The sequence below is a fragment of the Burkholderia sp. DN3021 genome (assembly GCF_049805555.1).
GTDB classification, from domain to species: Bacteria; Pseudomonadota; Gammaproteobacteria; order Burkholderiales; family Burkholderiaceae; genus Burkholderia; species Burkholderia pyrrocinia_C.
On sequence record NZ_JBNCAB010000012.1, the window covers coordinates 1 to 57,671 of the forward strand.

45 protein-coding genes, 4 pseudogenes and 2 riboswitches (1 of these 51 running past the window's edge) are annotated in these 57,671 nt (G+C 63.6%); of the genes and pseudogenes, 25 read left to right on the plus strand and 24 right to left on the minus strand.

The window, feature by feature from the left end:
- The first annotated feature begins 115 nt into the window (after positions 1–115).
- From ACPUER_RS08840 to ACPUER_RS08860, 5 genes are all read left to right on the plus strand, one after another.
- Complete coding sequence (locus tag ACPUER_RS08840; RefSeq protein WP_425130876.1) at positions 116–1,189, plus strand: alpha/beta fold hydrolase; 1,074 nt, start codon at positions 116–118, stop codon at positions 1,187–1,189.
- Positions 1,186–1,842: a glycosyltransferase family 25 protein gene (locus tag ACPUER_RS08845; RefSeq protein ID WP_175962960.1), complete on the plus strand. Its 657-nt coding sequence runs from the start codon at positions 1,186–1,188 to the stop codon at positions 1,840–1,842. Before ACPUER_RS08840 ends, ACPUER_RS08845 begins: the two co-directional genes overlap by 4 nt.
- A gap of 63 nt (positions 1,843–1,905) precedes the next feature.
- Complete coding sequence (locus tag ACPUER_RS08850; RefSeq protein WP_425130877.1) at positions 1,906–2,385, plus strand: hypothetical protein; 480 nt, start codon at positions 1,906–1,908, stop codon at positions 2,383–2,385.
- 16 nt (positions 2,386–2,401) lie between these two features.
- Positions 2,402–4,102, plus strand: coding sequence for a cyclic peptide export ABC transporter (locus ACPUER_RS08855; protein WP_425130878.1), 1,701 nt, complete (start codon positions 2,402–2,404; stop codon positions 4,100–4,102).
- A gap of 390 nt (positions 4,103–4,492) precedes the next feature.
- Complete coding sequence (locus ACPUER_RS08860) at positions 4,493–5,395, plus strand: helix-turn-helix transcriptional regulator (RefSeq protein ID WP_425130879.1); 903 nt, start codon at positions 4,493–4,495, stop codon at positions 5,393–5,395.
- Positions 5,396–5,707: 312 nt separating this feature from the next.
- On the opposite strand, the gene ACPUER_RS08865 is transcribed toward ACPUER_RS08860, so the two are convergent.
- Together ACPUER_RS08865 and ACPUER_RS08870 are read right to left on the minus strand one after the other, a co-directional pair.
- The gene (locus tag ACPUER_RS08865) at positions 5,708–6,520 is read right to left on the minus strand and encodes a helix-turn-helix transcriptional regulator (protein WP_425130880.1); all 813 of its coding nucleotides are present in this window, start codon (positions 6,518–6,520) and stop codon (positions 5,708–5,710) included.
- A gap of 176 nt (positions 6,521–6,696) precedes the next feature.
- Positions 6,697–6,891 carry a hypothetical protein gene (locus ACPUER_RS08870; protein ID WP_175962965.1) on the minus strand — a complete coding sequence of 65 codons (195 nt, stop codon included), beginning with the start codon at positions 6,889–6,891 and terminating at the stop codon, positions 6,697–6,699.
- A gap of 980 nt (positions 6,892–7,871) precedes the next feature.
- Here ACPUER_RS08870 and ACPUER_RS08875 point away from each other — a divergent pair.
- From ACPUER_RS08875 to ACPUER_RS08890, 4 genes are all read left to right on the plus strand, one after another.
- The gene (locus tag ACPUER_RS08875) at positions 7,872–9,620 is read left to right on the plus strand and encodes a cholesterol oxidase substrate-binding domain-containing protein (RefSeq protein WP_175962967.1); all 1,749 of its coding nucleotides are present in this window, start codon (positions 7,872–7,874) and stop codon (positions 9,618–9,620) included.
- A 472-nt stretch (positions 9,621–10,092) separates the two neighbouring features.
- A complete protein-coding gene (locus tag ACPUER_RS08880) occupies positions 10,093–11,292 on the plus strand; it encodes an efflux RND transporter periplasmic adaptor subunit (protein WP_425130881.1) in 1,200 nt (399 codons plus the stop codon).
- The gene (locus ACPUER_RS08885; RefSeq protein ID WP_425130882.1) at positions 11,289–14,480 is read left to right on the plus strand and encodes an efflux RND transporter permease subunit; all 3,192 of its coding nucleotides are present in this window, start codon (positions 11,289–11,291) and stop codon (positions 14,478–14,480) included. The genes ACPUER_RS08880 and ACPUER_RS08885 overlap by 4 nt, the downstream gene beginning before the upstream one ends.
- Positions 14,477–15,871, plus strand: coding sequence for an efflux transporter outer membrane subunit (locus ACPUER_RS08890; RefSeq protein WP_425130883.1), 1,395 nt, complete (start codon positions 14,477–14,479; stop codon positions 15,869–15,871). The genes ACPUER_RS08885 and ACPUER_RS08890 overlap by 4 nt, the downstream gene beginning before the upstream one ends.
- Before the next feature lie 123 nt (positions 15,872–15,994).
- On the opposite strand, the gene ACPUER_RS08895 is transcribed toward ACPUER_RS08890, so the two are convergent.
- The 4 genes and pseudogenes from ACPUER_RS08895 to ACPUER_RS08910 all read right to left on the minus strand — a co-directional run bounded on the left by ACPUER_RS08895 (position 15,995) and on the right by ACPUER_RS08910 (position 19,412).
- Complete coding sequence (locus tag ACPUER_RS08895) at positions 15,995–16,897, minus strand: LysR substrate-binding domain-containing protein (RefSeq protein WP_425130915.1); 903 nt, start codon at positions 16,895–16,897, stop codon at positions 15,995–15,997.
- Between the two features lie 263 nt (positions 16,898–17,160).
- A pseudogene (locus ACPUER_RS08900) lies at positions 17,161–17,291 on the minus strand (IS3 family transposase); the annotation flags it as partial.
- 37 nt (positions 17,292–17,328) lie between these two features.
- Positions 17,329–18,534 (minus strand): MFS transporter, encoded by a 1,206-nt coding sequence (locus ACPUER_RS08905; RefSeq protein ID WP_425130884.1) that lies wholly within the window; start codon positions 18,532–18,534, stop codon positions 17,329–17,331.
- Positions 18,535–18,692: 158 nt separating this feature from the next.
- Positions 18,693–19,412 (minus strand): autoinducer binding domain-containing protein, encoded by a 720-nt coding sequence (locus ACPUER_RS08910; RefSeq protein ID WP_425130885.1) that lies wholly within the window; start codon positions 19,410–19,412, stop codon positions 18,693–18,695.
- A 10-nt stretch (positions 19,413–19,422) separates the two neighbouring features.
- On the opposite strand from ACPUER_RS08910, the pseudogene ACPUER_RS08915 reads away from it, so the two are divergent.
- A pseudogene (locus ACPUER_RS08915) lies at positions 19,423–19,590 on the plus strand (IS110 family transposase); the annotation flags it as partial.
- Between the two features lie 255 nt (positions 19,591–19,845).
- A complete protein-coding gene (gene cqsA, locus ACPUER_RS08920) occupies positions 19,846–21,123 on the plus strand; it encodes an alpha-hydroxyketone-type quorum-sensing autoinducer synthase (RefSeq protein WP_175962973.1) in 1,278 nt (425 codons plus the stop codon).
- A gap of 43 nt (positions 21,124–21,166) precedes the next feature.
- Here the strand turns inward: cqsA and ACPUER_RS08925 are convergent, their stop codons facing one another.
- The 3 genes and pseudogenes from ACPUER_RS08925 to ACPUER_RS08935 all read right to left on the minus strand — a co-directional run.
- Positions 21,167–22,192 carry a response regulator gene (locus ACPUER_RS08925; RefSeq protein ID WP_425130886.1) on the minus strand — a complete coding sequence of 342 codons (1,026 nt, stop codon included), beginning with the start codon at positions 22,190–22,192 and terminating at the stop codon, positions 21,167–21,169.
- Positions 22,192–23,562, minus strand: a complete 1,371-nt coding sequence (locus tag ACPUER_RS08930) for a sensor histidine kinase (protein ID WP_244137389.1) — start codon at positions 23,560–23,562, stop codon at positions 22,192–22,194. Before ACPUER_RS08930 ends, ACPUER_RS08925 begins: the two co-directional genes overlap by 1 nt.
- A 503-nt stretch (positions 23,563–24,065) precedes the next feature.
- Positions 24,066–24,294, minus strand: a pseudogene (locus ACPUER_RS08935) (ISNCY family transposase); the annotation flags it as partial.
- Positions 24,295–24,757: 463 nt separating this feature from the next.
- On the opposite strand from ACPUER_RS08935, the gene ACPUER_RS08940 reads away from it, so the two are divergent.
- The 5 genes from ACPUER_RS08940 (at position 24,758) to ACPUER_RS08960 (ending at position 31,389) form a co-directional block, all read left to right on the plus strand.
- The gene (locus tag ACPUER_RS08940; RefSeq protein WP_175962975.1) at positions 24,758–26,455 is read left to right on the plus strand and encodes a M4 family metallopeptidase; all 1,698 of its coding nucleotides are present in this window, start codon (positions 24,758–24,760) and stop codon (positions 26,453–26,455) included.
- A 38-nt stretch (positions 26,456–26,493) separates the two neighbouring features.
- Positions 26,494–26,802, plus strand: a complete 309-nt coding sequence (locus ACPUER_RS08945; protein ID WP_425130887.1) for a hypothetical protein — start codon at positions 26,494–26,496, stop codon at positions 26,800–26,802.
- Between the two features lie 243 nt (positions 26,803–27,045).
- Positions 27,046–28,536, plus strand: coding sequence for an L-asparagine permease (gene ansP / locus ACPUER_RS08950; RefSeq protein WP_310136449.1), 1,491 nt, complete (start codon positions 27,046–27,048; stop codon positions 28,534–28,536).
- Between the two features lie 318 nt (positions 28,537–28,854).
- A complete protein-coding gene (locus tag ACPUER_RS08955) occupies positions 28,855–30,210 on the plus strand; it encodes a nitrate- and nitrite sensing domain-containing protein (RefSeq protein WP_425130888.1) in 1,356 nt (451 codons plus the stop codon).
- 336 nt (positions 30,211–30,546) lie between these two features.
- Complete coding sequence (locus tag ACPUER_RS08960) at positions 30,547–31,389, plus strand: formate/nitrite transporter family protein (protein ID WP_425130889.1); 843 nt, start codon at positions 30,547–30,549, stop codon at positions 31,387–31,389.
- Positions 31,390–31,452: 63 nt separating this feature from the next.
- Here ACPUER_RS08960 and ACPUER_RS08965 read toward each other — a convergent pair whose 3' ends face one another.
- From ACPUER_RS08965 to ACPUER_RS08990, 6 genes are all read right to left on the minus strand, one after another.
- Positions 31,453–32,367, minus strand: a complete 915-nt coding sequence (locus ACPUER_RS08965; RefSeq protein WP_174417228.1) for an ABC transporter ATP-binding protein — start codon at positions 32,365–32,367, stop codon at positions 31,453–31,455.
- A gap of 45 nt (positions 32,368–32,412) precedes the next feature.
- A complete protein-coding gene (locus tag ACPUER_RS08970) occupies positions 32,413–33,387 on the minus strand; it encodes an ABC transporter permease (protein ID WP_425130890.1) in 975 nt (324 codons plus the stop codon).
- 48 nt (positions 33,388–33,435) lie between these two features.
- Positions 33,436–35,382 (minus strand): allophanate hydrolase, encoded by a 1,947-nt coding sequence (atzF, locus tag ACPUER_RS08975; protein WP_425130891.1) that lies wholly within the window; start codon positions 35,380–35,382, stop codon positions 33,436–33,438.
- Complete coding sequence (uca, locus tag ACPUER_RS08980) at positions 35,379–38,975, minus strand: urea carboxylase (RefSeq protein WP_425130892.1); 3,597 nt, start codon at positions 38,973–38,975, stop codon at positions 35,379–35,381. Before uca ends, atzF begins: the two co-directional genes overlap by 4 nt.
- Before the next feature lie 82 nt (positions 38,976–39,057).
- A complete protein-coding gene (locus ACPUER_RS08985) occupies positions 39,058–39,711 on the minus strand; it encodes an urea amidolyase associated protein UAAP2 (RefSeq protein ID WP_034182276.1) in 654 nt (217 codons plus the stop codon).
- 11 nt (positions 39,712–39,722) lie between these two features.
- On the minus strand, positions 39,723–40,478 hold the full coding sequence (locus tag ACPUER_RS08990; protein WP_425130893.1) for an urea amidolyase associated protein UAAP1: 756 nt from the start codon (positions 40,476–40,478) through the stop codon (positions 39,723–39,725).
- A gap of 58 nt (positions 40,479–40,536) precedes the next feature.
- Positions 40,537–40,672: riboswitch (guanidine-I (ykkC/yxkD leader) on the minus strand.
- Positions 40,673–41,129: 457 nt separating this feature from the next.
- A riboswitch (guanidine-I (ykkC/yxkD leader) is annotated at positions 41,130–41,250 on the plus strand.
- Positions 41,251–41,386: 136 nt separating this feature from the next.
- On the opposite strand from ACPUER_RS08990, the gene ACPUER_RS08995 reads away from it, so the two are divergent.
- Positions 41,387–42,418, plus strand: a complete 1,032-nt coding sequence (locus ACPUER_RS08995) for an ABC transporter substrate-binding protein (protein ID WP_175962985.1) — start codon at positions 41,387–41,389, stop codon at positions 42,416–42,418.
- Between the two features lie 301 nt (positions 42,419–42,719).
- Here the strand turns inward: ACPUER_RS08995 and ACPUER_RS09000 are convergent, their stop codons facing one another.
- The 9 genes and pseudogenes from ACPUER_RS09000 to ACPUER_RS09040 all read right to left on the minus strand — a co-directional run bounded on the left by ACPUER_RS09000 (position 42,720) and on the right by ACPUER_RS09040 (position 47,700).
- Complete coding sequence (locus tag ACPUER_RS09000) at positions 42,720–42,908, minus strand: CsbD family protein (RefSeq protein ID WP_310136426.1); 189 nt, start codon at positions 42,906–42,908, stop codon at positions 42,720–42,722.
- A 177-nt stretch (positions 42,909–43,085) separates the two neighbouring features.
- Entirely contained in the window at positions 43,086–43,511 is a 426-nt protein-coding gene (locus ACPUER_RS09005) for a PRC-barrel domain-containing protein (RefSeq protein WP_072439675.1), read from the minus strand.
- A gap of 641 nt (positions 43,512–44,152) precedes the next feature.
- Complete coding sequence (locus ACPUER_RS09010; RefSeq protein ID WP_425130894.1) at positions 44,153–44,377, minus strand: hypothetical protein; 225 nt, start codon at positions 44,375–44,377, stop codon at positions 44,153–44,155.
- Between the two features lie 263 nt (positions 44,378–44,640).
- Complete coding sequence (locus tag ACPUER_RS09015) at positions 44,641–44,814, minus strand: CsbD family protein (RefSeq protein ID WP_425130895.1); 174 nt, start codon at positions 44,812–44,814, stop codon at positions 44,641–44,643.
- A gap of 142 nt (positions 44,815–44,956) precedes the next feature.
- Positions 44,957–45,427, minus strand: a complete 471-nt coding sequence (locus tag ACPUER_RS09020) for a PRC-barrel domain-containing protein (RefSeq protein WP_310136417.1) — start codon at positions 45,425–45,427, stop codon at positions 44,957–44,959.
- A 406-nt stretch (positions 45,428–45,833) separates the two neighbouring features.
- Positions 45,834–46,457 (minus strand): BON domain-containing protein, encoded by a 624-nt coding sequence (locus tag ACPUER_RS09025; protein WP_425130896.1) that lies wholly within the window; start codon positions 46,455–46,457, stop codon positions 45,834–45,836.
- A 297-nt stretch (positions 46,458–46,754) separates the two neighbouring features.
- Positions 46,755–47,201, minus strand: coding sequence for a hypothetical protein (locus ACPUER_RS09030; RefSeq protein WP_310136412.1), 447 nt, complete (start codon positions 47,199–47,201; stop codon positions 46,755–46,757).
- A gap of 37 nt (positions 47,202–47,238) precedes the next feature.
- Positions 47,239–47,445: pseudogene (locus tag ACPUER_RS09035) on the minus strand (hypothetical protein); the annotation flags it as partial.
- Positions 47,446–47,544: 99 nt separating this feature from the next.
- Positions 47,545–47,700 carry a DUF3309 family protein gene (locus tag ACPUER_RS09040; RefSeq protein ID WP_072439665.1) on the minus strand — a complete coding sequence of 52 codons (156 nt, stop codon included), beginning with the start codon at positions 47,698–47,700 and terminating at the stop codon, positions 47,545–47,547.
- A 664-nt stretch (positions 47,701–48,364) separates the two neighbouring features.
- Between ACPUER_RS09040 and ACPUER_RS09045 the strand changes: the two genes are divergently transcribed.
- The 8 genes from ACPUER_RS09045 to tkt all read left to right on the plus strand — a co-directional run.
- On the plus strand, positions 48,365–50,347 hold the full coding sequence (locus tag ACPUER_RS09045) for an AI-2E family transporter (protein WP_310136410.1): 1,983 nt from the start codon (positions 48,365–48,367) through the stop codon (positions 50,345–50,347).
- Positions 50,348–50,580: 233 nt separating this feature from the next.
- Positions 50,581–51,063 carry a Spy/CpxP family protein refolding chaperone gene (locus ACPUER_RS09050; RefSeq protein ID WP_310136409.1) on the plus strand — a complete coding sequence of 161 codons (483 nt, stop codon included), beginning with the start codon at positions 50,581–50,583 and terminating at the stop codon, positions 51,061–51,063.
- Positions 51,064–51,134: 71 nt separating this feature from the next.
- Entirely contained in the window at positions 51,135–51,533 is a 399-nt protein-coding gene (locus ACPUER_RS09055; protein ID WP_284889133.1) for a hypothetical protein, read from the plus strand.
- Between the two features lie 177 nt (positions 51,534–51,710).
- Positions 51,711–52,262 carry a DUF1003 domain-containing protein gene (locus ACPUER_RS09060; RefSeq protein WP_425130897.1) on the plus strand — a complete coding sequence of 184 codons (552 nt, stop codon included), beginning with the start codon at positions 51,711–51,713 and terminating at the stop codon, positions 52,260–52,262.
- Between the two features lie 763 nt (positions 52,263–53,025).
- Positions 53,026–53,613, plus strand: coding sequence for a BPSL1445 family SYLF domain-containing lipoprotein (locus ACPUER_RS09065; protein ID WP_425130916.1), 588 nt, complete (start codon positions 53,026–53,028; stop codon positions 53,611–53,613).
- A 469-nt stretch (positions 53,614–54,082) separates the two neighbouring features.
- Positions 54,083–54,802 (plus strand): Crp/Fnr family transcriptional regulator, encoded by a 720-nt coding sequence (locus tag ACPUER_RS09070; protein ID WP_072439659.1) that lies wholly within the window; start codon positions 54,083–54,085, stop codon positions 54,800–54,802.
- Positions 54,803–55,719: 917 nt separating this feature from the next.
- Entirely contained in the window at positions 55,720–56,505 is a 786-nt protein-coding gene (locus ACPUER_RS09075) for a PRC-barrel domain-containing protein (protein WP_006755498.1), read from the plus strand.
- 93 nt (positions 56,506–56,598) lie between these two features.
- Positions 56,599–57,671, plus strand: partial view of a transketolase gene (gene tkt / locus ACPUER_RS09080; protein ID WP_425130898.1) — the 5' portion only. The gene runs 1,003 nt beyond the window's last position; 1,073 of the gene's 2,076 nt are visible here — the first part of the coding sequence; its start codon is at positions 56,599–56,601; the stop codon falls past the right edge of the window.

Sequence of the window (57,671 nt, forward strand, 5' to 3'; positions counted from 1 at the left end):
GTGCACTGCACAGGTGTCATGCGCGGCCGGGGGGGGGGGGGCGGGGCCGCCCCCGCCGCCGCCGGGGCCCCCCCCCCCCCCCCCCCCGCGCGCGCCGACGGCGGACGAAAGCACGTTGCTGGAGATCTGGCAGCGGATCTTCAAAAGAAACGACATCGCGGTCAGCGACAATTATTTCGACCTCGGCGGACACTCGATCATCGCGATCCAGCTGATGGCCAATGTCGAAAAAGCGTTCGATCGCCGGCTGCCCATTTCCTGTCTGTTCGAGAATCCGACCGTCGAGAAACTGGCGGCGGCATTGGCCGGGAAAGCGCCGGCCGCCCCCGCCGGCGGACTCGTGCCGATCCGGGACGGCGGTCCCGCCGCGCCGCTTTTCCTCCTTCCGGGCGCCGGCGGGAACGTGGTCTACTTCCACCCGCTCGCGAACCACCTGAGCGAAGCTCACGCGGTGCACGGCCTGGAAGCGCTCGGCCTCGACGGCTCCTGCCTGCCGCTCACCCGCGTGGAAGACATCGCGGCCCGTCATATCGAATCCATCTGGCCGCTGGTGGGCGCCGGTCCGTACTACCTGGCGGGCCACTCGTTCGGTGCGCAGGTGGCGCTCGAAATGAGCCGGCAGCTCGTCGCCAAGGGCGCGGTCGTCGAACTGCTGGCGATCTTCGACGCTTCCGCGCCCATCGACAGCCCGGCCGCAACCTACTGGCAAGACTGGGACGACACCGAATGGCTGGTCGCGATCGCCCACGAAATCGGCACCTTCCTCGGGGCCGACCTTCAGGTGACGCGAGAAGACCTCGTCCAGCTCGACCCCGACGGCCAGGCCGGCCTGATCCTCGACCGAATCGGCGACCGCGGCAACTGGTTTGCGGATGCCGGATCCGACCGCCTGCGCGCCTATCTACGTGTCTATCAGGCCAACTTCAAATCGCGCTACGCGCCGCAAGCCGACCCGCTTCCCGTGCCGATCGCCTTGTTCCGCAGCACCGAGCGGGATCCCGGCGACTACGATCCGTCGCCCGAGATCGCGCAGCTCCGCCTCGACCCGACCTGGGGGTGGTCCCGCTTCTCGGCGCTGCCCGTCGAGGTGATGGACGTACCCGGCGACCACCTGACCATGCTGCTCGACCCGCACGTCGCCAACCTCGCTACCCGCGTCAATCAGTTTCTGGAAAAAAAACGCTCATGAAATCAGCACAGACGATCGACAACGCTTTCGCCCGCAAGGTCTGCATCAATCTGGACCGGCGCCCCGACCGCTGGGAAGCGATGCAAAGAAAATTCGCCGAACAGAACATCCTCACGGTGGAACGACTGCCCGCCGTCGATGCAAGGCTGGTGACCGTGCCGCCATCCTTGAGCCATATGCGTCCGCAGGACTACGGCTGCACGATGAGCCATCTTGCCGCCGTGAAGCAGGCCAAGGCCGCAGGCGCGAGCGAAGTCCTGATCTTCGAAGACGACGCCTTCTTCGACCCCGACTTCGCCGCGCGCTTCCCCGAGTTCATCGCGCAAGTGCCGAAAGACTGGCACATGCTGTTTCTGGGCGCCTATCATTTCACGCCCCCCATTCCCGTCGCGCCGAACATCGTCAAGGCCGTGGAGACGCTCACCGCGCACGCCTACGTCGTCAGGGACTCGCTTTACGACGCATTCATTGCGATCAACGAAAACCCGCCGGCGATCAACGACCGCAACAACCTCATGCTGCAGCAGAAGTTCAATTGCTACTGCTTCGAACCCAATCTGGTCGGACAGGAGTCCGGCTACTCCGACATCATGGACGAAGTCATGCCGGAAAAGCCGCTGACCTATTCCTTTCCGATTCCGGATGGCTGGTAACGCCTGCGGCCGGCGCGCGCTGCGATCCCTTGCGGTCCCTATCTCAACAGGCCATTGAAGCTCATGAAAACCATCACCGTTGACCTCGAAACGGAGTTCGTAAAGTCCGCGCTCGATTCGCTCCACCGGGACTGCAAGCTCGGCGAGGCAATTTCGCTGGCTTATGGGAAATGCGAATCGATCGACGACGTGATCGATCTGATTTTTCCGTTGATCACGAAGACACGGCGGGTTGATTACATCCTGATGTACAGCATCGAAAGGAATCCCCGCACCCTCCTGCAGTTTCTTCGACTGATCGAAGCGCGGTTGACACGGAACGATAGCTGGACAGTCGCGTCGGTCGAGGCTTCGTTGCGTAGCGTGGCCGATTCATCGGGCCTCGGTTGGGACCGTGCGCAGCGCTTGCTGAAGTGCTGCATCCTGTTTTCCGACTCGCCGCTGGAAATCGTGGAAAGCATCGCGTTCCTCGGCAAGCACGAAACCTCGTCGAGATTGAGATCAGCGGCACAAAACGTCGAACTCAGCCACCTGATCAACTGAACGATATTGGCGACTCATGGATTCCGCTCAAAGTAAATCGCCGCCGTGGCATTCGGCCGTCACCCTGATGTGGCGCAGTCATCCCTGGTTGACCCTGGGCACGGTCCTTACGGGCCTCGTCAGCGGCATTGCGTCGATCGTGGGCGTCGGATTGATCAGCAGGGTGCTGCATGACCAGGACGACCGACAGACGCTGCTGACGATATTCATTGCGGTGAACGTCATCGCGGTTTTCTGCAGGAGCAGCGCCGCCGTGATGCCCTCCTATGCCTGCATGAAAGTCATGACGAGACTGCGCGTCAATCTATGCAAAAGGATCCTGGCGACCCCACTGGATGAAATTGACCGACGCGGCGCCCCGAATATCCTGACCATGCTGACGCAGGACATTCCGCAGTTGAGCCAGACCCTGCTCACCATACCGACGATCATCGTTCAGTCCGTCGTCCTGGTATGCAGCATCGCCTATCTCGCCTATCTGTCGTGGATTGTCTTCGCTTCGACAATCACCCTGACAATCGTTGGCCTGGCGCTTTATCTGTTTTTCTATCGAAAGGCGGTCAATTTCACGGAAAGAGTTCGCGATGAATTTGTCCAGTTCAATGAATATACCCATGGCCTCGTGTTCGGAATCAAGGAACTCAAGCTCAACAGGACCAGACGACGTTGGTTTACCAGGGCTGCGATCGAATTATCATCGAAGCGCGTGGCAGGATTCAATTACATAGAACGCTTCTGGTTCATGAGCGGCGACAGCATTGGCCAGATCACGGTAGCGGTCCTGCTCGGATTTTTGCTTTTCGGCGTACCTTCGTTCGGCGTCGTGGACCCCTCCGTACTCACGGCGAGCATTCTGGCCGTTCTCTACATGATGGGGCCTTTGACCATGCTGATCAGTATTCTGCCGATCGTGGCCGAAGGCAAAACCGCGCTCGCCCGGCTGGCGGAATTCGGTTTCTTGATCGATGACGGCGAGGATTCGCGCAAGGAACCGCCCCATCCGCGCACCAGGGAATCCTCGGCGAATCCATGGCAACGCATTGAGCTGAAAGATGTGACGATGAACTATCGTGACAACGATTCGTCGGTCGATTTTGTGCTCGGCCCCATCAATATGTCGATTCATGCCGGAGAACTCGTCTATGTCATCGGTGGAAACGGCAGCGGCAAAAGCACGTTGGGCAAAGTCCTCAGCGGCCTCTATGTGCCTACCGAAGGCCATATTGCCCTTGATGGAAAAGTCGTTGACGACGATGCCAGGGAACGGTACCGCAACCTGTTTTCCGCCGTCTTTACCGATTTCCATTTGTTCAATCGCATCATAGGGCCGGACCGCGAAAATGCAAGCATCGAGCTTGCCCGCAAATATCTTGAAACACTGAAATTGGCGGACAAAATAGAGATTGATGGCAAGAATTACTCGACAACCCGGGCCTTATCGACAGGGCAACGCAAGCGATTGGCGTTGCTTTGCGCCTATATCGAGGATCGTCCGATTTACATCCTGGACGAATGGGCTGCCGATCAGGATCCGGTGTTCAAGAGATTTTTCTATGAAGTGCTGGTTCCCGATCTGAAATCCCGCGGGAAATGCGTCATTATCATTACCCACGACGATCAGTACTTCAAGCTCGCAGATCGGGTCATTCGCCTGGATAGCGGCCGCATCTTCTCCGATACGGCCATGTGTGCCGTCCGGGCCGAAGTTGCGGGATGAGCAGCGATCCGGATGCAGTGCGCGCGTTGCAGCTCCGCGCAGATCCAATCCGCCGCACCGTCCCGCGACCGAATGGCCGGCGTTCATCGATCCCGGGCAACTCGATCTGCAATCGCGACGCCGGCCGATCGCTCTTCGCATTATTTAAAGAATCCGCGTCAATGCCAAAATAATTCAATCAATCAGGGTCAACCGATTTTCCTTTCATCAAGCGGCATTCAGCCACTGCCGAGATCTCGCCGCGCGTCGACAGCGCGGCGAGCTCGCGAACGCCACCGCAATTCGCCTGTCCCGGCTATCCGTTACAGACGCGTTCGCCACCGGGTGTTTAAATCATGTCGGTAACCATGCGCACAAGCGCAGCTTCAACGTCTCACCAGGAATCCGTTCATGGAGTTCAGCAGATTGTTCGCACACGTCGGCGAAGCGATCTCAAGCAGCGGGAGCCGACGCTTTCCCCGAGTGATGTACAGCCTGATCTCTGCGGCCGTCCCCGTCGACGAGATCCGCATTTCGGAGCTCGCGGTCGACGCGACGCCTGACGGCGATCTCGCGGTGCGCAGCCTCGGCGCGGTCGGCGCGGCGCTCGCGAAGGCCGGCCCGGCAGCCGCCTGTTACGGGCCGCAGATGCCGCCGCGCTCGGGCGCGAGCTGCGTGCACGTCGATGACACGCTCGCGGGCCACGGCCCGACCCACGCGCTGCTCCATCGCTTCGTCCTCATGCAGGCTGCGATCGTGCCGCCGCGTTGCGCGCAGTTCCATCTCTTGACCCGCAAGCGGGGCCACTATTACCTGATCTCGCTGTATCGCACGAACACGTTCGACGACTTCTCGTCGCGGGAGCAGGCCGTCCTCAAGGAGCTCTCGCACGTGCTGTTTCCGATCGTCGAGACCCATGTCGCGGCGCTCGATTCGGCTCCGCCGGCCGCCCACGCGGCCGCCGCCGCGCCGCCGGCGACCCAATCGGGCCGGGAGCGCGTGGCGCGGCGGTTCGCCGACCGTCTGCGGCAAGCCGGCGTCAAGCTGTCGACGCGCGAGATCGAGGCATGCACGGCGCTGCTGGCCGGCGACACGGTGCCCGCCATCGCCGTGCGTTTCGCGCTGCGCGAAAGCACCGTCGAGACCTACCTGAAGCGGGCAGCCGTCAAGCTCGGCTTCGGCGGGCGCCATGGTCTCACGCGCTGGATGCTCGACGAGGCGGCAGGGGCCGCGGGCGAGGCCGCGACTGGAGCACGCCGAGACGGCACGAGAAGCGTGCGGCGCGACTGCGCATCGCCATACATCGGCACCTGAAGCGTCGGCACCCGAAGGCTAGCGGTCCGAAAGCGCGTGCCGGTGCCGCGGCGCGCCAGGAGCTGCAGCCCGCGCGACGCCGACGCGGGCTGCGTGCAAAACAGCATCGGATAGCTGCCGCCGGCCACCACCTCGAGCCGCACGTCGGCAATCAGGCCGACGACGAAGGCCGAGCCGCCGCACCCGGTGACATCGTCGTCATCGCCCGCGACGAGAGCGCCGGCGCGCGCACGCGCGCCAGCAATCCCGGCACGCCGGCCGGCGGCGCTGGTCGCGCGCCGGGTATCGGCGCCCGCGCACGGCGTGACGGCATCACGCCGCCGACGCGCACGGCACGTAATCGTCGATCATCCATTTCGTGAGCCCGTGCCGGCCGCTGATGCCGAGCTTCACCGCGGCGCGCTTGATGTACGTCTCGACCGTACTCTCCTTCACACCGAGCTCGCCGGCCAGTTCTCGCAGCATCTTGCCCGCGAGCAGGCCGAGGCACACTTCGCTTTCGCGCGCCGACAGCACGACCGCCGCGCGCGCAAGCCGCGATTCGAACTCCTGGCGCAGCGCCTCGACGGCGGGCATCGTCGTGCCTTCGAGGTCGCCGTGCCGGCGCGTCGACGCATGCCACTCGACGAGCGGCAGCAGCGTATCGGCGAAATTCTTCAGGAACGACATCTCGTGCAACGAGAAGTCGCAATGCGACGCTGTTCGATGCAGCGAGATCACGTAGCGGCGATTCGCCTTGCACGACACGAGATGGCACTGAAATCCCCCTTCCGGTCCACGCGGCGGCGCGACTTCGCGGTCATTGCCGCTCCGCATCAGCGGATTGATGTGAATGAGCTGCCGGTCGCAAGCGGCCACGATCCGGTTCAACAGCGAATGCGCTGCCGGCGGCCGCTCGCCATGCGCGGCCGGCCCGCTGCCGCGCCCGTCGTCACCCGGCGCGCCGAATGCGCCGAGCGATTGCACGTGGACGACTTCGCCCGCCGGCTCGTCGAGCGTCCATTCAGTCATCCGGGTGATCGCGAGCGGAATCGATTCGACCAGCAATGCATGCATGTCGGATGCGAACCGCTCACTGCCGGCGCTCGAAATCACCTTCCCGAGCTTCGAGAACATCGCGAACATCTGACTCTCCTTGTTTCCTTGTTGTGCGTGCTTGAGGACGGCGGCGCAACGCCGGCGCGGGCGAGCCGGCGCGGTTTGCGCGGCGCGCGTTTCGGCACGCGCCGTCATGCGTTCTCGCGTTGCGGTGCGCGCCGATGTGTTCGGCTCACGCGAAACGGCGGCGCGCCGTGCTCTGTTCAGTTCGATGCGAGATCGCCCCCGCGAGAAGCTGAAACGTCCATTTCAGTCATCGAGCGTTGCTGATTGAAAATGGGCTGCCGCCGGACGCGCTGAAGGCCTGAATCGGAAAACCCGGCGCCGGCCAGGAGCGGGTGCGTTCCCGATGAACTCAACGAAAAATCATGAACAAAAAGCGAGATGATCCTTTCCATTGAATTTGATCCATGAATATCCCAGCCGCGTATGATAGCGACGATTTAAAATATCTGCAGTTAGCGTGGCATTCGTTTTCTTAAATCTCTCCGCTTGCAGACCAAAAATCGATCAACTTGCAAGCCGCTCATGAGCAAAATTATGGTAGATCAATATAAATCGATATTTATTTACCACGAAATTTTGTAATAGTCGCCCGGAAACCGCCTACCATGGATTTTCGTCCAACAGGTCTTGTTCGAGAGAAGAATCGGCGAATTTCATCACATCGCTCCCGCTCACCACGCAGCCCCAAGCACTTTCCTCCAGATATTGTTTCGATTCGATCAACGATCGATTCAATCTGCGCGACGGAAAAGCATAATTATTTTGCTCCTACTTGCGGCAGCGCCGTCGATTACACCGTCAGGCGATAAAAATCGCCGCAATCAACATATACAGCGCCGCCGATACGGGCGTTGCAAAATATCAACAAATCGCGAAATCATTGTCCGTCACAAAATATCCATATTGAATCGCACGCAATTTACCCGCCCCACCGCTTGCCGCCCGACAGATAAATTGCTACGCTTTTCCGGCGAAATAAACGACAAACCGTCGCCCGATTTTGAACTACAAGCGGGTTTATTTAAAAAAATGAAACATGAAAATTAATATGCACGTTCAATCATCTTTTATCGATCGTCGCGGCTAGCGTTTCGTCACACGCTATTCAGTCGAATCTCCATATCCACCTGCCGGCAGGACAGGCCGAGACGGCCAGTTGCAAAAGTCGTCGGCGGTTTTTCGATTCCCTTCCAGACGTCCGTGATGACGCGCGGCCGCGCATTGTCAAACGCACCGTCCTCTTTTCAATCCCGGCCCGCCAACGCGCAACGCTTCCCGCGCGTCACGCCTGCTTGAATCACCACACTGGCCTCAACGCGTCATTTGTCGTCTTTCCAATCTGTCAAACAATTCCGAGAAATTGGAGCACACCATGAGTCACGACTTTCGAGACGAACCTGCGCCGCGTCGCGCCTTCCTGGCCAACATGGCGAAACTCGCGGCGGCCGGCGTCGTCACCGGCTGGACACCGGTCTACCAGATTGCGGCGCACGCGCTGACGGCCGGCGCGACACCGCCCGGCTTCCCGGCCGACATCCCGCTTTACAAGCAGGCGTTCCAGAACTGGAGCGGCGAGATCGCCGTGCAGGACGTATGGACCGCCGCGCCACGCTCCGCCGACGACGTCGTTGCGACGGTCAACTGGGCCCGCGCGAACGGCTATCGGGTACGTCCGCGCGGCTACATGCACAACTGGTCGCCCCTGACGCTGGACCCAAGCGCCGGCGCCGCGAACCTCGTGCTGCTCGATACGACGAAGTCGTTGACGGCCGTCTCCGTCGACACGTCGGCGAGCCCGGCGCGCGTCACCGCGCAAACGGGCGTCTCGCTGGAGTCGCTGCTCGCGACGCTCGAGCAATCTGGCCTCGGCATGGTCGCCGTGCCTGCGCCGGGCGGCATCACGCTCGGCGGTGCGCTTGCGATCGACGCGCACGGCACCGCCGTACCGGCGGCCGGTGAAACCTTGCAACCGGGCCACACCTACGGCTCGCTAAGCAATCTCGTGGTCGCGCTGACCGCCATCGTGTTCGATCCGGCCCGGCAGCAATACGTGCTGCGCCGGTTCGAGCGCAGCGATCCCGAGATCGGCGCGTTCCTCGCGCACATCGGGATGGCGTTCGTCGTCGAAGTTACGCTGACGGCAGGCCCGAACCAGCGGCTGCGCTGCCAGAGCTTCGTCGACATTCCGTCTTCCGAACTATTTGCGCCGGCCGGCACGCCCGGCCGAACGATCGCGTCGTTTCTCGATCGAGCGGGCCGGATGGAAGCGATCTGGTTCCCGTTCACGACGTGCCCGTGGCTCAAGGTCTGGACGCCGACGCCCAGCAAGCCGTTCCTGTCGCGCACCGTCACGCAGCCGTACAACTATCCGTTCTCCGATTCGATCTCGCAGTCCATCTCGGATCTCGTCAAGCGGATCGTGATCAACGGCGAAGGCGCATTGACGCCGTTGTTCGGCCAGACGCAGCTGGCGATCACGACCGCCGGCCTCGCGCTCACGCTCAGCGGGGACATCTGGGGCTGGTCGCGCACCGTACTGCAGTACATTCGGCCGACGACGCTGCGCGTCACCGCGAACGGCTACGCGGTACTGGCGCGACGTGCCGACGTGCAACGCGTGATCAGCGAATTCGTGCAGTTCTATCAGAATCGCATCGACGCATACAAGGCGCGCGGCGAGTACCCGATCAACGGTCCCGTCGAGATCCGGGTCACCGGTCTCGACAAGCCGGCCGATGCCGGCGCCGGCGCGGTCGTTCCCACGCTGTCCGCGCTCAAGCCGCGCCCCGATCATCCGGAATGGGACATCGCCGTATGGTTCGATATCCTGACGTTACCGGGCACGCCTGGCGCCGATCGCTTCTATCGCGAGATCGAGCAATGGATGCTCGCAAACTACACCGGTTCGTATGCAACGCTGCGTCCCGAATGGTCGAAGGGCTGGGGCTATACCGACACGGCCGCCTGGCAGGATGGCACTATGCTCGCCACCACGATCCCGAACCTGCATCGTGAAGGCCAGCCGCCGTCGAGCAGCTGGGATGCGGCGCGCGCGACCCTCGAACGCTACGACCCGCACCGGATCTTCCGGTCGCCGCTGCTCGATCGGTTGATGCCGTAGCAATCCCGACGGAAGCCGGCGCGGCGCGCTGCCATGTGCGCAGCGCGCCGCGCGCGAGAACTCTTTTGAACATGGCGGGAAGATTCCGGGCCCCTCTCGACCGGTTCAGGTATCTGTCGGTGCATCGTTTCCGCCCCCTACCGGGGTTGCACCGATTCTTTCCGTACCTGTCTTCGCCTTCCCGCAGCAGGCGGACCATCAGCCGCCTCTTCTCCACTTCCTCCGAACCGGCAGCCCGAATTGCCTGAGCAGGCATCCGGGCCGCTCGTCGCAGCAGCACGCCCCCGCGCACCGCCATTTCCTGCCGAACCCGCTCACACACCGCCGACAAACGGCGATTCGTGACTGCGGAGTACAAGTTCTTATGCCGTTTTGTCCGTTTATCGGCCGCTCGCCACACACGATACTGCGCACCATCCGGCGCGTGGCGCCTCACTCGACAATTCGCACGAATATGAACCGATACCCAGGATTGAAGCGCGTCGCTCGACGGGCCGCGCTTGCGGCCGTTCCGATGGCCGCGCTCGTCGCGTTGTCCGGCTGCCAGTCGGACGACAAGGCGGCGGCCGCGACGCCGAGCGTGATCGTCAGCCCGCCCGTCGCCCGCGACGTCAACGACGTCGACGTCTATACCGGACGCTTCGAAGCCGTCGATACCGTCGACGTGCGCCCGCGGGTGAGCGGCTATCTCGACAAGGTAGCGTTCCAGGACGGTGCAAACGTTCGGAAGGGCGACCTTCTGTTCGTCATCGATCCGCGCCCGTATCAGACGGCCGTCACGGCCGCGCAAGGCGCACTCGAACGCGCGCAGTCGCAACTGAAGCTGAGCCGGCAAGATTTCGAACGGGCCAGCGTCCTGATCAAGACCGACACGATCGCACAGAGCCTCTACGACCAACGCCGCCAGGCCGTGCAAAGCGCACAGGCCGAGGTAACGAGCGCACAAGGCGCGCTCGAGCGCGCACGGCTCGACCTGTCCTTCACGCGCATCGTCGCACCCATGTCCGGCCGCATCGGCCGCAAGCTCGTCAGCGAAGGCAACCTCGTGAAAGGCGGCGACAGCGACGCGACCGTGCTGACGACGATCGTGTCGCAGGATCCGATCGATATCTATTTCGACGTCGATGAAGAAAGCTACCTGCGCTACACGCGCGAAGCGCAGAAAAGCGGTGGCAATGCGTCGTCGCGGCGCGTTGCGATCGCACTGCCGGGCGACGCACAACCGTCGCTGACGGGCACGATGGATTTCGTCGACAACCGCCTCGACAACTCGACCGGCACGCTGCGGCAACGCGCGCGCGTCTCGAACCCGGACCGGCGCCTGAGCCCCGGCCAGTTCGGCCGCGTCTACCTGTCGAGCCGCGTCGCGCATCATGCGCTGCTGGTACCCGATTCGGCCGTCGCGACCGACGCGACGCATCGCGTGCTGTATTTCGTCGACGCGAAGGGCACGGTCGCGATCCGCCCGGTGACCCCCGGCCGCCTGCACGGCAACCTGCGCGAAATCGACGCCGGTCTGAACGCCGGCGACCGCGTGATCGTCGACGGTTTCCAGCGCGTACAGGCCGGCGACAAGGTCAAGGCCGTGCCGCGCGCGATCGATGCAACGAATACAGCCACGTTGGCCCAGGCAACCGACAAGGCCAGCGGCACGACCGGGAGCGCGCAATGAACCTCGGCCGCTTGTCCGTCCAGCAGCCGGTGCTCGCGATCGTCCTGTCGATCGTAGTGACGATCGCCGGTGCGTTGGCCTATTTCTCGCTCGCGGTGTCCGAGTACCCGGACATCGCGCCGCCGACTGTCGTCATCCAGGCAACCTATCCCGGCGCGTCTGCGGAAACCGTGTCGCAAACGGTATCGACACCGATCGAGCTCGAAGTGAACGGTGTCGAGGACATGCTGTACATGTACAGTCAGGCGACGTCGGACGGCAGCCTCAACATCACCGCGACGTTCAAGCCAGGCACGGATGTCGACAAGGCGCAGGTGCTCGTGCAGAACCGCGTCGCGCTGGCGACGCCGCGCCTGCCGGAGCCGGTGCAGCGTAGCGGCGTGTCGGTGCGAAAATCGTCGCCGACGCAGCTCGGCACGATCTTCCTGTACTCGCCGGACCAGCGCTACGACCCGCTGTACGTGTCGAACTACGCAATCCGCAACGTCGCGGACGTGCTGAAGCGTATCGACGGCGTCGGCGACATCAACCCGCTCGGCGCGCGCGAATACTCGATGCGCATCTGGCTCGATCCCGAGCGCGTCGCGTCGTTCGGCCTGAGCCCGAGCGACCTGATCGCCGCGGTGCGCGCGCAAAACACTCAACTCGCGGGCGGCGTGGTCGCCCAGGCGCCGATCACGAACCAGGCATTCCAGCCGAACCTGATCTTCGAAGGGCGGCTCAAGCGCCCCGAGGACTTCAGCAGCATCGTCGTCAAGCAAGGCAAGGACGGGCGGCTCGTGCGGCTGAAGGACGTCGCGCGCGTGGAAGTCGGCGCACTCGCATACGCGACCGACAGCTACATGCTGCGCCACCCGACGATCGCGCTGCAAGTGCTGCAGCAGCCCGGCGCGAACGCGGTCGCGACGATGGACGCGGTCGAGAAGAAGATGGCGGAACTGAGCAAGGACTTCCCCAAGGGCATCGTCTACAACATCGGCTACAACCCGACCGCGTTCATCGGCGACAGCATCCACGAACTGGTCAAGACCATCTACGAGGCCGTCGTGCTGGTCGTATTCGTCGTGCTGCTGTTCCTGCAGGGCTGGCGGCCGTCCATCATCCCGATCCTGTCGATTCCGGTGTCGCTCGTCGGCACATTCGCGGCAATGGCCGCGCTCGGTTATTCGATCAACAACCTGACGCTGTTCGGCCTCGTGCTCGCGGTGGGGATCGTCGTCGACAATGCGATCGTCGTCGTCGAGAACGTCGAGCGACACCTGTCGACCGGTGCAGGGCCGCGCGACGCGACATTGTTGACGATGAAGGAAGTCGGCGGCGCCCTGTTCGCGATCACGCTCGTGCTTTGCGCGGTGTTCGTGCCGACCTCGTTCATTCCCGGCATCTCGGGCCAGTTCTTCCGCCAGTTCGGCGTGACGATCGCCGTGTCGACAGCGATCTCGTTCTTCACATCGGTGACGCTCGCGCCTGCGCTATCGGCCATGATCCTGAAGGCGCATGCCGACGAACACGATTCGGCCGCGCCCGTGTCGCGGGTTGCCGCGTTGTTCGCGCCTGCAATGCGCGTCGTGCAGCGCTTCGCGAACGCGTTCAATCGCGTGTTCCAGCGCCTGTCCGATGCGTATGGCAGGCTGGTCCGGAAAGTTGTGCGAATTATCCCTGCGATGGCCGCACTGTACGTCGTACTGATCGCCGCGACCGGCTATCTGCTCGTATCGAGCCCGAAGGGCTTCATTCCGGCGCAGGATCGCGGCTACCTGGTCGTGCTCGTGCGGATGCCTGACGGTGCGACGCTCGAACGCACGAGCGCGGTCGCGCGCAAGATCGAGGACATCGCACTGTCAGTGCCGGGGGTCGCCCGCGTGCCGGTTTTTTCCGGCGTCAATGCGGCGACCGGTACGAATTCGTCGAACAGTGCCGGGTTGTTCCCGGTATTCAAGCCGTGGCCGGAACGCAAGACGCAGGGACTGACGATCGAGAAGATTGCAGCCGAGATGCGTCAACGGCTGGCAAGCGTCACGGAAGCGTCGATCGTCGTCGCGATGCCGCCGCCGGTGCAGGGCCTCGGCAGCACAGGCGGCTTCGCGATGCGACTCGAAGACCGCAACGGCCTCGGCACCGCCGCGCTCGCCAAGGCGACGCAGGAGCTCGTCGCCGCCGCCAACCGCACGCCCGGCATGGTCGGCGTCTATACGCCCTACTCCGCAACGAACCCGCAGGTGCATGTCGAACTCGATCGCGAGAAGGCCGAGATGCTCGGCGTGCCGAGCCAGGAAATCAACGACGCGGTCGAAACGTATTTCGGCTCGACCTACGTCAACGACTTCAACATCGTCGGGCGCACCTATCGCGTCACCGCGCAGGCCGACCTGCCATTCCGCGTCGACGCATCCGATCTCGCTCGGCTGAAGGTGCGCAACCGCGACGGCGACATGGTGCCGATCGGCAGCGTGACACGCATCGACGATACGCTCGGCGTCGATCGCGCGCCGCGCTACAACCTGTACCCCGCCACGGAAATCAATGGCGATACGGCACCGGGCCTCGGCTCCGGCTTCGCGATCAAGACGATGGAGACGCTCGCCAAACAGGTGCTGCCGCCCGGCATCTCGTTCGAATGGACCGATCTGTCGTACCAGGAGACCACGGCCGGCAACACGGGGCTGCTCGTGTTTCCGCTGTGCGTGCTGCTCGTGTATCTGGTGCTCGCCGCGCAGTACGGCAGCTGGAGCCTGCCCGCATCGATCCTGCTGATCGTGCCGATGTGCCTGCTTGCCGCATCGCTCGGCGTGCGCGGGCTCGGCCAGGACGTGAACATCCTCACGCAGATCGGCTTCATCGTGCTGGTCGGGCTTGCCGCCAAGAACGCAATCCTGATCGTCGAGGTCGCGCGGCAGCTGGAGGCCGACGGCATCGAACTCGTCGACGCCATCGTCGAAGCGTGCGTGCAGCGGCTGCGCCCGATCGTGATGACGTCGCTTGCGTTCATTCTCGGCGTCCTGCCGCTCGTGATATCCGAAGGCGCCGGCGCAGAAATGCGGCAGGCGGTCGGTGCGGCCGTGTTCTTCGGCATGATCGGCGTGACGTTCTTCGGGCTGCTGTTTACGCCCGTCTTCTATGTAATGGTTCGCCGGCTCGCGATGCGCAAGACCGCTGTCGCGGCCGTCGCGACGGAGGTGGTGCAATGAAGTTCATTCGACTTGTGGCCGTGCTGTCCGCGGCGGCCGTCCTGACCGCGTGCACCAGCGCGCCGGTCGCCGACGTCACACCGCCGCCGCTGGCTTCGACGTATGCGAATGCGGATCTGTCGGCCGGCGGCCCGGCGGCCGACACCGTCGCATGGTGGCACGGTTTTCACGATCCGATTCTCGACCGGCTGGTCGACATGGCGCTCGCGAACAACCTTGACCTGAAGGCCGCGGTCGCGCGCATTGACGCGGCGCGCGCGGTACGGATCGGCGCGGCGTCGCAGTGGCTCCCGTCACTCGACCTGAATGCGAGCGCCGGCCGCCAGCGGCAATCGGCATCGCAAGCGTTCCCGACCGATACGCCGACGACCGGCAACGCGTTCGATCTCAATGCAAGCCTTGCATGGGACATCGATATCTTCGGGCGCATCCGTCAGGGTGTGTCGGCCGCCGACGCGGACATCGCGTCCGCGCAGAACGATGCGGCGGCCGTGCGGATCGCGACGATCGACGAGACCGTGCGTACCTACGTGACGGTGCGCGGCCTCGAGCAGCGCCTGGCACTGGTCGAGGCCAACGCGCTGAGCCAGCGCAGCACCGAGGAATCGACGCGGCGCCTGTTCGACGCGGGCGTCGTACCGATTGCCGACGTCGACCGCGCCGCCGCGCAGACGGAGACGACGCTGGCCGAACTGCCCTCGCTGCAACTGCAGCGACAGGCAGCGATCCACCGGCTGTCGATCATCAGCGCATCGACGGTGCAGGACACCTACGCACGACTCGATCCGCCCGCGCCATGGCCGGCATGGTCGGCCCCCGCGCCGGGCATCGGCACGCCAGCCGATCTGCTGCGCCGGCGACCGGACGTCCGCGCAGCCGAGGCGCGCGTCGTCGCAGCCTATGCGCGGATCGGCGTGGCGGAGGCCGACTTGAAACCGCACTTGCAACTGATCGGCGTGATCGGTGCGGCAATCGATGGCTTCTCGGGTGCCACGCTCGCGCGTTCGCTTGCATGGATGGCTGGCGCCGGCGCCAGCGCGCCGCTGTTCGACGGCGGGCGGCGGCGCAGCGTGGTCGCGTTGCGCCGCGCAGAGGCCGAGCAAGCGGTCGCCGCCTATCGCACGGCGGTGCTGACGGCAGTCAGCGACGTCGAGACGTCCGTCGCGGCGACCGCCCGCAATCACGGTCGCACCGAACGCCTCGAACGCGCGGTGGCGAATGCGCGCGGTGCGTATACGCAGATCAACCGGTCGTGGCGCAGCGGTGAATCGGCGTTCATCGATACGCTGGAAGTGCAGCGCTCGCTGCTCACGGCCGAGGATGCGCTCGCGCAGGCGCGGACCGACGAAATGCTCAGCAAGGTCAGGCTGATGAGCGCGCTGGGGCAATAAGTGTATGCGGCAGGATCGATCGATGCCGCACATTGACCGATCTACGCAAAGGGCGACGGATTCGATCGAAGCCGAACCCGTCACCCTTTATTTCCTGCGTGACCGATCACGCATGGGCCATGCTCAGTCGATGTCGCCGACGTCCTTCAACTCCGCGCTGACGTAGTCGAGAAAGCTGACGATCCGCGACGATAGCGTCGCGTTGCGATAGAAGACTGCATGGATCGGCTGGCGGAATTCGATGGTGTCGTCGACGAGCAATTCGACGAGGCTGCCGTCGCGACGATGGGCGCCTGTCATGTAGTCTGCCAGGCACACGATACCGGTGCCGTTAAGCGCCAGCGTCAGCAGCGTCTCTCCGCTCGATGCCTGCAACGCCGGCTGAACTCGATACACGTCGCCGTCCGCGTTACGCAACGGCCAATGGTTCAGCGCCTCCGGCTGCACGAAACCGAGCACGGTATGGTTCGCGAGGTCAGCCACGCCGGCAGGCACGCCGGCCTTCTCCAGATAGCCCGGGCTGGCGAGAATGCGTAACCGGCTGCCGCCGAGCTTACGCGCGTGCAGCGTCGAATCGCGCAACTCTCCGATCCGGATCGCGACATCAGTGCGCTGTTCGAGCAGGTCGATGATCTCGTCGCTGGTATGAAGTTCAACCTCGATCGCCGGATACGCGTCGCGAAACCCCGGCATCATCGGTGCGATCACATGCTGCATGAATGGCATCGCAGCATTGATCCGCAGACGGCCCGCCGGCATTTCGTGCTGCCGCGCGATTTGGTCCTCGGCAAACTCGACCGATGCAATGATGTCTCGCGCATAGTCGAGAAAAACGTTGCCCTCTTCCGTCAATTCCAGCCGGCGTGTCGTGCGTCTGATCAGCGTCGTATCCAGTTTATCTTCGAGACGCCGCAGAACGCGGCTCATCACGGAGGTCGGCTGATGCAATCGGTCCGCTGCACCGGTCAGCGAACCAATGTCCGCGATCGTTACGAACGCGAGCATTTCGTCTAGTGTGGTCTTCATGGGAGGAGAATCAGGCACCAATCGTAAACCGCTACGATAGTGCGGCTTTGTTTCGCTGATAACCATAAATCGGAGCGAATCACATTTGATTTCCAGTCAACAAACTCGATGAAACCCGGAGGTCCGAGGTGTATGGAGTTTGTGATCGACGTGCATGCCTTCGCGTTCCGCCAGGGCGTGCAGGCGGAGCTAGCCGTACCGACGACGCTCGTGCGCCAGCGCCACCCGACGCGGCGCCAGCAACTCGTTCTCGTGGTCCGGCGCTTCTTGTTGTCGTGCAATACGCTGCGAGAAAGCCCGGCGGGCCGGCGGCGCGGCGCTCGGAGATGTCGACCTTCTCCCGAATCGCCGCGACCGCCTCCCCTTTGACCTGCGGGCTCAGTGCTTTCCCTTGACGACTCCGGCTGGCCCTGTTTGCCGGGGCCAGGTCACTAGGCGTCCAGCCCCTTCTGTACGTACCGCGATAACGGGAGTGTCAGCAGCAGGATTGACGCCAAGGCGAGCAGCGCGGTTGGGACACCCGCAATGTCGCCCAGACGGCCGAACAGGACCGGCGACAGAGCGCCACCGCCGATAGTGCCCGTATAGAACAACGCGAACGCCTGCTCGCGCTTGCCGGCACCCGCCAGTTCAGGCACGACCCCGTAGAGCACCGACGACGTCCCGTTCAGCGCGAGTCCCAGCAGCGGCAGAATCGCCATCATTGCGAAGAGTGGCGAGAACACCGCGACCACGATCAGCAGCGACGTGGCAGACTCCGTGAGCCACACTGTCTTCATCATCCCGATCCGCACGCCCAGATAGCCGCAGAACAGCTTTCCGAATGCACCGCCCACGAACAGCAACGTCAGCGCGAGACCGATACCGGCGGTGCCGGCACCCTTGCTTTTCAGCAGGAACGGCAGGAACGTCAGAAAGCCCATCCGCACGGCACTGTCGAGGGTGCCGGTCGCGAGCAGCGCGCGCAAGCCGCCGGACGAACCGCTGCCGATGGCCGCTTTCGGTATCGTCTCGCGCGCCGCATGCAGCGCGCCGCGCGACGGAATCAGCCACCACAGCAGGCCTGCCGAAACCACGCCAAGCACACCGATCAGCGTCGCGCCCGTGCGCCACGTCACGACCGTCAACAGAAGGCCGATCAGGCCTGGTATCAGCGTCTTGCCGATGTCGCCGGAGAAGTTGTACTGGGCCAGCGCCTCCTTCACGCCCCCGCCTGCCTCGTAAGAATCGGTGACCATCGAGGACGCGAGCGGGTGCTGCGTGCTCGCGCCCAGTCCGCCCAGTACCAGTGCGACCAGCAGCACCGCCAGCCCGGCGGCCTGACCGGCGATCAGGTAGGCAACGCCTGCGAGCGCGGTCCCCGCCACCAGCATGCGCTCCCGCCCCCATCGCCGCGCTACCCGACTCGCGAGCAACTGAAAACCCGCCATCGTGCCGGAATAGAGCCCGCGTAATAGGCCGATCTGCGCGTAATTGATAGCGAACTGCACTTGCCAAATGGGCAGCAGCACGTAGATGACGTCCGTCAATCCGTCGTGTACGGCGTGCGCGACGCATGCGGCCACCAGCGAGCGGCGACGGGACGCATCGGGGTGATGCTGGGTCCCAAGAAAGGCTTCGCTTTTCAAATCGCTCATTTCGTCTATTGTTGTGCGGAATGTCGGTTGCGTGCGCTGTAACTCGTGGGGATGATCTGCTTGAACAATACTGCTGCTTGAACGGGTCGGGCGTCAGGTATGACGGACTCGAATGCGGTCGGACGACATTGTAGTGACACCCAAGCGCCTCGCCTCCATCAGAGCATATCGATGAGCCCCGCCGAGACCGCCTTGACGACCGCCTGCACCTTGTTGGTCGCGCCAAGTTTCACGAGGATGTTGTTGATGTGAAAGGTCACCGTCCGCTCCGCGATGCTGAGGATCTGACCGATCTCGCATGCCGTCTTGCCTTCGGCGGTCCAGCACAGCACTTCGCGTTCCCGCGCCGTCAGGACGACGCTTGCCGCTGGCGCGAGCTTCGGCACCATGAAGCCGCTCATCAGCGAATGCGACAGGTTCGCGAGCCAGTGGGTCTGCAGCGTGAGCATGTCGATTTCGGCAGGCGTGAGGCGATCCGCATGGCGCGCGAGGCTCAGCAGGCCGAACGCGCCGCGCGCGGCCCAGCTCGACTGCGCGATGCCGACCGACAACCCGGCCTCGCGCGCATCTTCCCACAAAGGGGATGGCGCGACCTCGTCAACGTCCGGCCAGACGATCATGTTGGTGGTGAGGGCGCCATCGCGGACCGTCGAATCGATCTTGATATAGTCCTGCGCCTGATAGTGCGCCATCCAGCCGTCCGGATAGGTGTCGAAGATCGCGACGGCCGATTTCGACACGGGCAGCGGCACCCGGATTCCGTAACAGCAGTACTCGAAGCCCAGGCGCTTCGAATACGCGGCGATCCGCTGGAAGAGCTGCTGCTCGTTCTCCGCGTCGCTGAATTGATGGTAGGCGTCCTGCCAGCGCAGCTCCATTCGTTCTCCGGCTAACTCGCCCATCCGAGGCGAACATCCATCCCGACGCGGCAATAAGGTGCTCAAACGCGCCCTGCTCCTCTCCACCTACCCAGCCTTGCGAGACCCCGTCTCATGGGCTAATTGCACGCGCGAGATCCAGCAAGGGCAACGCCACACCAAGCGCTCATCGGCAATTATCGCCGAATCCGGCGCGGCGATCGCCAGGCCCGACTGCCTCACATAGATATTCCAGATATCTCGGCGAACGATATTTACCAGCCCATCACTTTCTTACAAAAAAAAATGAAAAATCCTTTATTGGTATACATTTTACGATACGGAAAGGATAGACGGCATCTCTCTGTCAAGATTATCGCGATTTTTTTATAACAGGCAGGTGGCTCATTATGCAGCGCTGCACAACCGTGCAGTTGACCATAAGGAGCTTAAAGTGTACGAACATTACGAAGGAAAATCCAAGTCGAACGTTGGCGAAGTCTCGCTTCCGGCATTCGTTGCCGAACGTGTCACACGCTATTATCGCGAACGCGTTCAAGGGAACTGGAACGGTGGCCATATTATGCGAGGACGTTTGCCTGGCCCCGACGCGTTGCATTTGTCGAGCAACGATTATTTGTCGATCGCCCGACACCCCGATATCCTCGAATCGATGTGCGCAAGCATAAAGTCGGAGGGCAATGGGATGCTGATGTCTGGCATATTTCTGCACGGTGCATGTCCGTTGCTTGAGCTCGAAGACAGGTTCGCCCGCTTCATGGGCTCGGAATCAGCCATTCTTTGTCAATCCGGCTATGCAGCGAATACCGGCTTGCTGCAGTCAATCGCTTCCGCCGAAACGCCCGTCTACCTCGACATGATGGCCCATATGTCGCTATGGGAAGGCGTGCAAAGCTCAGGCGCGAAAGCTGTCGCCTTTGCCCATAACGATGCTGACCATCTCGCGCGGCAAATCCGTCGTCATGGACCTGGCATCGTAGTCGTCGACTCGATCTACAGCACGAACGGCAGCGTTTGTCCGTTGGCCGACGTCGTCGACGTGGCAACAACGGCCGGCTGCGTGCTAGTCGTCGACGAATCCCATTCGCTCGGCACGCATGGGCCGGATGGCGCAGGGCTCGTCGTCGAGTTGGGGCTGACCGATCGTGTGCACTTCCGCACGGCGAGTCTCGCAAAAGCGTTCGCTGGCCGCGCGGGCGTGATCAGTTGCTCGAGCCGATTTCAGGAGTATTTCAAGTTCGAATCGCGTCCGGCGATCTTTAGCTCGACATTGCTTCCGCATGAAGCCGCCGCCTTGGAGGCCACGATCCTCGTGATCGAAAAGGAAGCGTGGCGGCGCACGCAGGTCGCAGAAAATGCACGGTACCTGCGCGAGCAACTCACGCGACTCGGTTATAACCTTAACGGGAGTGAAACTCAAATCATCGCACTCGAGTCCGGCACGGAGCAACGGACGATCAAACTACGCGACGCGCTCGAGTCGCATGGCATTTTCGGCTCGGTCTTCTGCGCGCCTGCCACCGCGAAAAACCGCGCGCTAATCCGGCTCTCCGTTCATGCGGCACTTACTCACGACGAGTTGCGGCGGATCGTCCAGGTCTGCGAAGCGATTCGCGATGAGGTCGAGCTCGATGACTGGCCGTCAACACAGCGGATGTACGCCAGCGCACGCGCGATCGACCGGATAGCGGCCATCAGGCAAGCAGTGTAAGCAACATGAACGCCTAAGCGTCAATCACATTGATGCGGGGGATTCACGCCAGTGAATCCCCTTTTTCATCTATCTGTCGATCAAGGCGGTCGAGATAGTCGTCGTAGGAAACGACGGAACCCAGCTCGAGGCCAGGCGGATTCTTGATGACGCTGCACGTATAGACTTGCTGGCCTCGCACGACCGTCGCGGAATGCATGTACGGCTGCCACGACGCGCACCCGATCGGATAGTACCCCTCCGAATCCGGAAAGTAAGGCGCACGATGGCCATTGTCCAGCTCGGCGAGAAACGCGGCGGGCGCGCCGCGCTCGACGGCGATTTCGCGGGTCGCGCGCAGCGCATCCTCGGTGTGCACGAGAAGCAGATAAGGTGCGCCTGCACTATCGAGCATCACGAGCCCCGTCGGGCGCGTTGACAGGTAATGCTCGACAATGCCGAGCTCGCGAAAGATCTCCGTCGCCTTCGCGGCGAATGCTGGATCAACCAGAAACCGGTACTCGGACAAGCCGAGCGCTTCGATGACCGTGCGTTGCGTCTGGTGCAGATACGCGCGCTTCAGCTCGTCGATCGCTTCATTGAGGACGGGAACGACGTGAACATCCTGTTTGCGAATGAACCGGTCAATAAGGCCTTCGTTGAAGCTCTTAACGGCCAGCTGTTCATTGGCCTTCCCGGTAAGAATGATCTTCTTGATGGCCGGATTGACGATGCGTCGGCAGACCTCCAGGCCGTTCATGCCCGGCATGTCATAGTCGACGACGACAACCGACGTCCTCTCGAATCGCCGCGCGTTGTGCATTTGGCGTCGGATCGCGTCGATCCGAATTGCGATCACCTCGTGGGCGTCACTCTGTTCCGTCCGATCGTGATAGCGGCAGAGGAAGTCTTCGGCGGCGAGCGGCTGGATCGCTTCGTCGTTGATAATGCTGATCGCGCGCTTTGCCGAATGGAAGAAGCGAAATGCCAATTGTGTGTCGAGCTGCAAGCTCAGATTGGCGAGAAAGGATGCACTGTCGTCAATGAAGCCGACCGTGGTCGGGAATGCGAAGGGTTCGATCATGATCATTAGGGCAACGGAAAGGTCAGTACAAACTGGGTGTACGCGTTCTTTGTCGACGTGCACTCGATCGTCCCGCCGATTGCCCGCATGACATCGCGACAGAAGGCCAATCCGATCCCGGCACCGAGCGAGACATCATCGTTGATCACCGAAGAGGTGCAAAAACGCGTAAAGATGTGGGGCAGCGCGTCGGGCTCGATTCCTGACCCGTTGTCGCGAAACACAAGACGGTTCGCTCGCTCCGAGGGGTGGAGCCGAATCGAAATGTTGCCATTGTCGATGCCGCTCAACGAGCGCAGCGCATTTTTGATGAGATTGAACAGCACGTGTACTATCAGCGTCTCCGAACCTTGAAACTCGAAGTCGTCAACGAGATCACAGCGGATTTGGTCGCGCTCGACTCCGCGGAACGGGTAGCGATGCAGGGTCGTTTCAACACAGCGCGCGATTGAGCAGCGCTCGGCCCCTTGATTGAAGCCGCCGGTAAAACGCGCATTGACGAGTAACATGTCGATCACCGAATTCGACAGCAAAGCCTCTTGTTCGATCCGTTCAAGCACGCCGTGCATCGACGACAGATGCGCGAAGCGGATTTTCGGAATGTGAAGGCCGCTGCGCTGCGCGAGGTCGTAGCTGGCGAGAAGCTGAGGCAGAAAGCGGCTTAGTCCCGCTGCGCCGGCACGGATCGCCAGGAGCGGCGTGCGAAGCTCATGCGCGACGCTGCCCGCAGTGGCGACCATCGCGCGCTCTTGCTCGAATCGAATGCGTGCCGTGTCGTAGTTGGCTACGGCACCGATGATGATCGCGAACGCAAGGATAGCGAGATGCGCGAAATATGGCGTATCGAGATGAACCGGCGTCGTAGTTAGGCAATAGGCGACGACGGCCAAGCCGACGCCCGCGACGAAGCTAAGCAGCAGCATGAGCCAGTCAAGCAGCAGCACCGCCACGAACGCGGCGATCAAGCTGCTCTCGACCCAAACCTGCGAGCCATCATTTTTCAACAACATGAACGTGAAGAAAAATGGTAGCGCATAGAGAATAATGGCGTACCAATAGTAGGGCAGAAACCCGCGCACGGCAGCCGGCCAGCGGTGATGAAACAAGACGGGCAGAAAGAGTATCGATCCGATGAGCCGCAGCGATAGGTTCTCGTAGCGTTGCGGAAAGACTTCGTGCCAGATGTAGTAATAGAGCGGGAAGCCGATAATGGCGACGATCGCGAACGGACGCAGGCGCCCCTCGACATATTGCATATTGCGCAATGCCGGTTCAAACGCTTTATGGATGCTGCGCTGCATCGAATTGCTTCGGCGCTGAACATGCATGCTGCTTCTCTCTCCAAATTTGTGTTTTTGATATGCCTTCAGCCCCATTCGTCCCTCGTCGAAATTTGAAGAATTCAGGCATTGGCAAATATACTAGCTTCCTGCAGTCCCCTCGCCAGCATGCTATCAGCAAAACCTCGCCACAAACGCCCCTCGCGGCTGATTGGTCTGGGCCGGCAGAGCTTCTGCCTCGGCCGACGAGTGTTGTTGCCGATTGATTTTAGAAGCCAGCGGCGCTTTTACCCTTCGACCCATTTTAGCGTGGGTATCTCGATGGCCTACAGGTTACGCCACGGTCCCGGCGAATGCCAAGCTGCGTGAGGATTAATTAACACACTCGTATTGACCCAGATCGGCAGCTTCGCGGCCAGGCTTGCCACATGTGGCCACGATGGCGCTACCCGGTCAGCTTCGTTTCCTTGTCCGCATGCTCGCCCGACAGGCAGGCGCCGCCGCGTTGCGCTTGCCAGTGCGCATGTCCGCGATCGTCTGCAGGCGCTCATGAGTATGCGAAGCTTCGCATATTGCAGAGGTTTTTTTGGTTAGCGGTCGCGGCAACACTCGAAGTCGCTGAAGGTCGATTCGGTCTGCGTGAAGTGCAGCATCATCAGTCGGATCGTCGCATCGTCCACATACACCAGCAGCGTGCAGGCCGGCGTCCGTTCCTCGAACCATCGATGATCGCTGCCAGTCGATCTGGCTCAACTCGCCCAAGCATGCCCGCGCCCTCGGCTGGTAAACCTTGGATGGACGCTGCCGGCGCGGAATCCACAGGCCGGAAGCCATCACCAGCGTACGAATCGATCATTGCGCATCCAAAGACACTCGCCGTCACAAATGATAAACACATCGCCATTAATCAATGGCATTACAACAACAGCGACAGCAACAATCAAGTCGAGTATTTAATAAATTAAATTATTGCCGTCGTTGTCGCTCCGCTCCACATCGCCCGTTCCGCTCGAGCGGCGCCCCGCCCCGTGCCCCCTCTCCCCAAGCGCACTTCGCCAGCGCGACGTCACCGATGCCGCCCAATCGACCGACAAGATCATTTCATATTTCTCACCAAATCCCGACTTGATTAACATCGAAATAATAAAAAATTAATCCATCAGAAAATATCTTGTAATTACAAAAACGACCTTCTAGCATGCCCCTGCGGTTCGCGACATGTCTCATATCAAAGTTTGTCCTTGATGCATTCCTCGAAAATCACGCTTTTATTCATAATCTGGGGGATTACATGAAGAAACTGTCTCGTCTGCTGTCCATCACCGCGATTACCCTCGCCAGTCTCAGCGCTTTTGCCCAAGCCGGCGACCAGCCGGCCGCGGTCGACAGGGCGCTGCAACTGATTCAGCAGAACCCGTCCGCCTTCAGCCTGGCTACCGGCAGCGCCGCTCGCACCTTGAAGTTCGCGGCGCCGCAGGCGAGCGCGCCGACGGACGGCGACCAGTTCCAGGTACGCGACGTGATCGTCGATCCTGACGGCACCGAACACGTGCGCTTCGACCGCTTCTACGCGGGTCTGCCCGTGATCGGCGGCGACGTCGTCGTCCATTCGAACCAGGGGCAGCTGAAACAAGCGAGCCTGACCCAGCCCGCGCCGATCGATCTCGCCGGCAAGATCGGCAAGGTCGGCGACCGCTTCGTGGTGCGCAACGCGCCCGACGTGGGCGCGACCAGGGTCAAGCGCATCGCGGCCGCGCGTTTCAACTCGGACGTGCGCCGCATCGATGACGCGGAGCTCGTCGTGTTCGCGCGCGACGTCACGCCGACGCTGGCCTACGCGGTGCGCGTATACGGCAAGGCGACCGACGCGCACGGCGACGCCGTGCTGTACTACGTCGATGCGCGCACGGGCACCGTGCTCGACGCACAGGACCTGATCAAGACCGCCGCCGCGACCGGCACCGGCCGCTCGCTGTACTACGGCAACCTGACGCTGACCACCGACCAGACCGGCACGAACGCGTACCGGATGCTCGATCCGACCCGCGGCAGCGGCTCCGTCTACGACGGCCGCGGGCTGATCGCGGAGGACGTCGAGCAAGCGACCGACCTGCCGATCTTCACGAGCAGCACGAACGTGTGGGGCAACAGTTCGACCACCGACCGGCAAACCGTCGCCGCCGACATCGATTACGGCCTCGCATTGACTTGGGACTACTACAGGACTACGCACAACCGTAACGGCATCTTCAACGACGGGCGCGGCGTGAAGAGTTTCGCGCACGTGGTGTTCGACACCGGCAGCGGCACGACCGGCGCGAACGCGGCATGGATGCCGTCGCACATCATGGTGTACGGCGACGGCCAGTCGGGCACGCGCCTGCCGAAGCCGGTCGTATCGGTCGACGTGGCCGGGCACGAGATGAGCCACGGCGTGACCGAGGCCACCGCCAACCTGAACTATTCGAGCGACGCGGGCGGCCTGAACGAATCGACGTCCGACATCTTCGGCACGCTCGTGAAGTTCTACGCGAACAATCCGAACGATCCCGGCAACTACGTGATCGGCGCGCGCGTGGTGAGCGGCGGCCTGCGCAAGATGTACAAGCAGGACCTCGATGGCCGCTCGTTCAGCTGCTATCCGTCCGGCGGTTTCTCGTGGTCGAATCCGCGTCACGATCCGCACTTCACGTCGGGCGTGGGCAACCGCTTCTTCTACCTGCTGTCGGAAGGCCCGGCGGTGCCGTCGACCGACACCGGCCTGTCGAGGACGCAGCTGGTCTGCAACGGCGACACGACCTTCAGCGGCCTGGGCCGCGAGAAGGCCGGCAAGATCTGGTACCGGACGCTGACCGTGTACCTGAACGCCAACTCGAGCTACCCGAGCGCGCGGCGTGCGTCGATCCAGGCGGCGAACGACCTGTATGGCGCGAACTCGGCCGAGAGCGCAACGGTCGCGCGCGCGTGGAGTGCGGTCGGGGTGAATTGATCGCGCTTGGGTGGGCGCATTGAACGCCGGAAGGTCGCGTGGCGGTCCTTCGCTTCGGAGGAAAGCGAACCGATCGAGCTCACGCGGCGCTCGGGCATGAGAAAGGCAAGTGTCGAGCGGCCGCCTGCGATTGCAGGCGGCCGATTGGCTTCGGACTCGGCCCGACGCTGATTGCGCTCGTCACCGATCGCGTGTTCGGCCATCCGATGATGATCGGCAACTCGATCGGCATCGTCTGCATGATCGCGGCCGCGCTCGCCATCGAAGCTGCGGTTGACGAAATTCGGCGCACAAGCCGAAACGGTGCACCGTCGAAGTCAACGCACCCAAAACGGGAAGCCATATGACGAAAAGCTTTCCATCAAACCCTATGCACGGATTCGAACAGGTTCAGTCCAAATTTGCATGCTGTTTGTGAGCGGAATTACGGCTGAATACTTTCGTGTCTGACCGTGCCCCTCGCTGTTGCCGGCGAGCCGCGACCAGGATGCCCGACGTGTCTCTACGCGTCGTGGTCGCAGGTGCCGGTGGGTCCTGATCGTCACGCGATCCGGATGAAAGCGATCACGCAAATGCAAGAGGGTGCAGCCATGGCATCGATTCCTGAACCGTCGCCGACCGGCGAAACCAACAAACGCAGCTGGCTCGAATCCCACGAGGCCGGCTATCACAAGACGCTCGGCAATCGACAGGTACAGATGATCGCGATCGGCGGTGCGATCGGCACGGGGCTTTTCCTCGGGGCCGGCGCGCGACTGCAGGCTGCGGGGCCGTCGCTCGCAATCGTCTACCTGGTGTGCGGCGTGTTTTCGTTCCTGATCCTGCGTGCGCTCGGCGAGCTGGTGATGCACCGGCCAAGCAGCGGCAGCTTCGTGTCGTACGCACGCGAATTCCTCGGCGAAAAAGCGTCTTTCGTCGCGGGCTGGATGTATTTCCTGAACTGGGCAATGACCGGCATCGTCGACATCACCGCGGTCGCGCTCTACATGCATTACTGGACGCCGTTCGCCGGTATTCCGCAATGGATCTTCGCGTTGATCGCGCTGTGCATCGTCGCCACCATGAATCTGATCGGCGTGAAGTGGTTCGCCGAAATGGAGTTCTGGTTTGCGTTGATCAAGGTCGCTGCGATCGTGCTTTTTCTCGGCATCGGCTCCGTGATCCTGGGCACCGGCGGACACGTCGCGGGCCATGACACGGGCATGCACCTGATCACCGACAACGGCGGTTTCTTCCCGCACGGACTGATGCCGGCGCTCGTGCTGGTGCAGGGCGTGGTGTTCGCGTTCGCGGGCGTCGAACTGGTCGGCACGGCCGCAGGCGAATGCAAGGATGCGCGCAAGGTGCTGCCGCGCGCGATCAACAGCGTGATTTGGCGCATTGCGATCTTTTACGTCGCGTCGGTCGTCCTGCTCGTCTGCCTGCTGCCCTGGAGCGCGTACAAGGCAGGGCAAAGCCCGTTCGTCACGTTCTTCGGCGCGCTCGGCGTTCCCGGTATCGGCTCGATGATGAATCTGGTGGTTCTGACGGCGGCGCTGTCGAGTCTCAACTCGGGGTTGTATTCGACCGGGCGCGTGCTGCGTTCGCTGTCGATGGGCGGCTCGGCGCCTGCGTTCCTCGGGCGGATGAGCGCGCAATCCGTGCCGTACGCGGGCATTCTCGTGACGGTCGCGATCTACGTGATCGGCGTGCTGCTCAACTATCTCGTGCCGTCGAGCGTGTTCGAGATCGTGCTGAACATCGCGTCGCTCGGCATCATCAGCACGTGGGGGTTCATCATCGTCTGCCAGATGAAATTCCGGGCGGCCGTCAAACGCGGCGAAGTGGGCGACGTGCCGTTCAGGATGCCCGGCGCGCCGGTGACATCGTGGCTCACGCTGCTGTTCCTGCTCGGCGTGCTGGTATTGATGGCATTCGACTACCCGAACGGCACGTGGACGATCGCGTCGATTCCGCTGGTCGCACTGCTGCTCGTCGCCGGCTGGAAGTGGTTAAGCGGCCGCGCGCGCCGTGCGTCGCTCAAACCGACGATTCCGTCGGTCACGCTCACGCAGAGCGTCCTCGAAAAGGGCGACGACTAGGCGACGCCCGATAGCGGATGGCGACCGGCCCGAGGCCGGCGGCCACCCCGCACGGCTCAGGGCAATCCCACGACACCGTTTGACGAAATGCTGGCTGGAGCGCAGGTTCGCCCGCGCGACTCGCAAGTCAAGACGTGGCTCGACACGCAGAATCCCGCGAGCCTCGCCCGGAAAGCCCACGACGGGGAGGACGTGTTCCGCGAGGCGGAACCCAAACTCGTCGGTGGAGCCCGGCACAGCGACTCCGCCCTCCCACGACACCAACATTTATTGTCCGCACTACACTGCACTTAGCCCCTGCCGCCGTTCAACGCCGCCATGTCCGCCACCGCCCTGCAATTCGCGCTGCTCGCCAAGCAGCAGGAAATCGCGTCGCTGCGCCGCGTGGCCGAACAGATCGAGCTGATCGACCTGCTCGGCCGCCTGATCCACGCGCTGCAGCGCGAGCGCGGCGCGACCAGCATCTATCTGGCGTCGCTCGGCCGGCGTTTCGTCGCGGAACGCGCGGCGGCACGCGACGAATCCGCACCGCTCGTCGCGCAGCTGCGCGAGCGCCTGGATCTGGAACTCGCGCCCGCGCGCGGCTCGACGTCGCGCCTGCTGTCGCTGATCGCATGGGTGCTGCTCGACCTGGAATCGCTGGATGCGCTGCGGGAACGGATCGACGGCATCGCGCTGTCCGCGCCGGACTCCGTCCAGGCGTTCAGCACCGTGATCGGCGGCCTGGTGGAGCTGATTTTCCAGCTGGCCGACAGTGCGGCGGATCCGTCGGTATCGCGCATGCTGATCGCGCTCGTCCACGTCGTCGAAGGCAAGGAGGAAGCGGGGCAGGAACGCGCCGTCGGCGTGCACATGTTCGCGGCGGGCGCGTTTTCGGCGGACCAGCAACAGCGCCTGCTGTATCTGATCGCGGCGCAGGAGCGCAGTCTCGAAGTCTTTGCGAATTTCGCGAGCGCCGAGCAAAACGCATGGCGGGAAACGCGCATGACGGGGCCGCACGTGGCGGCGCTCGAGAAGCTGCGACGCATACTGTGCACGGCGCAGGCCGGCGACACGCTCGATGCGGGCCTGAGCGAAGCCTGGTTCGACGCCGCAAGCGCCCGCATCGACGATCTCTGGCACCTTCAGATCGCGCTGACGCTGCAGGTGCGGGAAACGTGCGACGCGCGGATCGACGACGCGCATCGGACGCTGCGCGACTCCGAGCGCCTGATGGCGCAATTGCGGAACAACCCGCCGCCGCATATCCAGGCGCTCGCCCATTTCTTCGCCGGCGATCCGCTGTCGGCGCGCGCGGCGGTTCACGAACTGCCGGAGCGCCTCTCCGGCGCCGATCCGTCGACGCTCGCCAGCCTCAAATCCCTGCTGGAATCGCAATCGGCGCGACTGGCCGGCGCGGAGGTCGAACTCGACGCCGCACGTCGCGCACTTTACGAACGCAAGCTCGTGCAGCGCGCGAAAAACACGCTGATGACGCGCTTCAAGCTGCGGGAGGACGAGGCGTACCGGATGCTGCAGAAAGCGTCGATGGACCGCAACCGGCCGCTTGCCGATATCGCGGAAGACGCGCTGACGTCGCCCGAGCGATTCGTCGACGAGCACGCGCAGCCCGCCGCGCGGCGACGTGCGCAGCGAAGCGCGCCGAAGGCACCGCGCGACGACGGCACGACCTGACCTGTCCGGAGCGCGCGCCGCGCCACGCACCGCGGTAGCGCCCACAGCGCGTGCAGGAGGCGCGAATTGCACCGCGCGAGTGCGATTCGCGGCGATCGGCTCGCGAGCGCTGCCCCCGGCATGTCGCGCCCGGCCTGCCTGCATCGCGATTTCCCCGCCACTGGTATGAAAGTTGCGAACAACACGTTCGTCGGGCTAATGGCGGCCTGACGGTCGCGCCATGTCGAACCATGGCGGACGATCACGTGGATAACAGCGTCCGCGCCGGGCACTCGCCAGTCGCCCGCGTGCCCGGCGCGGTTTTTTTTTGCCCGCCCAACCTTACGAGCGCACACCATGGCCTACCTCACGCCCAACGAGTTCGTCACCAAGATGGTCGACGCCGGCGAATCGAAACTGTCGATGTCGACCCGCGATACGCTGATCCGCGCGTACATGGCGGGCGCGATCCTCGCGCTCGCGGCCGCGTTCGCGGTCAGCATCACGATCAACACCGGCAACGCGCTGGTCGGTTCGCTGCTGTTTCCGGTCGGATTCTGCATGCTGTACCTGCTCGGCTTCGACCTGCTTACCGGCGTCTTCACGCTCGCGCCGCTCGCGGTGATCGACCGCCGGCCCGGCGCGACCTGGGGCAGCGTGTTCCGCAACTGGACGCTGGTGTTCTTCGGTAATTTCGCGGGCGCGCTGACGGTCGCGCTGTTCATGGCGATCATCTTCACGTTCGGTTTTTCGGAGGCGCCGAACGCGATCGGACAGAAGATCGGCGGCATCGGCGAAGCGCGCACGCTCGGCTATGCGGCGCACGGCGCCGCCGGCATGCTCACGCTGTTCGTGCGCGGCGTGATGTGCAACTGGATGGTATCGACCGGCGTGGTCGCCGCGATGATGTCGACGTCCGTTCCCGGCAAGGTGATCGCGATGTGGATGCCGATCCTCGTGTTCTTCTACATGGGTTTCGAGCATTCGGTCGTGAACATGTTCCTGTTCCCGTCCGGCCTGATGCTCGGCGCCCACTTCACGATCGTCGACTATCTGCTGTGGAACGAGATCCCGACGGTGCTCGGCAACCTGGTCGGCGGGCTGCTGTTCGTCGGCGCGGCGCTGTACAGCACGCACTACAAGACCGCGCCGAAACGCGTACCCGCTTCGCCGGTGGGCGTCGTCGCGCGCAAGGCCTGATCGACCCGGGCAAGCCGCAACAGTCCGCCCCGGTGCCGTGGTCGCGCACCGGGGCGGCATTCGTCATTCGACGTTGTCCGTCACGTCCGTCATCCGGATCATGTGCGGGCGCACCGCGTCTTCGTCCGGCGCTTCGCCCGTCGGCTCCGGATGGATCAGCGCTTCGAGCCGCGCCTTGGTCGCGATGAATTCCGGCGTGTTGAACTGCGAATAACCGCGCGGGCGCGGCACCGGCACCTCGATCAGCTCCTGCACTTTGCCCGGATTGGCCTTCAGCACGAGAATCCGGTCCGCGAGCAAAATCGCCTCGTCGAGATCGTGCGTGATGAACAGCACCGTCACGTCGATGTTGCGCCAGATGTCGAGCAGGTGCGCCTGCATCTTCGCGCGGGTCTGCGCATCGAGCGCGCCGAACGGTTCGTCCATCAGCAGGATGCGCGGCCGGTTCGCGAGCGCGCGGGCAATCGCGACGCGCTGCTTCATCCCGCCCGACAACTGGTGCGGATACACGTCCGCGAAGCGCGTGAGCCCGACGAGATCGAGCCACTGCAGCGCCTCGCGCTCCGCCTCGCCGCTGCTGCTGCCGTTGCGCTTCAGGCCGAACATCACGTTCTTCTTCACGGTCAGCCACGGAAACAGCGTATAGCCCTGGAACACCATCCCGCGATCGGCGCCGGGGCCCTGCACGGGCTTGCCGTCGAGCAGCACGTCGCCGCTCGTCTGCGACTCGAGCCCGGCCAGGATGCGGATCAGCGTCGACTTGCCGCAACCGGACGGCCCGATCACGCAGACGAACTCGCGCCGGTGGGTGCGGAAGCTGATGTCGTCGAGCGCGACCACTTCGCCCTGCGGCGACCGGAAGCGCTTGCCGAGATGGCGCACGTCGAGGATCACGTCGCGCGCCTTCAGGCGTGCGAAGCGTTCGCTCACGGCGTCTGACTGGAGCAGGTAGTCGGGAAGGCTGTGCGGATTCTGCATGATCGTTTCTTCCGAAAGGATGCGGTAGGTCATCGTCTTCAGCCGTCACGCCTTCAGCGTGCGGTCCCATGGAAACAGCCGGCGGCCGAGCAGCGCGAGCACGATGTCGGTCCCGAGGCCGATGATCCCGATCATCAGGATCGCTGCATAGACGTTGTCGAAATGCTGGTAGCGCGCCTGCTGGCTGATGTACCACGTGATGCCCGAACTGGTGCCGACCAGCTCGGCGACGATCAGGTAGGTCCACGCCCAGCCGAGCAGGATCCGCTGGTCGCGATACAGGTCGGGCAGGATGCCCGGCACGACGACGTGCGCGATCAGCCCCGGCTTCTTCGTACCGAGCGTCAGCGCCGCCTCGAACAGCCCGTACTCGAGCTTGCGCGTGGTGTTCGCGACGATCAGCACCTGCTGGAAGAACGTCCCGATCACGATGATCGCGATCTTCGGCGCATCGTAGATGCCGAGGATCGCCACCATCAGCGCGCCGAACGCCGGTGCGGGCAGATAGCGGAAGAACTCGAAAAACGGCTCCTGCAGCCGCGCGAGCGCGCTGAAGGTGCCGCACACGATGCCGACCGGCACGCCGATCGCCGACGAGATCACGAAGCCCCAGAAGATGATGCGGATGCTGTGCCACAGGCTTTCATGAAGCCATACGCCGTCGCGCGATGCCGGCGGCGTCGTGAACGCCGTATAGAACGCGCGCAGCACCTGATGCGGCGCGGGCAGGTACACGGGGTTCGCGCGCTCGCCTTCGGGCACGGCCGCATGCGTCGCGCGCGCATGCGCGAGTTCGTCGTCGAACACGTCGCGGTCGATCTGCATGCCGGGCTGGAAATAATCGACGCTGCCGGGGTTCGTGATGCGCACCTGCGGATGCCAGACGAACGGCACGTAGCTGAGCACGCACCAGACGGCGAGCGGCAGCAGGAAGGACGCGACGCCGAGCGTCCACTTGCCGCGGGTCGACAGCTCGCGGCGCACCGCGAGCCAGTCGGTCGTATTGCGGGTCACTGACATGGTGAATCTCCGTATCGTGTTGCTTGCCGGTCGCGTGCGACCGGGCGTTCAGCGCGGCGCGCCGTTCGCACGGTAGGCACGCCAGCCGCCGAAGCGCGTGATGTCCACGGCGCCGTCGAGCGCGGCGGGTTCGCAGAGAAAGCCCTGCACCTGCGCGCCGTCCGCGAGCGTCAGCGTGCCGATGCCGAGCGGCGCGCCGATGCCGGCGACGAAGCTGCCGTAGGCCGCGACCGGCATCTCCCAGATCTCGACCGCGATCGCCGCGCCGTCCTCCGGCACGCGCACGAGGCCGGGCTTCGCGACGCCGCCCGACACGGCCTCGCTCAATGCGTAGAGGCGGTAGGACGGCGCGGTGGTCGTCGCGGCGACGAAGCGCGCGCCGCGCTGCGTGAGCTGCCCGTTCAGCGGCTCGCCGCGCAGATGCGCGCCGACGACGGCCACGCGCACGACGCCCGCCGGCGCGGCGAGCGGGAGCGTGATCGCACCGGAACGCTTGTCGCACACGGCGGCATGACGTTCGTTCGCACCTGCGTTTGCATGATCATCTGCATCTGCATTGGCGTTGCAAGCGCCCTCGCCCGCCGCGGCGTCGCCGTGCTGCGCAGCACCCCACGCGTCGGCCAGATCGAGCAGCATCGCGTCGTCGTGCGCACGGCCGACGAACGTGATGCCGAACGGAAAACCCGCATGCGGCCCGGTTTCGCAGACGCCCGCCGGCACCGCGATCGCGGACAGGTCGAGCAGGTTCACGAAGTTCGTGTAATAGCCGAAGCGCGCGTTGACGCCGATCGGATCGACTTCCAGTTCGTCGACGGTCGCGGTCGTCGCCGACGTCGGCATCACGATCGCGTCGATATCGTCCCAGGCGCGGGCCGCGTCGACGCGCAGCGCGGCGAGCCGGTCGAACGCCGCGAACGCGTCGGCGGCGCTGAAACGCGCCGCGCCGCCGACGATCTCGCGTATCACCGGATGCAGCGCGTCGGGCTGTTCCGCGAAGAACGCGCCGATCGCAGCCAGCCGCTCGGCGACCCACGGCCCTTCGTACAGCAGCCGCGCGGTCGCGAGGAACGCACTGAAATCGATCTCGACGATTCGTGCGCCGGTCGCCCGCAGGCGTTCGACGGCCGTCTGCCACGCGGCCCGATACGACGCGTCGCCGAAGAACTCGAGCTGATCGGCGCGCGGCATGCCGAAGCGCATGCCGGCGAGCGGCCGAGCGTGCCGCGCATGACGGCCGCTCGCATCGAGCAACGGCTGCCACGCGCGGCCGTACGGATCGCCGTCCGTCACGCCGTGCGCAACGGCGAACACCGCGCGCGCGTCGCCCGGCGCATGCGCGAACACCGACACGCAGTCGAGCGACCGGCAGGCCGGCACCACGCCGAGCGTGCTCAGCACGCCCTTGGTCGGCTTGAGCCCGACGAGCCCGTGAAACGCGGCCGGCACGCGGCCCGATCCGGCCGTGTCGGTGCCGAGCGCGAACGCGGCGACGCCGAGCGCGACGGCCACGGCCGATCCCGAACTCGATCCGCCCGACGCATAACGCGGATCGAGCGCATTGCGGCACGCGCCGTACGGCGAGCGCTGCCCGGACAGCCCCGTCGCGAACTGGTCGAGATTGGTCTTGCCGATCGGGATCGCGCCGGCGGCGATCAATCGCTCGACGACCGGCGCGCTGCGCGACGGCACATACGCGTAAGCAGGACACGCCGCCGTCGTCGGGATGCCGGCCAGGTCGATGTTGTCCTTGATCGCGAACGGCACGCCATACAGCGGCAGCGCGGCCATGTCGCGTCCGGCCAGCGCATCCGCGTAGCGCGTCATTTCGTCGTGCGTCAGCGGCCGGATCCACGCATGGTGCGGATCGCCCGCGTCGAAGTGCGCGGCGATCGCGTCGACGAGCGCATGCGGCGTCAGGCTGCCGGCCTCGTACCGCGCGCGCAGCGCGGCGATCAAGCGCAGCTCGGGTAGCGGATGACGATCGAAGGGCTTCATGCGACCTCCTCGGCCGCGCCGGCCTTCATCACCATCAGCCGCTGCCCGGCGACAACCGCCGCGCCCGGCACGCAATCGACCGTCTCGATCACGCCGTCTTCCATCGCCACCACGGACACCTCCATCTTCATCGATTCGAGAATCGCGACGACCTGCCCCTCGGTCACCCGCGCGCCGGTTTCGACCAGCACCTTCCATACGCTGCCCGACACGTCGGCGGTAATGCCGAGCTGTGCGTCGGCGAGCGTGTCGCCGGCCGCCGCCGTACCGGCACCGGCATCGCCCTGCCCGGCTTCGCCCGCAAATTCGGCGTGGCCGGCGGCCCGCCAGCGCTCGCGCTCGTCATCGAACGCGGCCTGCTGCATCGCCTTGAACGCGGCGATCGAGTCGGCCTCGTCGCGCAGGAAGCGGTTGTACGCGCCGAGATCGAACACGGATTCCTCGATCTTCAGCCCGGCACGGCCCGCTATGAAATCCGCGCGCAGTTCGGCCAGCTCGGCTTCGCCGACCTCGTAGAAACGGATCTCGTCGAAGAACCGCAGCAGCCACGGCTTGCCGGGCTCGAACGCGCGCGTCGTCCGGTGACGGTTCCACATCTGCACCGTGCGGCCGACGAACTGATAGCCGCCGGGCCCTTCCATCCCGTACACGCACAGGTACGCGCCGCCGATGCCGACCGCGTTCTCCGGCGTCCACGTGCGCGCCGGGTTGTACTTGGTCGTCACGAGCCGGTGCCGCGGATCGAGCGGCGTCGCGACGGGCGCGCCGAGATAGACGTCGCCGAGCCCCATCACCAGATAACGCGCGTCGAACACGATGCGCTTCACGTCGTCGATACTGTCGAGGCCGTTGATCCGGCGGATGAACTCGATATTGCTCGGGCACCACGGCGCATCCGGCCGCACCGACTGCATGTAGCGCTCGATCGCGACGCGCGTCGACGGGTCGTCCCACGACAACGGCAGATGCACGATCCGGTTCGGCACGCGCATGTCGGCGACGTCGGGCAGCTCGCGCTCGGCTGCCTGCAGATGCGCGAGCAGCGCATCGAGCGGTAGCGCGTGCGCATCGAAATGCACCTGCAGCGAACGAATGCCGGGCGTGAGGTCGAGCATGCCGGGCAGCCGGTGCGCATCGAGCCAGCACATCAGCGCGTGCACGCGAAAACGCAGGTTCAGGTCGAGCACGAGCGGGCCGTATTCGATCAGCACGTTGCGGTCGCCCGAGCGCCGGTAGACGACGCCGATGCCGTTGCCGGCCGAGGGATCGCGGTACAGCACGCAGTCGTTCGGCGCAGCCGCGTTCGACCAGGAAGCCGGTGCCGGCGATGCGCGCTCGGGAGCCGCGGCCACGCGCGCGAACTGCACGGTGTCGCCCGGCCGCAACTGCCCGAGCTTCCACAGCTCGTCGCGCACGACCGTCACCGGGCACACGAAGCCGCCGAGGCTCGGCCCGTCGGGCCCGAGTATCACCGGCATGTCGCCGGTGAAATCGACCGCGCCGATCGCATACGCGTTGTCGTGGATGTTCGACGGATGCAGGCCCGCCTCGCCGCCGTCCGTGCGCGCCCATTGCGGCTTCGGGCCGATCAGCCGCACGCCCGTGCGGCTCGAGTTGTAATGGACCGTCCAGCGCGTGTCGTACAGCATCGCGATGTCGTCCGCGGTGAAGAAATCCGGCGCGCCGTGCGGGCCGTCGAGCACGCCTAGCGTCCATGCGTGCATCAGCGCGGGCCGGTCGGCTTCGGCCAGCGTCTTGCCGGCTTCGCCGCGCCCCGCATCCGCATGCAGGTGCAGCACGTCGCCCTTGCGCAGCGCGCGGCCCGCGTGGCCGCCGAACTGGCCGAGCGTGAAGGTCGCCTTGCTGCCCAGATAGTCGGGCACCTGCAGCCCGCCCTTCACCGCAAGACACGCGCGCACGCCGGCGCCCGTCACGCCGCCCAGCTTCAGCACCGCGCCGGGCGCCGCGTGCAGCACCTGCCAGAACGGTGCGGATGCGCCGTCGAGCGTCGCGGCGAGCGGCGCGCCGCCGAGCACGAACAGCGTGTCGGTGTTGAAGCGCAGCGTCGCGCCGACCATCGTGAACTCGAGGCCGGCGGCGTCATGCGGATTGCCGAGCAGCGCATTCGCGAGATCGAACGCGCGGTCGTCCATCGGCCCGGACGGCGGCACGCCGACGGCCCAGTAGCCGACGCGGCCCGGCGTCTGCTGCACGGTCGTCTGCACGCCGCCGTCGAGCACGTCGATCGTGTGCGGTGCGAATGCGAAACGCGACAGGAACGCGGTCGTTTGCGCACCGCGCGCGAACGTGTCGGAACCGGCGATCGCGCGCAGGTAGTCGAGATTGGTCTCGATCCCGTACAGCTCGGTGGCGGCCAGCGCGTCGCGCAATGCCGCGAGCGCATCGCCGCGCGTGTCGCCGCGCACGATCAGTTTCGCGAGCAGCGGATCGTAATACGCGCTGACCTCGGTGCCCGCGTCGATCCACGTATCGACGCGCACCGCGTCCGGAAACGCGACATGCGTGAGCACGCCCGCGCTCGGCCGGAACTGCTGGTGCGGGTCTTCCGCATAGAGCCGCACCTGAATGCTCGCGCCGCGCGGCGCGACGGCGAGCGTATCGAGCGGCGGCAGGTCGCCTTCGGCCTGCAGGATCATCCATTCGACGAGATCGATGCCGGTCACGGCTTCCGTCACGCAATGCTCGACCTGCAGCCGCGTATTCACCTCGAGAAAATAGCAGCGGCGCTCGCGCGCATCGAACACGAACTCGACCGTGCCGGCCGACGCATAGGCGACCGCGCGTGCGAGCCGCACCGCGCTCGCGTGCAGCGCGGCGCGCTCGCCGTCGGCGAGATCCGGCGCGGGCGTTTCCTCGATCACCTTCTGGTTGCGCCGCTGCACCGAGCAGTCGCGCTCGCCGAGCGCGATCACGCCGCCGCGCCCGTCGCCGAAGATCTGCACCTCGATGTGCCGCGCGTGCTCGACGAACTTCTCGAGATAGACGCCGGCATGCGCGAAGTTCGCGCTGCCGAGCCGCACGACGGATTCGAACGCCGCCGCGAGCTGCGCGGCGTCGCGGCACAGCGACATGCCGATGCCGCCGCCGCCCGCCGTGCTCTTCAGCATCACCGGATAGCCGATCGCATCGGCTTCGGCGAGCGCCGTCGCGACATCCGCGAGCAGCCCGGTGCCCGGCAGCAGCGCGACGTCGTGCTCGCGTGCCAGTTCGCGCGCGGTGTGCTTGAGGCCGAACGCGCGCATCTGCGCGCCGCTCGGCCCGATGAAGCGCAGGTCGGCGGCCTCGCATGCGTCGGCGAACTCGGCATTCTCCGACAGAAAGCCGTAGCCGGGATGCACCGCCTGCGCACCGGTCGCGCGCGCCGCAGCGAGGATCGCGGCGACGTTCAGGTAGCTGTCGGCCGCCGGCGCGGCGCCGACGCAGACGGCTTCGTCGGCGAGCGTCACGTGGCGCGTATCGCGATCGGCTTCCGAGTAGATCGCGACCGACGCGATGCCGAGCCGCTTCAGCGTGCGGATCACGCGGCAGGCGATTTCGCCGCGGTTCGCGACGAGGACTTTTGCGAATCTCATGTTGCCTCCCGCTGGGCCGCCCCGAGGCAGGCAACCGCCCTCTTGGAGGGCAGCGAAAAACAGTAAGCGTGGGGGTCGTTCATCATGCCTCCCAGATCGTCAGCCGCACCGGCGTCGGGTTGTAGCCGTTGCACGGGTTGTTGAGCTGCGGGCAGTTCGAGATCAGCACCGTGACGTCCATCTCCGCGCGCATCTCGACATACTTGCCGGGCGCGGAAATGCCGTCCTCGAACGTCAGCCCGCCGAGCGGCGTGACCGGCACGTTCATGAAGAAATTGACGTTGCCGACGAGATCGCGCTTGGTCAGCCGCGCGCCGGTGCCGCATGCGCAGTGCGCGATCGCATTGAGGAAGCTGTCGCGGCAGTTGTGCATGTGGCGCTTGTCGAGCGCGTAGCGCACCGTGTTGCTCTCGGCCGCGCACGCGCCGCCGAGCGTGTCGTGGCGGCCGCAGGTGTCCGCAACGATCGTCACCATCGGATTGCCGAGACTGGACAGCAGCACGCTGCCCGCGCTCAGGTACAGGTTGCGCTGCTCGCGGATCGTGTCCTGCGCGCTATAGCGCTCGTCGGGCGCATCGGTGCGATAGAACAGCGTATCGACGGCCTGGTTGCCTTCGAGATCGAGGATGCGCAGCACCTGCCCGCGCTTCACGTCGTGCAGCCATGGTTCGCCGGCGTTCAGCGTGGTGTCGTAGATCGCGTGCCGCGGGTCGAGGCGGCTTTCGATGATCGGCATGTCGGGGCTCCTTACGCGAACAGTCGGTCGGTGTTGACGAAGCCGCGCGTGTTCTCCGCGCATGCGGTGCGGCACGGATCGTCGTCCGGCGCGGCGCCGTCGGCGGGATACGCACGGCATGCGATCAGCTTCACGGGTTTCGGCGCATAGGCCGGCTGCGGATCGAGCGGATGCGGCGCGGTCGAGAACGCGGCGAGCGTGTTCATCTCGAAGCGCAGGTCGAACGCACTGCCGGCCGGCGAGTGGCCCGCGACGAAGTCGAGCGACCCATCGTCGCGCGGCGCGAGCTTGCTGAAGAAATTGACGTTCGCGACGAGGTCGCGCGCGGACAGTCCGTATTTCGCGAGTTCGAGCACGAGGCTGTCGCGGCCGTTGCGGATCATCGCGTTGCGATCGGCCTGATACGACGACGGGCCGTACTTGCGCGCGAACAGCCGCGCATCGCCGATGCCGCCGAGCGGATCGTGCCAGCCGAGCGTATCGGCCGTGATCGATGCGATCACGCGGCCCATGTCCGTATACAGCGCGTGGCCGCGCGTCAGGTGCGCGGTGTGCTGCGCCTTCAGCGTATCGGCCATGTTGTAGCGTTCGAGCGGATCTTCGTGACGATGAAACACGGCGGACAGATTCGCGCCGCCGTCGAGATCGACGACGCGCAGCGCGAGGCCGCGGCGCAGGATGCCGGACCAGTGGGTTCCGGCGGGAACGACCGTTTCCCACACGACGTGCGGCAACGGGGCAAGCGGGGCTTGGGGGCTCGGCGACATGGCGGCTCCTCGGATCGGTTGAACAAAAGGCGTGAGAGGGCGACCGAACGACATCGCGACCTCCCGGGCTTTTGTCCCTCCGTGGAGCCTCGCCGGATCCTCGCAACAAGGCAGGCGGCAAGACCGGATTGCTCTCGGACCAGGCATCGCACGGCGTGTGACGCCGCGCGACCGGAACCCTAGCGATCCTGAAGATGATGCAAATTGCTTCGCACCTCTCGGACGGTGAATAAGCGAGTTGCATGCCAGCGCGTGCATCCGGGCACGCGCGGCCCCGTTCGGCGCGGCATGGGAGGGCGAACGGCACGCCATGCACGCGCATCGGCCCGCCCTCCCGGGGCGCAGCGCGCGCACCACTCGAACGCGGCCGGCACCAGCGCGGGGCAGCGATACGCACGCGCACCGCGTGCGATCGCAATGGCACGGCCATTGCTGAATACGCACACCGTCACTCTGTCCACCGATCGCTCATGAACAAACTCGACCTGCTTCGGCGCGCGCTGGCCGCGCTCTTCTCCGCGCGTTTCATCGAACTGCAGCGTGCCGCGCGCCGTCACTGAGCGGCGCGTTTCCGACACACGTCAGCCGCCGGTTCACACCGCTGGCATGCTTCTCGCTCGCTCCGATGCCGAGAGGTGCGGCGGTGTCGCATCTTAGGGATGCTAGGGTTCCGGTTCGTCGAACGTCTGGTCCGAGAGCAGCCCGGTGTCTGTGCATACGGTCGTCTGACCGTGCGCATGGCGCTACACGGCGGGACAAAAGCCCGGGAGATTGGCGATGGCGACGGCCGTCGCGCCTCTCCGTGGCCGGTCGTTCGTCCCGCATCCGCAGGAACCGGTCACGCGGCCGGATCGCGCATGGGCGCGACCCGTGCCGACGATCCCGATCCCGGTCTCCTGGAGAAAACGATGACCCGCCTCGCCTCGCCGTTCCGCCGCCTGCTGTCCTCCCGGCACCTCCGTTCCGTCCGCCATGCACTCGCCGCCGTCGCCGTCACGACGTCGCTGTTCGCCGCGCCCGCCGCGCATGCGGCCCCGCCGCTGAAAATCGGCTACAGCGACTGGCCCGGCTGGGTCGCGTTCCAGGTCGCGCTCGACAAGGGCTGGTTCAAGGAAGCCGGCGTCGACGTCGATTTCGAATGGTTCGATTACTCGGCGTCGCTCGACGCGTTCTCCGCCGGCAAGCTCGACGCGGTCGCGGTGACCAACGGCGATGCGCTCGTCACGGGCGCATCCGGCGCGAAGAACGTGATGATCCTGCTCACCGACTATTCGGCGGGCAACGACATGATCATCGCGAAGCCGCCGCTGCGGACCGTCGAAGGCCTGAAGGGCAGGAAGGTCGGCGTCGAGCTCGGGCTCGTCGATCACCTGCTGCTCGAAACCGCGCTGCAGAAGCACGGGCTGAAGGACGGCGACGTCACGCTCGTCAACGCGAAGACCAACGAACTGCCGCAGGTGCTCGGCGCGTCGTCCGACATCGCGGCGGTCGCGGCGTGGCAGCCGAATGCCGGCGAGGCGCTGAAACGCGCGCCGGGTGCGCGCGCGATCTTCACGTCGGCGGATGCGCCGGGGCTGATCTACGACGCGATCACGGTGACGCCGACCAGCCTCGCCGCGCGCCGGGCCGACTGGGCGAAGGTCGTCAAGGTCTGGTATCGCTGCGTGGCCTACATCAACGATCCGAAGACGCAGGCCGACGCGGTGAAGATCATGTCTGCCCGCGTGGGCCTCACGCCGGCGCAATATCTGCCGCTGCTGAAGGGCACGCACCTGCTCGATGCCGCGGCAGCGAAGCAGGCGTTCCACAAGGGCGACGGCCTCGATTCGATCTACGGATCGACCCGCAACGCGAACGCCTTCAACGTGCGCAACGCGGTCTACAAGCAGTCGCAGGATATCGACGCGTATATCGACCCGCGTCTCGTCGAATCGCACTGACGGCGGCGGGCGGGGGGCCGCCCGGAACGATGTCGTTTGTCGATATCGAGCGGCAGCCGCCGGGATTCGAAAGATGTCGAGGATCCCGGCGGAAGCGTGAAGACGGTGTTCATGCTTGAAAGTGGCTTCCGGCTGAATGACGACACGCTTGTCGCGACGATTCAACGCCCAATGCTTGCGCGTCGACAACGGATTCACCGGATTGAATATCTGCGATACGGGTAACGATGGACACCGGCAAGTGCGCCGCGATCGGATGCCGCACCATCGCGGCATCCCTCTGTCGAGACTGACGCGGAGATCAATGCCCCTTCTTCGCCTGCTTCTTGACCGCTTCCTTGGCGTCACCGTATTTCTTCTGTACTTCGCCGGCTACCTGCTGGGCATCGCCTTTGATTTCCTGCTTCACGTTACCCGTGGCCCGGCCAATCACCTCGTTGACCTTGCCCTTTGCCTTTTTCGCGACACCCTTGACTTGATCCTTGTTCATGATGAATGCTCCGGTCACACCTGCTGGCTGGATAACCTGCCGCCCGTCGAGATCAGCGCGTTGACCGATGCACGCGATACGGCAGAATCTGAAAAAGCAGCAATCGCTCACCGCATTCCGCAGTCACGCTGACGCGTGCATGGCGGAAAACCGGCCGAGCCTCCTGCTGACGTGTCACTACATCGGCGGCGTGTTACCCGAATGAAGCGCCCACCCCCATTGCGAATCCGCCATCGCAGGCCAATGGTCCTTGTCGAATCCGGAGGCGCTCTTCATCCGCTCTTCTGTTGCGTCGAGCCGGAAGCATTTCTCGTCGGTATCCAGGGTGAACGCGCCCCAAGGCACGGCAAAAAGTTTGTCGCCCATCCCGAGAAAGCCGCCACACGACAGCACGACGTACGCGATCCGGCCGCTGCATACGTCCAGCATGATGTCGATAACCTTTCCGATCTCCTTGCCATCGGACGATAGAACCTTGTCGCCAGTCAGCGTGGTGGCCGCCATGACGTTGGGGCCGGCCCCGCCTGTGCTGGTTGCGTGACCGATGATCCGGGCGCCGCTGCTATTGCTCGGCGGCTGATTGCTGGGAGAAACGAGTGTCATGACCTGCTCCTGTGTTCATAGACCGAAATGCCGGCGCGCGGCGCCGGCTAGCGTGACGGTGCGACGCTCGCGCCGATCCGGCTCTGTTTCGAGCCAGCGCGCCGCGCGCTTCGCCTGCAATCGCCCGCCGTCATGCGGGCCGAAAAACATGCCCGATTCGAGTGTTTCGTGCCGGCATGCGCGCGGGTTGCCGTGACATGCTCACAGCCTGAGCATCGCTTTGAGCGCCATCGATTCGCGGCCGCGGTATCCGTTGCTGTCGAGGCGATGACATTGGAAGCGCGGCGCATCAACGATGCTCGTCGAGGTGCACTGCCGAGGGGGTTCGGCGCCGATGCGTGCTCTGTTCGCATAGCGCGCATGAGGCAGGAGAACACTTCCGAACGGGCGCGACATGCGTTCCTATCAGGCCAACCAACCCTATGCGCGACCAGCCCTGAAGTCGGTACGCTGCCGTACCCATGCGGGAGCGGCTGTGAGGCGATCGCGGGCGCCTGTGGCGGCGCTGTCGCGACCTCAAGCGTCGATTGCAAATGGCAAGCCGATTTTCGAAGCATGCGGGCATCGAGAATGGCGAACACGCCTCTGCCCGTCGAATGCCGGAGTCTCTCCAAATATGTCGGGAACGGTAAATCGGTGACTCAACTGAAGCGATTCAGCAATCCGGGGCTGGAAATCGTGTTGCCAGTCAGCCCCTGTCGATGCACATCGCGAGAAATCATGCCGTCCTCCAGGACCGCGCACATCGCGCCGAACAACATGATCGCGATTGCCTCGCGATTGCCATAAGGCCGGCGTAGCCGATGATCCTGAGCGTCTTCATTTCGCCTCCTGCCATAAACGATGGCTGTCGCGATCCGGATCATCTTGCGGCTTCACTGCCGCGGATGAGATCGCCGTCGTTGACCAGCCATCGCGTGACGAGCACGTGAACGAGACGCCCTATCTCAATCCGAAATAGCCGAGGACGAACAGAACGATGACCACGGCAGCGCTTCCATTTTTATTCTCCCGATTCGCGTCGCGATGTCCGATCGCACATCGCCGCCCCCATGCCAGTTAGATGTAACCCGTTGCGTGAAGCACGGTGCGATGGGGAATGGCCCCCCCGTGAAGCCTCCGTGTTCAATCAGGTTTTTTTGACAGATTCCTTCGCGTCGCCAAGATTCTTTCGGGCCTGGCCGGCCGCTTGCTGGAGATCGCCTTTGACTTCCTGTTTCGTGTTGTGCGTGGCCCGGCCAATGGCTTCATTCACCTTGCCTTTTACCTTCTCCACAGTTCCCTTGACTTGATCCTTGTTCATGGTAGAGCTCCAATACATAACTGGTTCGTGGATGACGCAGCGATCTTTTGCCGTCAGGTGATGACACGGTCCGACCGATGGATCGGTATTTGATGAAAATCCTCTGTTATCCAGATCGTTCGCCCGGCTTGGCGAGTGCGCTTCAGTGTTCCGGCGGACGATTCGTGACAACGTCGCGCGTCGCCAGCCAGTACGGCTGCCGATTGTAGAACTGGTGAAGCGACGACCCCCACTGCTCATCTGCCATCGAGGGCCAATGGTCCTTGTCGAACGCGGGGGCATTTTTTACGTGGTCCGCGGTAACGTCGAGCCGGAAGCACTTTTCGTCCGTATCCAGGGTCAGCGCACTCCACGGGATGGCGTAAAGTTTGCCGCCGATGCCGAGAAAGCCCCCGCTTGACAGCACGGCATAGGCGATCCGACCGCTGCGTACGTCCAGCATGATCGCTGAAATCTTCCCGATGTCCACCCGGTCAGACGTGAAGAGCTTATTGCCCTTGAGCGTATCGGCCTCCATCACGTTGGGGCCTGGTCCCTCGCCGGTCCCGCTGCCGACAATCGAGGCACCTGTATCGCTGGTCGATGGCCGATGGGTCTGGTCTGGTATCGTCATGATTCCCTCCTGGTTCGTTTCTCGGGACGCCGGCGCGGATCGCCGGCTCGCCGTGATGGACGGCACATACACCGGTCACGCGATATGCATCGCATGACCGCCGTTCGCGTCGCCTGCCAAATGCCCGCCACTACACGGGCAAAGTCGAGTGTTACGTTCAAGCAGCCTTTCCGCAGCGGCACGCGCTACCGGAGCAGTCGTTGCCTGCCGCCCGGTTCGCAGACCTGTCGTTGACGACGGCATCGGAATTCGCCAGCTGCCGCGGCCGTGATGGCGTCGGGTACACATAATGCCGACGGTTACGTGTCGTACAGGCATCGCATCTCGCCGCTTATCCGTTGCGCGCCCGCCGTTCACGCGGGAGATTCAGGACATTGAAGATGGAGAGCGAACTTACTCCGGCGGCCTATTTCCCCGCGACAACGAGCTCCCCGGTATTCACATGTCTGACGCCCTTCACGCTTCGGGCAATATTCCTGACATGATCGATCGCGTGCTGGCTCGCCAACGAGCCTTTCAGCGTCACCACGCCGTGTGTCGTCATCACGCTCACATCGAAGCCCTTGCTGACGCTGTCCGAAAGAATCTTTGATTTCACCTTGGTGGTGATCCAGCTATCGGACACCGCGCGCTCCGTCTTCGCGACGGCGCCATGTTTGGCCGGTGTACCAGCACCCGTCGGCACCTCGAGGTTGTCACTGACACGCTGAACCCCGTCGACCGACCGGGCCGCCGATTCGGCCACCGACTTCGCATGCAAGCTGCTTACCACCCCGTCGAGGGTGACCACGCCGTCGGCGGTGGTGACGCTGATATCGGATTTTCCGAGACCTTCTTCACCCATCAGCTTGGCTTTAACCTTCGCCGTGATAGCGGTGTCATCGATCGTGGTGCCGACGTTGCTGGCAGTTTTGGACATCGAACTGTCGCCGGTGGCGAAGCAGGTCGTGCCGATGCCCAACCCGGCCACCAGCCCGATCGCAATCAGTGCGGTGCGAATCGGCGTACGACTCGACAAGATTCTTTTCATTCGCTTTCTCCAATGCGTCGTATGAACGACTTGATCTGAACAACGTGCGCGATCCCGGTATCGAAACGTATGGTTCAATTGGCATCCGATGTGCAACGATGCCGCGGCCCGTTGGTGGGCGACGAAATCTTCGCAATCTCCTGACGACAGAATCACATCATTGCCCGCCAATCTCGGCCCGGTCGGGTAGTTATGCACGGGATGTACGGGCTCAGTCTGTCCGATGCCGGACGGTTTGCTCGCGCGCGTGGCACGCGGAACCGGAGCGGCCTCCGTACTCGCTCGGGCCGGCCAGTCTCAGGGCCTTGCACAGACGACGGCAGTGAGGATGAACGGAATGACCTGATGCGCGACGGCCTTGCTGCCCGCTAACCGAGAATGCGCTTCGACCGAATCGATCGGCGCCTTGACGACGACGCCGTAAATCGAGCCCGGCAGAGGTTGGCCGGTCCCCGTCCTGAACAGCGCGTCATACTGCGCATAGGCGAACACGGCATAGACGTTGAAGCCAAACACCGTGAGCGCGGCGTTGCGGGTAGGCCGGAACGCGTTGACCGAATTCTGTTCGACCCGCATCGGATCGCGATCGATATAGCCGTGATTGAACAGGCGCACGATGAACGCGTGCGCGTCGGTTTTGCAGTCGAACTGCGCGTCCAGCGCATAGGCGTGGCTCGGCGCGGGGGCAAGCCCGACTCCGCCTGCGAAGAATGCGGCCAGCATATTGAGGAGGGTTTTTCTCATGACAGTTTGCGCGGACCTGATAAGTCCGCCATGCTCGTTACCCGTACCACCTGCCCGGCCGCCTTGCGTCGGAATCGATTGCGGGCGATCTGCGCAAGGTGGCGCTTGCCGCGTCATACCCGGCAACCGCAAGCGCGAGCGCCGGATTCAGGTTGTCCACCATCGAGCCCGGGATCAGGATCGTCGCGCCGCGCTCCTTCGTCGTTTCATAGGCAATGTTCATCGCCCGCAGCTGAAGCGCGCCTACCCGGTCTCACGGATGCGCGCCGGTCGCCCGTTTCGAGATGCAACGGTACGGCAACGATGATCCACGAAGGGGCCTTTCCTGACAGGATTCTCGAGCCTATATCCGCCCCAGGAGGAGGAGCACAACTACGACGATCAGCACCACGCCCAGCAAGCCGCTGGGCATATAGCCCCACGAACGGCTGTGCGGCCAGGTCGGTATCGCACCGATCAATACGAGCACCAGCACGACAATCAGTATTGTTCCCAACATGGACCTTCTCCTTTCGACTGAGTGTTTCAACGAACCCGTCGCCGCCCGCGCTTGGGACCCGGAACCTTCCGGGCCTTGCGCGAGGTATCGCCGCACAGTTCAACTTGATGTAGTTGGACATCTGCAATGTGTGTGAGAAACCTGCCCGGCAAAGTGAAATTGACATTGATCAGCCACGCAGTCGGTACGGTGGAGGACATCGAGATATCCGTTTTTCCGCCCCGAGATCTGGAGCGCCGCAGAGCGAACTCGACTCCTCGCGTCGTCAGCGTGCCCTTGGCATGCCTGTGTCGTTGGCACCGCTTGATTTGAATCGCAGGTCAGGCCGCCGCCGCGCTGACGAAAAGGAGAACTTTGCGAAGCCGGGTACGGCACCGTACCGACTTCAATCCAGACGGCGAGCAACGTAGGCCGCACGCTCGAAGTGTCTGCTTTAGCGCGTTCGATACGTATCGTCCCGTTTTACTTTCATCGTTCCCGCCGCGCCGCATGACATGCACGAGAGCAATCGCTGACGCAACGCGCCGATTGCCCGTCGCAGTACCTGAATCGACCGGCTGATCGCCAATGGGTCGGCACGTCGAGTTTTTCGGCTTGCATGGGACGCATCCGCACCGGTCCGAAGCACCCACCAGAATGGACGATATCGCGGGCATTAGCCGTCATGTTCGATTTCAAGGAATCGCGCCCCGCGAGACCAGCGGCGCGCATCGAGCCTCCTGAAATACCCGGCGTGCAGGGTTTGATTACGCTTGCCGTTGGCGTCACGGTCGTCGCGGCGCTCTATTTTGCGCGCGAGATCCTGATCCCGGTTACGCTCGCGATTCTGCTCAGCTTCCTGGTCGCTCCCCTGGCCAATCTTCTTGGCCGCATCAAGCTCGGCCATGTGGTCTCGGTTCTCCTTGCGGTGACGATGTCGCTCTCGGTGATCGTCGTCCTTGGGGGGGTGATCGCCGCCCAAATCACGGATCTCGCCGTTGGCATCCCCCGCTATCAGGCGAGTATCGACAACAAGATCTCTGCCGTGCATGGACTCACGGTTGGAAAATTGAACCAGCTGGCGGGTGCCGCTGGCCAGGCGCTTCAACGAGCAATCGTGGATCAGCCGCAAGCGACGCGCGAATCGGCGCCATCCGCGTCCGGCGTCCAACAGCCCGCGGTGCTTCCCGTCGAGGTGTTCGAGCCATCCCAGACACCATTCCAGCTTGCACGGCGCATACTATCTCCCGTCGTCCGTCCGCTCGAGACGGCTTTCATCGTATTTGTCGTCACCATCGTCATTCTGTTGCAGCGCGATGATCTTCGGGGCCGCGCTATCCGCTTGTTTGGTTCGCGAGATCTCCATCGGACCACCACCGCAATGGACGAAGCCGCGCGGCGCCTCAGTCGATATTTCGTTTCTCAACTCGGCGTAAATGCCGGCGTGGGCGTCGTGATCGGGACCGGGTTGTTCATCATCGGCGTACCCAGCCCGGTGCTGTGGGGAATTCTGGCCGCGCTGTTGCGCCTTGTCCCCTATGTCGGAATCTGGATCTCTGCCATTCTGGCTACCGCGCTCGCCGCAGCCGTCAGTCCGGAATGGTCGATGGCGATCTGGTCGCTGGTGCTTTTCGCGACCGTCGAGCTGCTGGCCGGTCAGGCCGTCGAGCCGCTCCTATACGGCCATAGCACCGGCCTTTCCCCATTTTCGGTCGTCGTCGCTGCGATTTTCTGGAGCTGGATATGGGGGCCGATCGGGCTCATCCTGTCCACTCCGCTGACACTTTGCCTGCTGGTCCTCGGTCGCCACGTTACGCGGCTCGAATTTCTCGACGTGCTGCTTGGCGACCAGCCCGCGCTGACGCCAGTCGAAAACTTTTATCAGCGCGCGCTCGCCGGCGACCCGGACGACGCAGTAGAGCAAGCCGGGGTACTGCTTCGCGACCGGCCGCTCTCCTCCTATTACGATGAAATCGTCCTCAAGGGCTTGCAGCTCGCGGCCGACGACGTCTTGCGCGGTGGCGTAACGCCCGCACAACTGGCACGAATCGAGACCACGGTCAACGACCTCATCGAGGGCCTGGATGGCTTCGCGGATACCGATCCGGCTGTCGACGCAGCAGCACCCGACTGGGGCGCATTGGCTCCACCTGCTGCCGGACAAAAAGCATCGAGCCAATCGGCTTCGAATGCTTCTTCGCCCAGCATCGAAACGCCCCCGATTCGGCATGCTGACAATCAGGTCCTTTGCATAGCAGGTCGAGGGCCCCTCGACGAGCTGGCATCGGCCATTCTCGTCCAGCTTCTCGGCAAACACGATCTCGATTGCCGGGTGGTCAACCATGACGCGGCCTCGCGCGTCCGGATCGACAGTCTTGACGTCACCGCAGTGACAACGGTGTGCATTTTTTATCTACGCATCAATGGGATCCCGTCCCACCTGCGTTACCTTTTGCGACGCGTGCGGCAACGCTTGCCGGACGCGTTGATCGTCGTCGGCCTCTGGCCGGCAGGCGATACCGATCAGTGGGGCAAAGATCTCCAGAGTGCGATCGGCGCCGATCACTATGCCACTTCGATCAGGGACATGGTCAACGCATGCATTGTCTCGACCGGCACGGCAAGCGCGTTCGGCCCTGAGCCGAAGCCTGACGCCGTTTCAGCGTAACGGGCATGCGGCGACAAGGACGTGCGGGTGCCTGCATTTGCAGCACGGGCACCAGTCCTCGAGTTGAGTCACTTGCTGTTCCCTCGATTCAGTAGTGCAACGCCCGCGCGCAAGCGTCCGGCACCGGACAGACGTCGGTCGGGAGTCAGCGCACAGATGATCTATTCGATCGAACTCGGCCGCAATGACGGCAATCTCCTCGTGAGTCCGTCGAATGCCTTTGGAGATCGATCATGAGACGCATTGCCCCTCCATCCCGACCGCGAGTTGCACCGGCACTCGCGATAGCGGTTTTTCTCGCGATAACGGCACTCGCCAATCCTGCGAGCGCTGCCTCCCCCGCGCAGACCCAAGCACCTGCAAGCGCGATGACCGTTGCAACCCACGACCGGATCGAGACGCGCATCAACAACCTTCACGACAGGCTTCAGATCACCGCGGCGCAGGAAGGACTTTGGCACAAGGTCGCGCAGGTCATGCGCGACAATGCGGCCACGATGGACTCGCTCAGAGAGGCGCGAACCAGTCGTGCAAACAGCATGAGCGCCGTCGACGATCTCAAGTCCTATGGCCAGGTCGCCGACGCTCATGCGGACGGCATCAGAAAGCTCACTCCTGCGTTTCAGACGCTGTACGACAGCATGTCCGACGCCCAGAAGAAGAATGCCGATCTGATTTTCCGGACTGACCATCACCACTCCGCAAAGAAGGGGTGATCTCGAGACACCCGCGGCAGAAAGCAGACCGGTGCCGCACGCAGGTCCCGGATCTCGGACAGGAGAACATCATGAAAACCCCAGAAATACGCGCCGCGTTCATAGGCTCGATAATGACCAGCATCACGACGACGGTCAGCTTGGCCTTGGCTATCGGCGGCATGTCCATGGCGCCGGCTTTCGGCGCAGACTACGGCAACTACGAGAGCCAACGGCAGCATGGCGCGAATGATGGCTATCAGCATGACGAAAGCTATCCACAGCAACATCGCATGGGTAACGGTTATCTGCAGAACCACAGGCATCAGTGGAATCACGGCAATCGGCAGGCTTATCGACATCCGGGCAATGACTATCGTCGCGGCGACTACTACGACAATCAGGACTATGTGTATGCGCCACCACCCGTGGTCTATGCCCCTCAGTCGACGCCAGGCATCAACCTGTTCATACCGCTTCAGTTCCGATAGGGTGCGAGATCGCACGGGGCTTTGTCCGCTGGGTCGGATGGCAACGAAACCGGGAGAGGCCGCTGTTCGGGCTGTTTCGGTTTCGTTGCTTCGCGATTGTTGCGCAACCAGCCTTTTGTCATGACCTTACTGAGGTTCTATCCTGTTCTGATTGTGCGACCGCGCGCGGAGGGCAGCATGCATAAACCTGCGGAGCTTGCCGAAAAATTCTTTGGCATACCCTATGAATCATTGGACGAGCGCACGAAGAATGTTGCACGTCTCGTCTCGGAACGAAAGCACATAGCGAGAGACGCCACGAAAGAGCTGGATGCAGCGGCGACGCGCGGCCAGCGTGCAGCAGATGCCGTTGCCGCCTTCGGCGGGTCGTGGATATTCATCACGTGCTTCATGGTCGTCATGGTCGTCTGGGTCAGCCTGAATTCGCTGATTCTGGCAACGTACAGCAAAGCCTTTGATCCTTACCCGTATATCTTGCTCAACCTGTTTCTCTCGATGCTGGCAGCTATCCAGGCACCCATTATCCTGATGGCGCAGAACCGGCAGTCATACAAGGATCGGGTCTCTGCCGAGCACGACTACGAAATCAATCTGAAGGCCGAACTCGAGATCATGTTGCTCCATGAAAAGCTGGACGGGTTGCGCGAGGAGCAATGGAATGAATTGCTGAACATGCAGAAGGAACAGATGGCGGCGCTGAAGAACCTGCTCGAGTCTGGCAGGACGTAAGCGACGGGGCATCAGGGTCGCCAGCTTCGCGAAACGACGCGATCGAATCACGGCGACGCGTGCCGGAAGGACGCTGACCGGCCATTTTCATGTGATGACCGCAGCCGACTTACCATCCTTCCCGTTGCCCCGGCCTATGCGCCCCCTGGTCATCGGGATGCCAGGAACGATTCATGTGATCGCGGGACGTGTCGCCTCGATTCCATCCGCTTTCGTGACCACCGCCATACCCCCCGTTTCGATCACCACGTTAGCCGTCGCCGGGCACCCAAAGGCATCCGGCAAGCACGGTCGCAATAGCCGCAAGACAGACATAAATGGACGCACGCATGTTGCTCTCGTTGCCAATCGCATTCGAGTGCGGTGCTTCGTTTGATCGACCGGAGACGAATGACGGAATCATTCGCCACTGATGTGAACCACATCGATGTTCGTGAAAAGATCACGCACGAAGGGATGGTTGCAGGAAACATCCTCGTTTCAACGAGATTGCGTGTCTGTACGGTGAAAGACGATTGTCGAGGCGGACAGGTGCAGGATCCTGGTCGCCATCGTGAATCTCCGCAATTTGATTTTGCATACGTTGCCGGACCGGCTGCGCGGCATCGACGGGTTGAGTCCGCAACCCATACAAGACGCACGTGCAGCGAAGCTGAACGAGACACGGGCCGAGGCTGATGTCGCGTCTTTGTACGCTGTCGTACCGCGTCCGCGGCCGGCCTGGCGTAGCTTCGAAAGCTCCACGAACAACCAGGAGACGATGATGCTGCGAAGAACATTTCTGTGGGGGACGCCGGGATCCATCCTTGCCATTTCCCTCGCGGTTTCAGGTTGCACGATGACCGGAACATCCGATGCCAGCGGCCACCAGATCGACAAGCGCCACACTATCGACGCAGGTGTCGACTCGACCCTCGCGCGTCTTTACTCCAGCGCCAACGGCTCGCGTGAACTCGTCGCCAAGGCGCGCGGCGTGCTGGTGTTCCCGTCGGTCATCGCGGCCGGCTTCTGGATTGGCAGCCAATACGGCGAAGGCTCGCTGCGCGTTGCCGGCAACACGGTCGGGTACTACAGCACCACGACCGGCTCGATCGGGCTGCAGATCGGCGCGCAATCGAAAGCCATCATTTTCCTGTTCATGACCCAGGACGCGCTTGACCGGTTCCGTAGCAGCGAAGGCTGGTCGGTGGGCGGCGATGCATCGGTGGCAGTACTGAAAGTGGGCGCGAACGGCAATGTCGACACCAGCACCGCGACCGCGCCGATCGAAGCGTTCGTGCTGACGAACAGCGGGTTGATGGCGGGTGTGACGCTTGAAGGAACGAAGATCACGAAGCTGACGACGCTGTAGTGCTCGAAGCCGGCCGGGCGAGCAAGTCGGCCAACGCGGCGATCCGACGGCGCGGTGGCGGATCTGAACTAAACTCGCCTGATCCGCACGTCGGCGTGCCCGTTCCCGGCGCTTGTCCGCCAACGTATCGAACGCGAGTCATCGCTTCGCATCATTCCGCGGTCGACGCCGCGCAGGCCTGGCGACCTCGATTTCCCGTCAATAGCGCCGTGAAATATCGGCTCCGTATCGAGCGCGCGTGATTGCGCACACCTTGATGAGACATGTGCCGGCACTATAATTTTTGAAGGGTGATTCGCATTCGAACGGTCATTCCGAACTCGTCGGAAAAAAGGGACATATTGCCGTCACCATCCCGTCCGGTCGTCGGATCGGTAAGGTATGATGGTTGCCCATTCCGCCGATTCCCGCTGCGCCCACATCGGCCGGATTCTCCATCGTCAGCCGAGCGCAAGCGTAGGAGCCATGCATGCAGGACAACCCGCCCCTTACCGAAAATCACCTGCTTGCCGCGCTGCCGGAAAACGAACGCGCGCACGTCGCTGCGCACCTGACGCTCGTCGAGATGCCGCTGGGAAAAGTGCTGTACGAGTCGGGCGGCCAGCTTCATCACGTCTATTTTCCGACCACGTCGATCGTTTCCCTGCTTTATGTGATGGAGGACGGCTCGTCCGCTGAAATCGCGATCGTCGGGCATGAAGGCATGATCGGCGTATCGCTGTTCATGGGCGGCGAGACGACACCGAGTCGGGCCGTCGTGCAAAGCGCGGGGCATGCCTACCGGCTCGACGCGAGCATCCTGAAAGAGGAATTCCGACGCGGCAACGCGATGCAGCGCCTGTTGTTGCGCTATACCCAGGCGCTGATCACGCAGATGGCTCAAACCGCGGTGTGCAACCGGCATCACTCGATCGATCAGCAACTGTGCCGCTGGCTGCTGCTCAGCCTCGACCGCCTGCCTTCGAACCAGCTGCGCATGACGCAGGAGCTGATCGCCAACATGCTGGGCGTGCGCCGATCGGGCGTGACGGAAGCGGCATTGAAGCTGCAGGACGCGGGCCTCATCCGCTACAACTACGGCCATATCGAGGTGCTGGACCGGCCGGGGCTCGAAAAACGCGTGTGCGAATGCTACAGCGTGGTCAAACGTGAATTCGATCGCCTGCTTCCCGATCTGAAGCGGCTCTAGCCGCTACCGCGCCGCGCAACCCGCGCTAACGGTGCTTGATGTGCGACGACCTCCGGTGATGCTTTCGGTGGGCCGGTCTGGAAATCATCCTGGTGACACCGCCGATCGACGGCGGATCGCTGGCGGGGAACGTCCCCTCCACCGCGTCGTCGACATTGCGCTCGCTCTTGCCGCCGTTCGTATGCTGCTCTCGATACCTGCTGCGCATAACCGCCTCCATGGAGCTGATGATCGGACCGGGCCGGCCCGGATTCGACTGTCCGGCGTGTGTACGGCACGCCAGCGTGTAAGGCCGTCGGTCACGACCAGCATAGACCCGATCCGGACACCCCGCCGGGCACGAGCGTGATTCGCCGCAAAACGCCGGACATCGCGCGACGAGCCCGCCGATGACGTCGAAATCAAGGTCGGGACCAGGGCAATCACGCGCGCATGACGCATCAGGGCGGTCGCCATTACGACCATCGCCGGTATGGAAGCAACGGCTATTGCGGTGGCGAGGAGGATGCCTATGGCGCTCCTCCGATGGTGTACGCGCCGGCACCGGTGCCGGGCCTGTCGCTGTTCATACCACTGCGACTGCGTCGAGGCGCGAACCGAATCCGGCCGCCCCGTTTACCCGGCAGCCCGTCGACAGGGGCGATCCACACTGCTTCGCGATCCTGATGACGATGCTCGGGAGGATGTCTCGCGACATGCCGGGAGGGAGCCGCCCGATCGCCCCCTTGCGCGCTTTGTACGGTTTCGTACCGCATCGGCCGTTCGTCGCGTGTAGCGTCTCAAACATGCCGGCCATCCGAGGGGACGCGATCGGCAGGAATCGTTCCGCATCGGCGGACGAACGGCTGGATGCCACCGCACGGCAGGCATGTCAGCAGAATCACCGACGTGCCGGGCATGGATCTGGCGAGGACATCATGTTGCGAAGCATCCGAAGGTTGCATGGAGACACGGTTCGAGCGAAGGACGGCGATATCGGGCGCATCCATCAGGCTTACTTCGACGACGACAACTGGTGCATCCGTTACCTCGTCGTCGAGACGGGGGACTGGCTGCACGACAGGCAGGTACTGATCTCGCCGTATTCCGTCACGCATGCCGATCCCGAAACGCGCACGCTATACGTCAGCCTCACGCAACAGCAGGTGAGAGACAGCCCGAATCTGGACACGCACAAGCCGGTATCGCGCCAGCACGAGATCGAGTACCTGCGTTACTACAACTACCCGACTTACTGGGGCGGCCCGAACCTTTGGGGGATGGGCGCTTACCCGGCTTTCGATCCCGCGGGGCCGTCGCAGGATCCTGAAGCAGGCGACCCGCTTTTCTCGCACACCGCGCCGGCCAGCGCACCGGCGGATACGCATCTGCGCAGCACCGGCGAGGTCGACGGATATCGGCTCGAAGCCACGGACGGGCATATCGGTCACGTGTCCGACTTCATTTACGACGATCAAGCGTGGGTGATCCGCTATCTGGCGATCGACACGTCGAGCTGGTGGTCGACCGGCAAGGAAGTGCTGATCGCGACTCACTGGCTCGACCAGGTGGACTGGTCGACGAAAACGGTATCGACCACGCTCGCGCGCGATGCAATCCGCCGGAGCCCTCTATACGACGACTCGCAGCTCGTTCATCGAAGCTACGAAATCGAGTTGCATGAGTTCTACGGCAAGCACGGATATTGGAACGGAGACCGATAACGGAGACCGATAACGCAGCCCCGCGCAATCGGCAGCCAACGCGACCCGATCCCGTGCGGGATATGGCGTGACCGGACGCCAAGGAGCATCCGCATGACCTCAATCTGTTTCCCGTCGACCGAAGATTCGACACTCGATGCGCTCTGTGTCAATACGCTGCGCTTCCTGTCGATCGATGCCGTGCAGAAAGCGGCGAGCGGCCATCCGGGCTTGCCGCTCGGCGCCGCGCCGATGGCCTACGCGTTATGGACGCGCCATCTCAAGCATCACCCCGCCAATCCGGCATGGCTCGATCGCGATCGCTTCATCCTGTCGGCCGGACATGGTTCGATGCTGCTGTACAGCCTGCTTCACCTGACTGGCTACGATCTGGCACTCGACCAGATCGAGCGCTTCCGACAATCGGGCAGCCTCACGCCCGGTCATCCGGAGCGCGGCCTCACGCCGGGTGTCGAGACGACGACCGGCCCGCTCGGCCAGGGCTTCGCCAACGCCGTCGGCATGGCGATAGCGGAAGCGCAGCTCGCCGCGCGCTACAACCGTCCCGGCTTCGAGATCGTGGATCACCACACCTATGCACTCGTCAGCGATGGCGACCTGATGGAAGGCGTCGCGGCGGAGGCGGCATCGCTTGCCGGCCATCTCCAGCTCGGCAAGCTGATCTGCCTGTACGACGACAATCGGGTCACGCTGTCCGCCGGCACCGCGATCACCTTTACCGAAGATCGCGCGCGACGGTTCGACGCCTACGGCTGGCATACCGAAACGGTCGACGACGGCAACGACCTGGCCGCCATCGACGCGGCGCTGGTCAATGCACGTGCCGAGCAGTTGCGTCCATCGTTGATCCTCGTGCGCACGCATCTCGGCTATGGCTCGCCCAACCGGCAAGACACGTACCAGGCACACGGATCGCCGCTCGGCGACGCCGAGGTGCGCCTGACCAAGCATAACCTCGGCTGGCCGCCCGACCCCGCGTTTCATATCCCCGCACCGGCGCTCGCGCATTTTCGTCGCGCGCTGACGGAGGGACGAGTACGGGAAGAGCACTGGAACGCGCGGTTCGCAGCCTATGCGCGCGCGTTTCCCGAGCTGGCGGAGATGCTGCTGAATACGGCGCGCGGCACGCTGCCCGACAGGTGGGACCGCGATATCCCGGTCTTTCC

Bases quoted from the DNA above. Each gene is read 5' to 3' on its own strand.
- ACPUER_RS08870 (WP_175962965.1), bottom strand. From the start codon at position 6,891: ATGGAAAGGATCATCTCGCTTTTTGTTCATGATTTTTCGTTGAGTTCA.
- ACPUER_RS08960 (WP_425130889.1), top strand. From the start codon at position 30,547: ATGGCCTACCTCACGCCCAACGAGTTCGTCACCAAGATGGTCGACGCC.
- ACPUER_RS08970 (WP_425130890.1), bottom strand. From the start codon at position 33,387: ATGTCAGTGACCCGCAATACGACCGACTGGCTCGCGGTGCGCCGCGAG.
- ACPUER_RS09010 (WP_425130894.1), bottom strand. From the start codon at position 44,377: ATGATCCGGATCGCGACAGCCATCGTTTATGGCAGGAGGCGAAATGAA.
- ACPUER_RS08895 (WP_425130915.1), bottom strand. From the start codon at position 16,897: ATGAAGACCACACTAGACGAAATGCTCGCGTTCGTAACGATCGCGGAC.
- ACPUER_RS08885 (WP_425130882.1), top strand. From the start codon at position 11,289: ATGAACCTCGGCCGCTTGTCCGTCCAGCAGCCGGTGCTCGCGATCGTC.
- ACPUER_RS09055 (WP_284889133.1), top strand. From the start codon at position 51,135: ATGAAAACCCCAGAAATACGCGCCGCGTTCATAGGCTCGATAATGACC.
- ACPUER_RS09050 (WP_310136409.1), top strand. From the start codon at position 50,581: ATGAGACGCATTGCCCCTCCATCCCGACCGCGAGTTGCACCGGCACTC.
- ACPUER_RS08955 (WP_425130888.1), top strand. From the start codon at position 28,855: ATGTCCGCCACCGCCCTGCAATTCGCGCTGCTCGCCAAGCAGCAGGAA.
- ansP (WP_310136449.1), top strand. From the start codon at position 27,046: ATGGCATCGATTCCTGAACCGTCGCCGACCGGCGAAACCAACAAACGC.
- ACPUER_RS09005 (WP_072439675.1), bottom strand. From the start codon at position 43,511: ATGACACTCGTTTCTCCCAGCAATCAGCCGCCGAGCAATAGCAGCGGC.
- ACPUER_RS08860 (WP_425130879.1), top strand. From the start codon at position 4,493: ATGGAGTTCAGCAGATTGTTCGCACACGTCGGCGAAGCGATCTCAAGC.
- ACPUER_RS09060 (WP_425130897.1), top strand. From the start codon at position 51,711: ATGCATAAACCTGCGGAGCTTGCCGAAAAATTCTTTGGCATACCCTAT.
- ACPUER_RS08965 (WP_174417228.1), bottom strand. From the start codon at position 32,367: ATGCAGAATCCGCACAGCCTTCCCGACTACCTGCTCCAGTCAGACGCC.
- ACPUER_RS08845 (WP_175962960.1), top strand. From the start codon at position 1,186: ATGAAATCAGCACAGACGATCGACAACGCTTTCGCCCGCAAGGTCTGC.
- ACPUER_RS08890 (WP_425130883.1), top strand. From the start codon at position 14,477: ATGAAGTTCATTCGACTTGTGGCCGTGCTGTCCGCGGCGGCCGTCCTG.
- ACPUER_RS09000 (WP_310136426.1), bottom strand. From the start codon at position 42,908: ATGAACAAGGATCAAGTCAAGGGTGTCGCGAAAAAGGCAAAGGGCAAG.
- ACPUER_RS09045 (WP_310136410.1), top strand. From the start codon at position 48,365: ATGTTCGATTTCAAGGAATCGCGCCCCGCGAGACCAGCGGCGCGCATC.
- ACPUER_RS08990 (WP_425130893.1), bottom strand. From the start codon at position 40,478: ATGTCGCCGAGCCCCCAAGCCCCGCTTGCCCCGTTGCCGCACGTCGTG.
- ACPUER_RS09030 (WP_310136412.1), bottom strand. From the start codon at position 47,201: ATGAGAAAAACCCTCCTCAATATGCTGGCCGCATTCTTCGCAGGCGGA.
- ACPUER_RS08850 (WP_425130877.1), top strand. From the start codon at position 1,906: ATGAAAACCATCACCGTTGACCTCGAAACGGAGTTCGTAAAGTCCGCG.
- uca (WP_425130892.1), bottom strand. From the start codon at position 38,975: ATGAGATTCGCAAAAGTCCTCGTCGCGAACCGCGGCGAAATCGCCTGC.
- ACPUER_RS09065 (WP_425130916.1), top strand. From the start codon at position 53,026: ATGCTGCGAAGAACATTTCTGTGGGGGACGCCGGGATCCATCCTTGCC.
- ACPUER_RS08855 (WP_425130878.1), top strand. From the start codon at position 2,402: ATGGATTCCGCTCAAAGTAAATCGCCGCCGTGGCATTCGGCCGTCACC.
- ACPUER_RS08865 (WP_425130880.1), bottom strand. From the start codon at position 6,520: ATGTTCGCGATGTTCTCGAAGCTCGGGAAGGTGATTTCGAGCGCCGGC.
- ACPUER_RS08985 (WP_034182276.1), bottom strand. From the start codon at position 39,711: ATGCCGATCATCGAAAGCCGCCTCGACCCGCGGCACGCGATCTACGAC.
- ACPUER_RS09015 (WP_425130895.1), bottom strand. From the start codon at position 44,814: ATGAACAAGGATCAAGTCAAGGGAACTGTGGAGAAGGTAAAAGGCAAG.
- ACPUER_RS08875 (WP_175962967.1), top strand. From the start codon at position 7,872: ATGAGTCACGACTTTCGAGACGAACCTGCGCCGCGTCGCGCCTTCCTG.
- ACPUER_RS09070 (WP_072439659.1), top strand. From the start codon at position 54,083: ATGCAGGACAACCCGCCCCTTACCGAAAATCACCTGCTTGCCGCGCTG.
- ACPUER_RS08910 (WP_425130885.1), bottom strand. From the start codon at position 19,412: ATGGAGCTGCGCTGGCAGGACGCCTACCATCAATTCAGCGACGCGGAG.
- ACPUER_RS09040 (WP_072439665.1), bottom strand. From the start codon at position 47,700: ATGTTGGGAACAATACTGATTGTCGTGCTGGTGCTCGTATTGATCGGT.
- ACPUER_RS09025 (WP_425130896.1), bottom strand. From the start codon at position 46,457: ATGAAAAGAATCTTGTCGAGTCGTACGCCGATTCGCACCGCACTGATT.
- ACPUER_RS09075 (WP_006755498.1), top strand. From the start codon at position 55,720: ATGTTGCGAAGCATCCGAAGGTTGCATGGAGACACGGTTCGAGCGAAG.
- ACPUER_RS09020 (WP_310136417.1), bottom strand. From the start codon at position 45,427: ATGACGATACCAGACCAGACCCATCGGCCATCGACCAGCGATACAGGT.
- atzF (WP_425130891.1), bottom strand. From the start codon at position 35,382: ATGAAGCCCTTCGATCGTCATCCGCTACCCGAGCTGCGCTTGATCGCC.
- ACPUER_RS08905 (WP_425130884.1), bottom strand. From the start codon at position 18,534: ATGAGCGATTTGAAAAGCGAAGCCTTTCTTGGGACCCAGCATCACCCC.
- ACPUER_RS08925 (WP_425130886.1), bottom strand. From the start codon at position 22,192: ATGATCATGATCGAACCCTTCGCATTCCCGACCACGGTCGGCTTCATT.
- ACPUER_RS08940 (WP_175962975.1), top strand. From the start codon at position 24,758: ATGAAGAAACTGTCTCGTCTGCTGTCCATCACCGCGATTACCCTCGCC.
- ACPUER_RS08995 (WP_175962985.1), top strand. From the start codon at position 41,387: ATGACCCGCCTCGCCTCGCCGTTCCGCCGCCTGCTGTCCTCCCGGCAC.
- ACPUER_RS08930 (WP_244137389.1), bottom strand. From the start codon at position 23,562: ATGGGGCTGAAGGCATATCAAAAACACAAATTTGGAGAGAGAAGCAGC.